The sequence below is a fragment of the Streptomyces sp. NPDC047000 genome (assembly GCF_040644295.1).
Lineage (GTDB): Bacteria > Actinomycetota > Actinomycetes > Streptomycetales > Streptomycetaceae > Streptomyces.
Window position 1 is genome coordinate 548,905 of record NZ_JBEYWE010000002.1, and the last position, 57,671, is coordinate 606,575.

General features: G+C 71.7%; 51 protein-coding genes and 1 pseudogene (1 of these 52 running past the window's edge). 44 read left to right on the plus strand and 8 right to left on the minus strand.

The window, feature by feature from the left end; genetic code table 11:
* The 18 genes from ABZ862_RS05790 to ABZ862_RS05875 form a co-directional block, all read left to right on the plus strand.
* Nucleotides 1-242, plus strand: partial view of a phage tail protein gene (locus ABZ862_RS05790; RefSeq protein WP_360952784.1) — the final stretch only. It extends 301 nt beyond the left edge of the window; only the last 242 of its 543 coding nucleotides appear in the window; the start codon falls outside the window, past its left edge; its stop codon occupies nucleotides 240-242.
* A gap of 13 nt (nucleotides 243-255) precedes the next feature.
* Nucleotides 256-1,506: a hypothetical protein gene (locus tag ABZ862_RS05795; protein WP_360952787.1), complete on the plus strand. Its 1,251-nt coding sequence runs from the start codon at nucleotides 256-258 to the stop codon at nucleotides 1,504-1,506.
* Nucleotides 1,503-2,279: a LysM peptidoglycan-binding domain-containing protein gene (locus ABZ862_RS05800; protein WP_360952790.1), complete on the plus strand. Its 777-nt coding sequence runs from the start codon at nucleotides 1,503-1,505 to the stop codon at nucleotides 2,277-2,279. The genes ABZ862_RS05795 and ABZ862_RS05800 overlap by 4 nt, the downstream gene beginning before the upstream one ends.
* A gap of 12 nt (nucleotides 2,280-2,291) precedes the next feature.
* A complete protein-coding gene (locus tag ABZ862_RS05805) occupies nucleotides 2,292-3,353 on the plus strand; it encodes a contractile injection system protein, VgrG/Pvc8 family (protein ID WP_360952793.1) in 1,062 nt (353 codons plus the stop codon).
* Nucleotides 3,350-3,994: a phage baseplate assembly protein V gene (locus ABZ862_RS05810; protein WP_360952796.1), complete on the plus strand. Its 645-nt coding sequence runs from the start codon at nucleotides 3,350-3,352 to the stop codon at nucleotides 3,992-3,994. The genes ABZ862_RS05805 and ABZ862_RS05810 overlap by 4 nt, the downstream gene beginning before the upstream one ends.
* On the plus strand, nucleotides 3,994-4,407 hold the full coding sequence (locus ABZ862_RS05815) for a PAAR domain-containing protein (RefSeq protein WP_360952799.1): 414 nt from the start codon (nucleotides 3,994-3,996) through the stop codon (nucleotides 4,405-4,407). The genes ABZ862_RS05810 and ABZ862_RS05815 overlap by 1 nt, the downstream gene beginning before the upstream one ends.
* On the plus strand, nucleotides 4,404-4,808 hold the full coding sequence (locus tag ABZ862_RS05820) for a GPW/gp25 family protein (RefSeq protein WP_360952802.1): 405 nt from the start codon (nucleotides 4,404-4,406) through the stop codon (nucleotides 4,806-4,808). Before ABZ862_RS05815 ends, ABZ862_RS05820 begins: the two co-directional genes overlap by 4 nt.
* Nucleotides 4,805-8,335 (plus strand): putative baseplate assembly protein, encoded by a 3,531-nt coding sequence (locus tag ABZ862_RS05825; protein WP_360952805.1) that lies wholly within the window; start codon nucleotides 4,805-4,807, stop codon nucleotides 8,333-8,335. Before ABZ862_RS05820 ends, ABZ862_RS05825 begins: the two co-directional genes overlap by 4 nt.
* An 8-nt stretch (nucleotides 8,336-8,343) precedes the next feature.
* Nucleotides 8,344-9,318, plus strand: a complete 975-nt coding sequence (locus tag ABZ862_RS05830; protein ID WP_360952808.1) for a baseplate J/gp47 family protein — start codon at nucleotides 8,344-8,346, stop codon at nucleotides 9,316-9,318.
* Entirely contained in the window at nucleotides 9,315-9,941 is a 627-nt protein-coding gene (locus ABZ862_RS05835) for a phage tail protein (protein ID WP_360952811.1), read from the plus strand. The genes ABZ862_RS05830 and ABZ862_RS05835 overlap by 4 nt, the downstream gene beginning before the upstream one ends.
* 29 nt (nucleotides 9,942-9,970) lie before the next feature.
* A complete protein-coding gene (locus ABZ862_RS05840; protein WP_360952814.1) occupies nucleotides 9,971-11,539 on the plus strand; it encodes a hypothetical protein in 1,569 nt (522 codons plus the stop codon).
* Between the two features lie 50 nt (nucleotides 11,540-11,589).
* A complete protein-coding gene (locus ABZ862_RS05845) occupies nucleotides 11,590-11,796 on the plus strand; it encodes a hypothetical protein (protein ID WP_360952817.1) in 207 nt (68 codons plus the stop codon).
* Between the two features lie 281 nt (nucleotides 11,797-12,077).
* The gene (locus tag ABZ862_RS05850; protein ID WP_360952820.1) at nucleotides 12,078-13,490 is read left to right on the plus strand and encodes a DUF4190 domain-containing protein; all 1,413 of its coding nucleotides are present in this window, start codon (nucleotides 12,078-12,080) and stop codon (nucleotides 13,488-13,490) included.
* A gap of 145 nt (nucleotides 13,491-13,635) precedes the next feature.
* A complete protein-coding gene (locus ABZ862_RS05855) occupies nucleotides 13,636-14,388 on the plus strand; it encodes a GntR family transcriptional regulator (RefSeq protein WP_360952823.1) in 753 nt (250 codons plus the stop codon).
* A gap of 344 nt (nucleotides 14,389-14,732) precedes the next feature.
* Entirely contained in the window at nucleotides 14,733-14,927 is a 195-nt protein-coding gene (locus ABZ862_RS05860; RefSeq protein ID WP_360952826.1) for an SPOR domain-containing protein, read from the plus strand.
* A 36-nt stretch (nucleotides 14,928-14,963) separates the two neighbouring features.
* On the plus strand, nucleotides 14,964-15,473 hold the full coding sequence (locus tag ABZ862_RS05865; RefSeq protein ID WP_360952829.1) for an NUDIX domain-containing protein: 510 nt from the start codon (nucleotides 14,964-14,966) through the stop codon (nucleotides 15,471-15,473).
* Nucleotides 15,474-15,690: 217 nt separating this feature from the next.
* A complete protein-coding gene (locus ABZ862_RS05870; RefSeq protein WP_360952832.1) occupies nucleotides 15,691-16,095 on the plus strand; it encodes an ATP-binding protein in 405 nt (134 codons plus the stop codon).
* A gap of 268 nt (nucleotides 16,096-16,363) precedes the next feature.
* Entirely contained in the window at nucleotides 16,364-19,069 is a 2,706-nt protein-coding gene (locus ABZ862_RS05875; RefSeq protein WP_360952835.1) for a SpoIIE family protein phosphatase, read from the plus strand.
* 61 nt (nucleotides 19,070-19,130) lie between these two features.
* Here ABZ862_RS05875 and ABZ862_RS05880 read toward each other — a convergent pair whose 3' ends face one another.
* Nucleotides 19,131-20,762, minus strand: coding sequence for a hypothetical protein (locus ABZ862_RS05880; RefSeq protein WP_360952838.1), 1,632 nt, complete (start codon nucleotides 20,760-20,762; stop codon nucleotides 19,131-19,133).
* Nucleotides 20,763-21,056: 294 nt separating this feature from the next.
* Between ABZ862_RS05880 and ABZ862_RS05885 the strand changes: the two genes are divergently transcribed.
* From ABZ862_RS05885 to ABZ862_RS05915, 7 genes are all read left to right on the plus strand, one after another.
* Nucleotides 21,057-23,222, plus strand: coding sequence for an ABC transporter family substrate-binding protein (locus ABZ862_RS05885; RefSeq protein ID WP_360952841.1), 2,166 nt, complete (start codon nucleotides 21,057-21,059; stop codon nucleotides 23,220-23,222).
* 372 nt (nucleotides 23,223-23,594) lie between these two features.
* Entirely contained in the window at nucleotides 23,595-25,511 is a 1,917-nt protein-coding gene (typA, locus tag ABZ862_RS05890) for a translational GTPase TypA (RefSeq protein WP_360952844.1), read from the plus strand.
* Between the two features lie 700 nt (nucleotides 25,512-26,211).
* Complete coding sequence (locus tag ABZ862_RS05895; protein ID WP_360952847.1) at nucleotides 26,212-27,246, plus strand: ABC transporter permease; 1,035 nt, start codon at nucleotides 26,212-26,214, stop codon at nucleotides 27,244-27,246.
* 104 nt (nucleotides 27,247-27,350) lie between these two features.
* A complete protein-coding gene (locus tag ABZ862_RS05900) occupies nucleotides 27,351-29,153 on the plus strand; it encodes an ABC transporter substrate-binding protein (protein ID WP_360952850.1) in 1,803 nt (600 codons plus the stop codon).
* Nucleotides 29,154-29,248: 95 nt separating this feature from the next.
* Nucleotides 29,249-30,229 (plus strand): ABC transporter permease, encoded by a 981-nt coding sequence (locus ABZ862_RS05905; protein ID WP_360952853.1) that lies wholly within the window; start codon nucleotides 29,249-29,251, stop codon nucleotides 30,227-30,229.
* 11 nt (nucleotides 30,230-30,240) lie between these two features.
* A complete protein-coding gene (locus tag ABZ862_RS05910) occupies nucleotides 30,241-31,302 on the plus strand; it encodes an ABC transporter ATP-binding protein (protein ID WP_360952856.1) in 1,062 nt (353 codons plus the stop codon).
* A gap of 11 nt (nucleotides 31,303-31,313) precedes the next feature.
* The gene (locus ABZ862_RS05915) at nucleotides 31,314-32,432 is read left to right on the plus strand and encodes an oligopeptide/dipeptide ABC transporter ATP-binding protein (RefSeq protein ID WP_360952859.1); all 1,119 of its coding nucleotides are present in this window, start codon (nucleotides 31,314-31,316) and stop codon (nucleotides 32,430-32,432) included.
* Nucleotides 32,433-32,560: 128 nt separating this feature from the next.
* Here the strand turns inward: ABZ862_RS05915 and ABZ862_RS05920 are convergent, their stop codons facing one another.
* Nucleotides 32,561-33,301 (minus strand): class I SAM-dependent methyltransferase, encoded by a 741-nt coding sequence (locus ABZ862_RS05920; protein ID WP_360952862.1) that lies wholly within the window; start codon nucleotides 33,299-33,301, stop codon nucleotides 32,561-32,563.
* Between the two features lie 184 nt (nucleotides 33,302-33,485).
* On the opposite strand from ABZ862_RS05920, the gene ABZ862_RS05925 reads away from it, so the two are divergent.
* The 5 genes from ABZ862_RS05925 to ABZ862_RS05945 are packed head-to-tail and all read left to right on the plus strand — an operon-like array spanning nucleotide 33,486 to nucleotide 39,159.
* Nucleotides 33,486-35,108: an ABC transporter substrate-binding protein gene (locus tag ABZ862_RS05925; RefSeq protein ID WP_360952865.1), complete on the plus strand. Its 1,623-nt coding sequence runs from the start codon at nucleotides 33,486-33,488 to the stop codon at nucleotides 35,106-35,108.
* A 6-nt stretch (nucleotides 35,109-35,114) separates the two neighbouring features.
* Nucleotides 35,115-36,038: an ABC transporter permease gene (locus tag ABZ862_RS05930; RefSeq protein WP_360952868.1), complete on the plus strand. Its 924-nt coding sequence runs from the start codon at nucleotides 35,115-35,117 to the stop codon at nucleotides 36,036-36,038.
* Between the two features lie 23 nt (nucleotides 36,039-36,061).
* The gene (locus tag ABZ862_RS05935) at nucleotides 36,062-37,039 is read left to right on the plus strand and encodes an ABC transporter permease (protein WP_360952871.1); all 978 of its coding nucleotides are present in this window, start codon (nucleotides 36,062-36,064) and stop codon (nucleotides 37,037-37,039) included.
* Nucleotides 37,040-37,046: 7 nt separating this feature from the next.
* A complete protein-coding gene (locus ABZ862_RS05940) occupies nucleotides 37,047-38,039 on the plus strand; it encodes an ABC transporter ATP-binding protein (RefSeq protein ID WP_360952874.1) in 993 nt (330 codons plus the stop codon).
* Nucleotides 38,014-39,159 (plus strand): dipeptide ABC transporter ATP-binding protein, encoded by a 1,146-nt coding sequence (locus ABZ862_RS05945; RefSeq protein ID WP_360952877.1) that lies wholly within the window; start codon nucleotides 38,014-38,016, stop codon nucleotides 39,157-39,159. Before ABZ862_RS05940 ends, ABZ862_RS05945 begins: the two co-directional genes overlap by 26 nt.
* A 198-nt stretch (nucleotides 39,160-39,357) precedes the next feature.
* Here the strand turns inward: ABZ862_RS05945 and ABZ862_RS05950 are convergent, their stop codons facing one another.
* Nucleotides 39,358-41,493 (minus strand): prolyl oligopeptidase family serine peptidase, encoded by a 2,136-nt coding sequence (locus ABZ862_RS05950; protein ID WP_360952880.1) that lies wholly within the window; start codon nucleotides 41,491-41,493, stop codon nucleotides 39,358-39,360.
* A gap of 190 nt (nucleotides 41,494-41,683) precedes the next feature.
* Between ABZ862_RS05950 and ABZ862_RS05955 the strand changes: the two genes are divergently transcribed.
* The 3 genes and pseudogenes from ABZ862_RS05955 to ABZ862_RS05965 all read left to right on the plus strand — a co-directional run bounded on the left by ABZ862_RS05955 (nucleotide 41,684) and on the right by ABZ862_RS05965 (nucleotide 43,554).
* A complete protein-coding gene (locus ABZ862_RS05955) occupies nucleotides 41,684-41,878 on the plus strand; it encodes a hypothetical protein (protein WP_360952883.1) in 195 nt (64 codons plus the stop codon).
* Between the two features lie 361 nt (nucleotides 41,879-42,239).
* Nucleotides 42,240-43,129: pseudogene (locus ABZ862_RS05960) on the plus strand (hypothetical protein).
* A gap of 134 nt (nucleotides 43,130-43,263) precedes the next feature.
* A complete protein-coding gene (locus tag ABZ862_RS05965; RefSeq protein WP_360952886.1) occupies nucleotides 43,264-43,554 on the plus strand; it encodes a hypothetical protein in 291 nt (96 codons plus the stop codon).
* A gap of 4 nt (nucleotides 43,555-43,558) precedes the next feature.
* Here the strand turns inward: ABZ862_RS05965 and ABZ862_RS05970 are convergent, their stop codons facing one another.
* The 3 genes from ABZ862_RS05970 to ABZ862_RS05980 all read right to left on the minus strand — a co-directional run bounded on the left by ABZ862_RS05970 (nucleotide 43,559) and on the right by ABZ862_RS05980 (nucleotide 44,968).
* Nucleotides 43,559-43,771: a DUF397 domain-containing protein gene (locus ABZ862_RS05970; protein ID WP_360952889.1), complete on the minus strand. Its 213-nt coding sequence runs from the start codon at nucleotides 43,769-43,771 to the stop codon at nucleotides 43,559-43,561.
* A 94-nt stretch (nucleotides 43,772-43,865) separates the two neighbouring features.
* On the minus strand, nucleotides 43,866-44,075 hold the full coding sequence (locus ABZ862_RS05975; RefSeq protein ID WP_360952892.1) for a DUF397 domain-containing protein: 210 nt from the start codon (nucleotides 44,073-44,075) through the stop codon (nucleotides 43,866-43,868).
* Complete coding sequence (locus tag ABZ862_RS05980; protein WP_360952895.1) at nucleotides 44,072-44,968, minus strand: helix-turn-helix transcriptional regulator; 897 nt, start codon at nucleotides 44,966-44,968, stop codon at nucleotides 44,072-44,074. Before ABZ862_RS05980 ends, ABZ862_RS05975 begins: the two co-directional genes overlap by 4 nt.
* Before the next feature lie 158 nt (nucleotides 44,969-45,126).
* Between ABZ862_RS05980 and ABZ862_RS05985 the strand changes: the two genes are divergently transcribed.
* From ABZ862_RS05985 to ABZ862_RS06030, 10 genes are all read left to right on the plus strand, one after another.
* Nucleotides 45,127-45,570, plus strand: coding sequence for an ATP-binding protein (locus tag ABZ862_RS05985; RefSeq protein ID WP_360953113.1), 444 nt, complete (start codon nucleotides 45,127-45,129; stop codon nucleotides 45,568-45,570).
* A 267-nt stretch (nucleotides 45,571-45,837) separates the two neighbouring features.
* The gene (locus tag ABZ862_RS05990; protein WP_360952898.1) at nucleotides 45,838-46,755 is read left to right on the plus strand and encodes a helix-turn-helix domain-containing protein; all 918 of its coding nucleotides are present in this window, start codon (nucleotides 45,838-45,840) and stop codon (nucleotides 46,753-46,755) included.
* An 88-nt stretch (nucleotides 46,756-46,843) separates the two neighbouring features.
* A complete protein-coding gene (locus ABZ862_RS05995) occupies nucleotides 46,844-47,227 on the plus strand; it encodes a hypothetical protein (protein ID WP_360953116.1) in 384 nt (127 codons plus the stop codon).
* A gap of 54 nt (nucleotides 47,228-47,281) precedes the next feature.
* Entirely contained in the window at nucleotides 47,282-48,181 is a 900-nt protein-coding gene (mshB, locus tag ABZ862_RS06000; protein WP_360952901.1) for an N-acetyl-1-D-myo-inositol-2-amino-2-deoxy-alpha-D-glucopyranoside deacetylase, read from the plus strand.
* Entirely contained in the window at nucleotides 48,178-48,594 is a 417-nt protein-coding gene (locus ABZ862_RS06005; protein WP_360952904.1) for a DUF6113 family protein, read from the plus strand. Before mshB ends, ABZ862_RS06005 begins: the two co-directional genes overlap by 4 nt.
* A 191-nt stretch (nucleotides 48,595-48,785) precedes the next feature.
* Nucleotides 48,786-51,119 (plus strand): hypothetical protein, encoded by a 2,334-nt coding sequence (locus ABZ862_RS06010; protein WP_360952907.1) that lies wholly within the window; start codon nucleotides 48,786-48,788, stop codon nucleotides 51,117-51,119.
* Nucleotides 51,120-51,290: 171 nt separating this feature from the next.
* Nucleotides 51,291-52,325, plus strand: a complete 1,035-nt coding sequence (locus ABZ862_RS06015) for an ABC transporter ATP-binding protein (RefSeq protein ID WP_360952910.1) — start codon at nucleotides 51,291-51,293, stop codon at nucleotides 52,323-52,325.
* On the plus strand, nucleotides 52,322-53,062 hold the full coding sequence (locus ABZ862_RS06020; RefSeq protein WP_360952913.1) for an ABC transporter permease: 741 nt from the start codon (nucleotides 52,322-52,324) through the stop codon (nucleotides 53,060-53,062). The genes ABZ862_RS06015 and ABZ862_RS06020 overlap by 4 nt, the downstream gene beginning before the upstream one ends.
* Before the next feature lie 53 nt (nucleotides 53,063-53,115).
* Nucleotides 53,116-54,408, plus strand: coding sequence for a histidine kinase (locus ABZ862_RS06025; RefSeq protein ID WP_360953119.1), 1,293 nt, complete (start codon nucleotides 53,116-53,118; stop codon nucleotides 54,406-54,408).
* 198 nt (nucleotides 54,409-54,606) lie between these two features.
* Complete coding sequence (locus ABZ862_RS06030) at nucleotides 54,607-55,221, plus strand: response regulator transcription factor (RefSeq protein ID WP_360952916.1); 615 nt, start codon at nucleotides 54,607-54,609, stop codon at nucleotides 55,219-55,221.
* Nucleotides 55,222-55,243: 22 nt separating this feature from the next.
* Here ABZ862_RS06030 and ABZ862_RS06035 read toward each other — a convergent pair whose 3' ends face one another.
* Nucleotides 55,244-56,116, minus strand: a complete 873-nt coding sequence (locus ABZ862_RS06035; protein WP_360952919.1) for a transglutaminase-like domain-containing protein — start codon at nucleotides 56,114-56,116, stop codon at nucleotides 55,244-55,246.
* A gap of 62 nt (nucleotides 56,117-56,178) precedes the next feature.
* Nucleotides 56,179-57,189, minus strand: a complete 1,011-nt coding sequence (locus ABZ862_RS06040) for a GNAT family N-acetyltransferase (protein WP_360953122.1) — start codon at nucleotides 57,187-57,189, stop codon at nucleotides 56,179-56,181.
* A gap of 140 nt (nucleotides 57,190-57,329) precedes the next feature.
* On the opposite strand from ABZ862_RS06040, the gene fdxA reads away from it, so the two are divergent.
* Nucleotides 57,330-57,650, plus strand: a complete 321-nt coding sequence (fdxA, locus tag ABZ862_RS06045) for a ferredoxin (protein ID WP_360952922.1) — start codon at nucleotides 57,330-57,332, stop codon at nucleotides 57,648-57,650.
* Nucleotides 57,651-57,671: the final 21 nt, after the last annotated feature.

Here is a 57,671-nt window from a genome sequence, read left to right on the forward strand (position 1 = left end):
CCGCACGCGGTGTCGTCCGGCGTAAGAACGGCACGATCGCCCTGCTCGACCGGCGCCGGATCCCGGTGATGTGGTGGAACTTCCGCAACGCGCTGCCCGTGGCCTGGACCGGACCGACCTTCCACGCCGGCAGCGACGAGGTCGGCTTCGAGGCCCTGGAACTGGTGCACGAGGGCCTGACCAAGCCGTTGCTGGGCCAGGCCCTCGCCCTGGGCCAGGGCATCGCCGAGACGGCCCGCTGACAGGAAGAACGAGATGCAGGACGACACGGACCTCGACCCGGCGCTGGTGCGCCGGCTGTCGCGGCGGGCGCTGCGCCCCGGGGTGACCGACCCCGGCCAGGGCCGGGCGGTACTCGCCCGGCACGGCGGTATGACGGCCGGGCTCCCGCTCGCCGAACTGGCCTCCCGGTATGTCGTCCCCGAGTCGTACGCCGCCTCGGCGGTGCCTGTCGTGTACGCGCGGTCCGCCGGGCAGCGGCCTCCCGCGGCCGGTCCGGCCCCGTCGGCGCCGGCCGGGTCCCGGCCGGTCGTCCCGGCACGTCCCGCGCCGCAGGCCCCGGACGGACCGGCCGCGTCCCGCCCGGCACCCGCCGCCGCCGGGGTGCGCCCCGGCACACCGGCGGATTCCGGCGCCCGCGGCCCGGCACCGCGCACTCCGGCGGCACCGGGCACGACGGGTGAGACGCCCGGGGACGGGCGCGGGACCGCGGTCTCCCCGGCGTCCCGTACGGGACCCGGGCCGTGGCCGGGCCCTTCCGCGCCCGTCACGGTGGCGGAGCCCCATGGCCGGCGGGCGGCGGCCCCGGACACCGGGCGCGTCCCCGGCCGCCCGCTGCCGGGCCGCGCGGTTTCCGGGGCGCCGCAGATGCCGTTCGCCACCGGCCGCACGACGGCGCCCCGCCCCCCGGAGCCCCGGCCCGCTCCCTCCGGCCCGCAGCCGTCCGGCCCGTCGGCGGCCGGTCCGGTGCTCCGTCCGTCGCCCGCCGATTCCGGCCGCCCCGCACCGGCCGACTCCGCACCGGCCGCTCCGGCCGTCCCGCAGCCGGCCCCTCCCGTGTCGTTCCCGGCCGTGGCCGCGCGCCCCGCGCCGGTCCGGTACTCCAGGGCCCCCGGTGCGCCGCGGCCGGCCGGGACGGCTCCGGCCGAGGCGGTCCTCGCACGGCAGCCGCAGACCCGGCCGGTGGGACCCATGCCGCTGCACGGGACCGGGGCCGGTGCGCCGGCGGCGGTCACCCCCGGCCGTCCCGCACCCGGTGTTTCCGGGGGGCCGGCGGACGGCGTGCCCACGGGGCCGCCGGCCCCGGGCCCGGCACGGACCGGGTCCCCCGTGGCCGCCGGGCGCCCCGGCCCGGCAGGGCATCCCACCCGCACCGGGCACGGCACCGGGCGGCCGGACACGGCGCAGGCCGCCGCGGTGGACCTCGGACGTCTCACGGACCAGGTACAGCGGCGGATCGCCCAGCGGATGGCCGTCGAGGCGGAACGCCGAGGAGGAAACCGATGACCTTCAACAAGGCGGCCCTGGCGAGCACCCTGCTCGGTGCCGGGCCGGGCGGCGGCGGCCTGCAGAAGCTGACCATCTCGCACGACGGGGCCGACTGCGCCGAGAACGGCCCGATCGAGGCGCTGTTCAACCCGTACGAGATCAGCAGGTCGCGGTCGGTCGTCTGGGAGGCGCCCGACCAGGCATGGGGTTCGTGGACGTGGGGCGGCCTGCAGCACGAGTTCGGGACCGTGGAACCCGCGACGCTCTCCGTCGTTCTGTTCTTCGACACCTACGAGTCGAGGGCCCAGGCATCGGCCTGGTCCCGGGTGACCTCGTTCGTGACCCCGGCCAACCCGTTCCAGACCGGCGACTCGACCGATGTCACCGCGCTGACCGGCCGGGTGGCCCTGCTGGCCGAGGTCGACACCGAACTGCACCGCCCGCCCCAGTGCACGCTCTCCTGGGGCAGTTTCTCCGAGATCTTCACCGGGGTGCTCACCCAGCTCGACGAGCGCTTCACGATGTTCCTGGCCGACGGCACACCGGTACGGGCCACGGTCTCCTGCACCTTCGTCGAGTCGCTCACCGACGCGCAGCTCAGGGAACGGGAGCTGCACTCGGCCGACGTGGACAAGACATGGACGGTCCGGCGCAACGACACCCTGCACGGCATCGCCGCCGCGGAGTACGGCGACCCGCGCCTGTGGCGGCACATCGCGGCGGCCAACGGCATCGTCAACCCGCGGAACCTGACCCCGGGCACGGTCCTGACCGTCCCCCGGCTGGCCTGAGGGGAGGACGGGATGACGAACACCTCCGGAGCGGTGCCGGATCTCGACATCCGGTGCGACGGCGTGCGCCTGCCGCCGCAGGCCCGCCTCGACGTCGAATCGGTGACCGTGCTGGACGATCTCGACGCGCTCAGCATGTTCACCGTGACACTGCGCAACTGGGACGCCGAGCGGCTGGCGGTCTCCTGGTCGGACTCCGCGCTGTTCGCCGTCGGCACCGAGGTGCGGATCTCGCTCGGGTACCTCGGCGACCTGCACCCGGTGATGACGGGGGAGATCACCAGCCTGGAGCCCGCCTTCACCAGCGGCCGGCTGCCGCGGCTGACCGTCCGCGGCTACGACCACCGGCACCGGCTGGCCCGCGGCCGGCGCACCCGGACCTTCACCCGCACCAAAGACAGCGCCATCGCCGGCCGGCTGGCCCGGGAGGCAGGGCTGCGTGCCGAGGTCACCGACACCCGGACGGACCTCGACTACGTGGTGCAGAACAACCAGACCGACCTGGAGTTCCTCCGCGGACGCGCCCGGCTGATCGGCTACGAGGTGTACGTGCAGGACAAGGTGCTGTACTTCCGGCCACCGCGGCACGGCCGTCCGCCGGCGGCGACCCTGCGCGTCGGCGACGAGATATCCGAGTTCACACCCAGGCTGCGCACCCTTGCGCAAGCGGGTGCGGTGTCTGTGCGGGGCTGGGACATGACACAGAAGAAGGCCGTCGTCGTCACCGCGGCCGCCGGGCAGGAGACCACGCTCATGGGCGGCAGCGTGACCGGCCCCCGAGCGGTCGAGCGGGCGTTCGGCAGGGCGGTGTCGGTCAGGACCGGGCTGCCGGCGCCCGACCAGGACCGCGCCGACCGGATGGCCCGGGGCCAGTTCGACGAACTGGCGCTCGCCTATGTCACCGGCGAGGCCCAGTGCGCGGGACGCCCCCAGCTGCGTGCCGGGGAGGTGGTCGGGATCCAGGGCGCGGGGACCCGCTTCAGCGGCGCCTACTACCTCACCTCGGTCAGCCACTCGGTGACCGCGGACGAGGGCTACCGAACCGGTCTCCAGCTACGGAGGAACGCCACATGACGGAGTTCTTCGGCCCCCCGGCGGACCCCGGGCACGACCGGGACGACGGACGGTTCGCCGGGGTGGCGATCGGCCTCGTCACCAACAACCGGGATCCGGACGGGTTCGGCCGGGTCAAGGTGACGCTGCCCTGGCTCGCGGACGACGCCGAGACCGACTGGGCCCGGGTCGCGGTGCCGATGGCCGGCGCCGGCCGCGGCTTCACCTTCCTGCCCGAGGTCGGCGACGAGGTCCTCGTGGCCTTCGAGCACGGGAACCCGGAGGTCCCCTACGTCGTCGGCGCGCTGTGGAACGGCAAGGACCGGCCACCGGTCACCAACGCCGACGGCCGCAACGACACCCGGGCGATCACCTCCCGCAGCGGGCACGTGGTCCGGCTGGTCGACACCGACGGGGACGAACGGATCGAGATCGTCGACGGGAGCGCCGCGAACAGCATCGTGATCAGCACGAGGGACGACCGGGTCACGATCACCGCGGGCGCGGACATCGTCATCTCCGCGGGCGGGAGACTGCGGCTCAGCGGCAACGGGGTCGAGATCGACTCGGGGGACGGCGTGAGCGTGCGGGCCGAGTCCGCGCTCACGGCCACGTCGGGCGGACAGCTCGACATCAAGGGCCGCCAGGTCAACATCAACTAATGGGGGAGGACACCATGGGGCAGTTCGCCGCGAAACAGGGTGACCTGGTGACGGCCGTCGACATCCACATCGTCATGGTGCCCGGGCCGACGGGACCGGTGCCCACGCCGCTGCCGCACCCGTTCAACGGGGTCATCGGCGAAGGGCTGAGCGGCGACGTCACCATCATGGGCAAGCCGGCCGCGGTGGCGGGCTCCACGGCCGCGAACAGCCCGGCGCACCTGCCCGCCGCGCCGGGCACCTCGTTCCAGAGGCAGCCGTCGAACGAGGCCGTCCTGAAGGGCGGCAGCACCACGGTGAAGATCAACGGAAAACCCGCGATCAGGGCCGGTGACCGTGCCACCACCTGCAACGATCCGCAGGACCTTCCGAACGGCACAGTGGTGGCCACGGGCACGGTGACGATCGGGTGACCGGCGTGACGGACAGCGGCTTCCTCGGCACCGGCTGGGCGTTCCCGGTCGGCCCCGACCCCGAACAGGGCGGCATCCGGCTCACCGCCGGCGGTACGGAGGCGATCCGCCAGTCGATCTGGCTGATCCTCGGCACCGCGCCCGGTGAGCGCGTGATGCGACCGGACTTCGGCTGCGGCATCCACGACGCCGTCTTCGACATCAACGACGCGAGCACCGCCGGACGCGTCAGCCGGTCGGTGCGTGAGGCGCTGACCCGCTGGGAGCCCCGGATCGACGTTCTGGACGTCTACGCCGCGCCCGATCCCGAGGAGCGCCACCGGCTCCTCATCGAGATCAACTACCGGGTGCGGTCGAGCAACAGCCGCTTCAATCTCGTCTACCCCTTCTACGTCGTATGACCGGACAGTCCCCGCCCATCGACCCCCGCGACCGTGCTGCCCTGGCGGCGCAGACCACCGCGCTCGCGACCCGGTACAGCGGCTGGCAGCCGCCCGCCGACGGAACGGCGGACCCGGGCCAGGCCCTGATCGGGGTCTTCGCCCGCTTCGCCGAACTCGTGGTGCAGCGGCTCAACCGGGTGCCGGAGCGCGACTACCTCGCGTTCCTGAACCTCATCGGGACCCAGCAGGCGCCTCCGCTGCCGGCGCGTGTGCCGCTCACCTTCCGGCTGGCCGAGCGGAGCGTGACCGACGCGCTGGTCCCGGTCGGAACCCAGATCGCCGCGGCCCCGCTGGACAGCGACGACGAAGAGGTCGTCTTCGAGACCGAGACGGACCTGGTGGTGACCCGGGCCCGGCTGCTGAGCGTCGTCGTGGACGACGCCCCGCACGACAGCTGGGCCGACCACGGCGCCGAGGCGACCGGAGACCTGGACGAACCGTTCACCGTGTTCACCGGCGACCGGCCCATGCCCCACCTCCTCCACCTGGCCTGCGACCCGGTCCTGACCGCCGAGGGCACCAAGGACGTCACACTGACCCTGGCCACACCCGACGGCGCGCTTCTCGGCAGCTGGCCGGTCTCCTGGACCTACTGGGACGGCACCCGGTGGCAGCCGGCCCAGGCCCGCACCGGCTTCGGGGACGGCACCTGGACGGTGACCCTCACCGGCCTGCCGCCACTGCCCCGTCACGACGTCGGCGGCATCTCGGCGGGCTGGCTGCGCGCCCAGCTCGACATGCCCATGCCGCATGGGCGGGCCGGGCTGCCGCCCGGCGCGGTCGCCACCGGCCGCCGGGCCCCCCAGGACGGTGCCGCCGGGCTGTTCCCGTTCGGGGAGACCGAACAGGGCCAGTGGTTCTATCTCAGCGCCGGCACCTCGGCGGCGGTCCGGGGCGCCACCCTCCGGCTCGCCGTCGCGCTGGCCCGCCCCGGGACCGTCGCGGACCCGGCGGCCCCTGTGAGGCTGGCATGGTCGTACAAGGACGGCGACGAGTGGAGGCCGCTCGGGGGGTCCGCCACGTCCGAGGAGACGTCCGGCACCGGCGGTCTGCGGGACGGCACGCTGGCCCTGACCCGGGACGGCGAGATCAGTTTCCGGGTCCCTGACGACTGGCCCGCCGAACTGTTCCAGGACCGCTCCGGCCACTGGCTCAGGGCCGGGATCGTCCAGGACGGCGCCGTCTACGCGGTCCTGCCGCAACTGGCGTCGCTCACCACGGGGTTCGACTGGGGCCTGCCCACCGTCACCGGTATCGAGGTGCGTACGCCGACCGAACCGGAACCGGTGCCGTCGCCCGCCGCCTTCGCGGGCACCACCCCGCTGGACCTGACACGGGACTTCCACCCCTTCGGCGAGCAGCCCCGCTTCAACGACACCTGCTACCTGGCCTGCCCCGGGAGTCTGGTCCGGCCGGGCGCGGACCTCAGCCTCCACGTGGTCCTCACCAACGGCCCGGACGGCCCGGTCCCCCCGGTACGCACCGAAGGGAACCCGCGGATCGTCTGGGAGGCCTGGAACGGCACCGTGTGGCACCCCGTGACGGTCGGCGACCCGGACTACGACCTCACCACCGACGCCACCCTCCTGTTCACCCCGCCCGACGGCTTCACACGTGTCGCGGTGGGCGGCGCGGAGGAGTACTGGCTGCGCGTCCGGCTGACCGGCGGTGACTACGGGACCGCGGCTCACTACACCAGGAACGACGACGGCACCTACGAACTGACCGACGCCACGTTCGCACCGCCGGTCGTCAAGACCCTGTCCTGGAGCTCACCCGGGCTGACGGCGCCCCTCCCGGCTCAGGCCTGTGTCACGGACAACGGCTTCGCCCTCGTCACCCATCACCCGGACCCCGGCGGAGCGTGGGCGGTCACCCCGTTCACCCCGCACCCGGAGCCGGACCCGGCTCTCTACCTCGGCTTCGACCAGCCGTTCGACACCCGGCCGGTGACGCTCTACCTCCAGGTCGAACCGCCGGAACCGGAAGAAGTGGCGGCCGACCGGCTCGCAGGGACCGGCCTCACCGACCGGGCCGGCCTGATCTGGGAGTACAGCGGCGCGGGCGGCTGGCAGCCGCTGGCCGCGGCCGACGAGACCGCCGCCCTGGCCGAACGGGGCACGGTGCGGTTCGTCGCACCCGCCGACCTCACCGCCGAGGAACACTTCGGCCGCAGCCGGTGCTGGCTGCGGCTCCGCCTGCGGCACGGCACCTTCCCCGTTCCGCCACGGCTGCGCCGCATCCTGCCGAACACGACCTGGGCGACCCAGGCCGTCACCGTCACCGACGAGATCCTCGGGTCGGGCACCGCCGAGGCCGGCCAGCGGCTGACCACCGCGCAGAACCCGGTTCTGGACGGCCAGCGGCTCATGGTCCGCGAACCGGAGCGCCCGCCGGCGGACGAGGAGGCCGAACTGAACGGTGCCGGGGGTGCCGACGCCGTGAGTGCCGTCGAGGACTCCGAAGAAGTCTGGGTCCGGTGGCAGGAGGTCACCGACTTCCACCGCTCCGGCCCCCTCGACCGCCACTACACCGTCGACCGCCGGACCGGCGAGATCACCTTCGGCGACGGCCGGGCGGGGAGGACGGTGCCCCGGGGCAGCAACAACGTCCGCCTCACCTACCGCACCGGCGGCGGCGAGGCGGGCAACCGTGCCGCGGGCACCGTGGTGACGCTGAAGTCCGCCGTTCCCTCCGTCGACTCGGTCACGCACCATGAGCCGTCCTCCGGCGGCTCCGCGTGGGAGCCGCTCGACCGGGTGCGCGTCAGGGGGCCGAGGGCCCTGCGCCACCGTGACCGGGCCGTCACCGCCGAGGATTTCGAGGACCTGGCCTTCGAGTCCTCGGCGGAGGTGGCACGGGTCCGGGCGGTGCCGCCGGCCTTCGACCCGTTCGACCTCTGGCTCGATCCGGCGGGTCCCCGGCCCGGAGACGCCCACCGGGCGGTGGCGGACGCCGGCCGGGTCGGGGTCGTGGTGGTCCCCTCCTCGGGCGAGTCCCGGCCGGTCCCCGGGCTGGGCCTGCTGCGCCGGGTCGAGGAGTACCTGCGGGCCCGGTGCAGTCCGGCCACCGCGTTCTGGGTGTCCGGACCCGAATGGATCGAGACGACCGTGACCACGACGGTGGTGGCGTCCTCCCCGGAGACCGCCGGGCCGGTCGGCGGACTGGTCGCGCAAGCCCTGGAACGCTTCCTGCACCCGCTGACCGGAGGCCCCGAGGGCGCCGGATGGGACTTCGGCCGCCGGCCGCACCGGTCGGACCTGTACGCGGTGATCGGGGCCGTCGACGGGGTCGGCCATGTCGCCGCGCTCACGATGGCCCAGGAACCCCTCTCCGACGCACTCGCCGACCGGCTGCGAGACGTACTGGACCGTTCCCTGGCACAGCTCGCCGCGGAGCCCCCGGCCGCCGACCTGGCCCGGTGGCTGGAGCGCTCGCTGGTCTGCTCCGGCCGTCATCAGATCACCGTGATCCTGGAAGCGTGAGGAGTTCCGTGCCGATTCCGCTGCCGAGCCTCGACGACCACGACTTCGACGACCTGGTCCAGGAGGCGCGGGCGCTCGTCCCCGTCCTGCTGCCGGAGTGGACCGACCACAATCCCGGCGACCCGGGCATCGTCCTCGTCGAGTTGCTGGCCTGGCTGACCGAGATGCAGCTCTACCAGGTCGACCAGCTGTCGCCGAGTCACACCCTCGCCTTTCTGCGGCTGCTCGGCGGCCCCCGGTGGACGCCACCGGACGGCGGCGATCTCGACACGGCCGTGCGCCGGAGCGTGGCGGTGCTGCACGAGCGCCACCGGGCCGCGACCGCGGACGACTACGAGTACCTGGTCCGCGCGACCTGGCCCGGACAGCCAGAGGCGGCCGGGCTGCCCGGGATCCGGCGGGTGCGGTGCGTGCCCGGCCGCGACCTGGCCGGTGCCGACCCGGCCGCGGCGGCCCCCGCACACGTCAGCGTCGTCGTGGTGCCCGAGCCGGCCGGTCCGGCGGACACCCACCCGCTGCCCCCCGAGACACTGACCGCCGCGCTGCACGAGTTCCTCGAACCGCGGCGGATCCTGACCGTCCGCCACCATGTGGTCGGTCCGGAGTACGCGGACATCGGGATCTCGGCGGATCTCGCGCTGCGCGAGGACGCTGTTCCGGAGGAGGCACTGGCCGACGCACGGGACAGGCTGCGCGCCTACTGCGATCCGCTCACCGGCGGCAGGTCCGGTGACGGCCGGCCCTTCGGACAGAGCGTGTACGTGTCGGAGGTGTACACGGTGCTCGAACAGGCGCCCCTGGTCGACTACATCGAGAACGTCCGCCTCACCCCCGCCGTCACGGGCGGTGCCATCGGCGCCGCCCCGGACGCCGCCGGCCTCACGCTGGACGCCCACCAGCTGGTGCGCCTGGCCCGGGTGGACCTGACGGGCTACGACAGCTACGGCAGGGCCCACCCCTCCACCTGGGAGCTGCCGGAGTGAGCCGCTATCTCGACCACCTGCCGGCGGTGTTCCGGCAGGACCCGTTCGCCGGCCGGTTCCTGCTGGCGTTCGAAGCCGTACTGACCGGCCGCGACGACGTCGAGGGCCTCGAACAGCTCGTCGATCGCTCCGCCGACTGGATCGACCCGCTGACCACCGGGGAGGATTTTCTGCCGTGGCTCGCCGGGTGGGTGGCGCTGAGCCTGCGGGCGGACTGGGACACGGAGACCAAGCGAGGCTTCATCCGGGAGGTCGTGCCGCTGTACCAGCAGCGGGGAACCCTGGCCGGACTGCGCCGGATCCTGGAGATCTATCTGCGGCCGCTGGACGACGCGGTGACCCGGGACGACGTGGTGGTCCTCGACACCTTCGAGACACCGGCCCACTACTTCCAGGTCCAGCTGACCCTGAGCGACGCCGACCCCGCACGTCTGCGGCGGGTGCAGGAGACGGCCCGGGCGATCATCGACCGGGAGAAGCCCGCTCACACCTTCTACGCGCTCAAGGTCGTGGTGCCCACCATGCGGCTGGTCTCCGAGGAGCTGCGCGAACGTGAAGGCGGCGTACCGGAGTTGCTCATCCTCGGCCGGAACACCGTGCTCGGCACGCGTGACCCGGCCTGACATCCGTCCCGAACCCCGGAGGAAGCCCGATGGCGGACTACAGCCAACCCGACGTCGTACCGAAGCGTGTCCGCTTCTTCGACGGGCAGTTCCTGCAGGACCAGGACTTCGTCGACGAGCAGAAGTTCCACCTCGACCGCGAGCGCAGACAGAGCAGGCTGCTGAGGCTCAGCGGCGTCAGCGCGGGGCTGGCGGTGAGCGCCGACAGGCCGTTCCGGATCGTCGTGACCGCCGGCATGGCGGTGGACCCGCTGGGCCGCCACCTGGTCCTCGCCGCCGACACGACGGTGCCGCTCGGCGAGGCCTTCGCCGGCCGGCAGGACATCGAGGTCTATCTCGTCCACCGGGAGACCGCGACGGACGTCGCGCAGACCGGCGGGGCGAGCGAGCGCCGCTGGGACGAGAGCCCCAAGATCGTGGTGATCGATCCGGACGGCACCACCGCGGTCGTCCCCGACGGCGCCTCGCCCGACCTGGACTCCCCGGTGCTGCTCGCCCGGCTCGCGGTGGCCGGCAACGGCCAGGCGGTGGCCGACCTCACCGCCGCGTCGCGTATCAGTCTCTCGGTCGACGGCGCGCTCGGCGTCGGTACCGCCGCGCCCGTGCGGGACCTGGAGATCGGTGACTTCGGTCCGAAGGACCGGCACCTGACGTTCAAGGTGGCCGGCGGAGCCTCGTTCCGCAGCGGCATCCAGCTGTGGGCCGGGGCCGAGAACGAAGGCTACTCCCTGGAGTACGACCAGCGCCCGGTGGCGGGACGGGGGCTGCACGTCAGGACCCACGGTTCCACCGAACCGGAAGGCACGACCCGGCTCTTCGTCGCCCCCGCCGGTGACATCGGCATCGGTACGACCGCCCCGGCGAACGACGGCGGCTGGGGCCGGGTGGTGGACGTGGTGGGGGCCGGGAGCAGCAAGCTGTCGGTGCGGACCGGGAGTGTCGAGGGGGGTGTGCTGGCGCACGACGGGGGTGTGTTCGGCGCGGCGCCGGGGCTGGTGGTGGGTACCGTCTCGGCCAGTCCGCTGACCCTGGCCACCGGTGGGGCGGCCCGGGTCGCCGTGACCGCCGCCGGTCATGTGGGCATCGGCAGCGCCGGCTCCCCGTCCTCGGTGACCGTGACGGCCGAGGACAACCATCTGCAGCTGCGCCGGGAGAGGATCCCGGCCGACGCGGACAGCAGATACCTCTTCCTGGAACTGTTCCAGAGCGACAGCAAGCCACCGGTGTATCCGGCCACGTCGTTCAACATCCGGTTCCATCACGCCAACGCCTTCTGGTACCGGCTCGAAGCCACCGCGAACGGCTTCCACTTCAAGAAGGGGGACATGACGGCGGACGACTACGGCGACATCAGGGCGGCGAGGGTCACGGCCTCGGAACTGAACGTCGGCGGGGTCGTCGTCGGCGAGGCCGAACTCGCCGTGCTGAAGAAGCTCGCCGCGGGAGAACTCGCTGTCGACATCTACAGTCCCCGCACCGGCGGATACGCCTACTCCGCCGACGACCATGTCACGAGTTCCGACCCCAAACGGTACGTCTACAGCACGGGCACCGCGTCGGAGGACTACCGGCGCTGGATCATCAGGACACCGCGATGACCGCGAACCACACCGCAGGACGACCGAGAACCATGGTGAAGGAAACCGGTATGAGAACCGAGATCGAGAAGCGGGTCGCCGAACTGGAGGCCGAGTTCCAGGAGGGGCAGCGCGTGCTCACCGACCTGGAGGTCCGGCAGGCCGAGCTCCGGCAGACCCTGCTGCGTATCAGCGGCGCCCTCCAGGTACTGAACGAACTCCTGGTCGCCGGGATCGGGGACGCCGAGCCGGAGCCGTCGGTCCCGGCGCGCGCGTAGACCGCTGCCGGTGCGTTCGTCCCGGGGCCCGGAGCTCGAAGCGGCGGAGCTGCGGCGCGGGGGTCCGCACGGCCGGTCCGGGGTCCGCAGGGGCGCCGGGACAGGGCGGTGCCGTCCGACGGGCGGGGCGGCCGGGCCCGAGTGCCCCACGGGGCTGAGGTGATCCGGGCACGGTGGCCCTGGGACGGGGCGTCCGTGACGTTCCGTCAGGGGCGGTGGCCGCGCTTACCATGCAACGGCCGCCCGAGAGTCCGTCCCGCACGCCAGGAGCCCCGGTACCCGTGTCCATACCTCCGCCGCCCGAGCCTGATCCCTACCGCACCTCCGGGACGCACGGAGGCGGGGGGACCTACGGCGGCGCTCCGGCCGCCGGTGACACCGGGGCCGGGACCGGGGGCAACCCGTTCGCGCCTCCGCCGCCCGGGACCGGGTCCGTACCGCCGGGGCCGCCTCCGCCGGGCTCCGGCTATGGCTACGGCTCCGGGCCGGGGCCGCTGCCGTCCTATCCGGGATACCCCCAGGGACCCCAAGGGCCCTACGGGCCGCCGCCGCCCGGTGGGCCCGTCGCCTACCCGGCCTGGGGGCAGGGCTACAGCCCCTACCAGCAGACCGCCCCCGTCAACGGCTTCGCCATCGGGTCGCTCATCCTCGGGCTGCTGTGCTGTGTGCCCGGCGTGGGCCTGGTGCTCGGTGTGGTCGCCCTGGTGCAGATCCGCAGGAAGGGGCAGCGCGGCACGGCCATGGCCGTCATCGGGTCCGTGCTGTCGGGGCTCTCGCTCCTGGTGGTGCTGGTGATGATCGCCACCGGGGGCATGTCCGCCTTCTGGGACGGCTTCGAGGAGGGCGTGCGCGACGACGGCACCGGCCTGTCGGTCGTCAAGGGCGAGTGCTTCGACACCCCCGGCGGCGCCATGAGCGGGGACACCTACTACGACGTCGACAAGGTCCCCTGCTCCAAGGAGCACGACGGCGAGGTCTTCGGCGTCTTCCGGGTGACCGGCCACTCCGTCTACCCCGGCGACGACGAGATCGGCACCATCGCCGACGACCGCTGCTACGCCCTCCAGGGCACCTACGCGATGGACGCCTGGGCCCTCCCCTCGTACGTCGACGTCTACTACCTCACCCCGACCCGCGACAGCTGGGACGCGGGCGACCGGGAGATCACCTGCGCCTTCGGCAACACCACCGAGGGCCTCACCCTGACCGGTTCGCTGCGCAACGACGAGACGGTCCTCGACGCCGACCAGGTCGCCTATCTGAAGGCCGCGCACCTGCTCAACACGGCGCTCGACTCCGCGCCCGGCGAGCGGTACGCCGAGGACGACCTCCCCGGGTACCGGGCGTGGGCCGGCCGGGTCGCGGACGCCCTCGGCGAGCAGGGCGACCTGCTGCGCGCCCACGACTGGCCGTCCGGCGCGCGCGAGCCGGTCGCCGCGCTCCTCGAGGACATCGGCTCCGGCCGCACCGAGTGGCGGAAGGCGGCCGACGCGTCCGACGCCGACGCCTTCTACCGGCACTACGACAAGGGCGCCGCGCTCATCGACGGCCGCAAGACCGTCACCGCGCGCAAGGCGCTGGGGCTCGCCACCACTCCGCCGTCGGACGAGGACGGCGGTGACGGCGGCGGCAGCGGTGACGGCGGCGGTGACGGCGGTGACAGTGGCGGGGGTGACACCGGTCTACAGGTCTGATCGCCACCGTAGACCGGGAAAGCGCCTGGGTAATGCCCCCGAGCGCCGATGTCATCACTTCGAGTGATTACCTGGCCCTTGCTTGCACGGGACAACATTCGGTTGCCAGGCTGTAGCTGTCTGTACAACCTGATGGGAGTGGCCAGTGACTTTCGGTGAGCAGCCGGCGTATCTGCGCGTCGCGGGCGATCTCCGCAGGAAGATCGCCAACGGTTCGCTGCCCCCGCACGCCCGCCTGCCCTCCCAGGCGCGGATCCGGAAGGAGTACGGCGTCTCGGACACCGTCGCCCTGGAGGCGCGCAAGGTGCTCATGGCGGAGGGGCTCGTCGAGGGCCGCTCCGGCTCGGGGACGTACGTGCTCGAGCGGCCGGTGCCCCGCATCATCGCCCGCTCCGGTTTCCGTCCCGCCGACGGTGCCTCGCCGTTCCGCCAGGAGCAGGCCGAGGAGAGCGCCCGGGGCACCTGGGAGTCCCGCAGCGAGCAGACCGGCGCCGGCGCGGACGTCGCCGAGCGGCTCGCCGTCCGGCCCGGTGACCGTGTGATGTGCACGCGGTACGTGTTCCGGGACGCGGGGGAGCCGATGATGCTCTCCACCTCCTGGGAGTCCCTCACGGTCACCGGCCGCACCCCGGTCATGCTGCCCGAGGAGGGACCGCTCGGCGGGATGGGCGTCGTCGAGCGGATGCGCGCGATCGGCATCGTCGTGGACAACGTCACGGAGGAGGTCGGCGCCCGCCCGGGTCTCGCCGAGGAACTCCTCGTCCTCGGCGGCGTCCCCGGGCATGTCGTGCTCGTCGTCCGGCGCACCTACTACGCCTCGGGGCGCCCCGTGGAGACGGCCGACGTCGTCGTACCGGCCGACCGGTACCGGGTCGCCTACCACTTGCCGGTCAAGTAATGCACGGGGAATAGCCCGGTAGTGAAGTAGAGCACTCCCCTGAGGCAGTTGCCCCCGGCACCGGACCCGTCCCGGGGGCCCTCACCGGCCGCCTCCTCCCGGCGGTTCCCGCAGGTGGCACGGGGTGCCACCGCCAGCCCCGCGCGCCGTTGCGCGGGGCCTCGCGGACGGCGCGTTCACCGGCGTGCGCCCCCGGCGGCCTGGCCGGTTGCGTACCTCCTTGTGAGAAGCCGTATTCGGTGCGTGAAGGTTGGGCGTAGGCTCGGGCATATGCGGATTGCGGTTTCCTCACGGGTGGCCCGGGTGCGGCCGGAGCCGGGAACGGGAAGGGCGGGCGGGACGCGATGAACGACAGCACGGTCTCCCTTCCCTGGCTCGTCATACGCCAGGACGACAACGGCAATCGCTACCGCGTGGGCAGGTACGCGACCCGCGCCGAGGCCCAGAGGATCGCGGACAGCCTCGACGACCGCGGCCACCAGCAGCTCTACTCGGTCGAGCGCATCGGCCACCACGGAGACGCCGGCCCCCGCGCCTGACCGCCCGCCGCTCTTCACTCCCCTAGGCTCCGGTGCATGACCGAACGGATCGTGGTGGTGGGCGCCGCGCTGCTCGACGGCGCTGATCGCGGCGGTGAGGACGGCCGCGGCGCCCGCCGCCTCCTCGCCGCGCGCCGTAGTGCGCCCCCCGAACTGGCCGGGCGCTGGGAACTCCCGGGAGGGAAGGTCGAGCCGGGTGAGGCGCCGGACGCGGCCCTCGTGCGCGAACTCCGGGAGGAACTGGGCGTGGCGGCGGAGACCCTGGCGCGGGTGCCGGGGGAGTGGCCGCTCCGGGACCCGTACGTGCTGTACGTCTTCACCGCCCGGCTGCTGCCCGGTTCCGCTCCGCCGAAGCCCCTTCAGGACCACGACGCGCTGCGCTGGCTGACGCCGGAGGAGCTCTGGGACGTCGACTGGCTGGAGCAGGACGTGCCGGCGGTGCGGGCGGTGCTCGCGCGCCTCGCGGACCCCGGGCCGGATGCCGAGCCGGACGCCGGGCCGGACACCGACCGGGACCCGGCCGCGCGCCCCTCCGCCGGGGCCTGACCGATCCACCGGTGCCTGAACCCACCGCCGGTCAGGTCCGCCGCCGGGCCCGGGATTTTTCCGGCGAGGCGCACCGCGGCTTTGCGGTACAAGGGTTCGATACCGGGTATGAGGGGTCTTACCCATGAAAATCCGACATGGGTGGGTCTGTCGGTCTGGGAAGTGATCGGACGTGTTCGATACCGATGGCGGCTCCGCCGGCCGTACCGGGTGTCCTGTGAGTGCGCGGGTCGCCGCGGGCAACGGTGTCGCCGAGTGGACCTTTCCCGCGGACCCCGGTGCCGTGCGCACCGCCCGTACCGCCGTCCGGGGGCGGCTGCGCCGCTGGGGGCTCGACGGTCTCGCCGATCTGACGGTCCTGCTCGTCAGCGAACTGGTCACCAACTCCGTCCAGCACGCCACCGGCCCCGTCGGCGTACGCCTGATACGCCCCGCCGGTCTGCGTGACGTGCTGCGCGTCGAGGTCTCCGACCCGCTTCCCGACCCGCCGCGCGAGCGGCCCGCCCGCCCCGACGACGAGAACGGCCGCGGGCTGCGGCTGCTGACCGTGTGCTGCCGCCGCTGGGGCACCAGGACCGGCCCCACGGGCAAGACGGTGTGGTTCGAACTCCCTGTTTCCTGACGGAACGGCGCCCGGGTGGGCACCGGTGCGGGGCCCGCGTGCGGTGTGCGTATCGGCCGCGGGCGGGTGGCGGTTGTCGGCGGGTGTGATTCGACTGCTCGTCGCCTGGTTAGAAGACTGGAAGTGTTTCCGCGGCACGGACCGAAAACCACCGGCACCGTGCTGTGATCGTGAACACCGTGTTGTACGGCCCCGTAGTGCTGGATACTGCGGGCAGCCGCCGCCGGTGACCGGTACCGGACGCGGTGAGCTGGAGGGGACGGTTCGCGTGAGCGAGATACCAGCGAAGGCGACGGGGTCCGAGGACCCGTCGGACGACGCGAGGAGGGCGGCCGCGCGCGGCGGTGCCCACCCCGCCGACGCCGGCGTGCGTCCTGGCGACGCCGGCGCGCGCCCTGGTGACGCCGTCCCGCGGACCCGGCGGCCGACCGGTGACGCCGTCGCGTGGTCCGGGCACGGTGCCGTGCACCCCCGTGACCCCGTATGGCAGTCCAGCCCGCCCGGTTCCCTGTACGACTACGTCAAGGTGGCGTCCTTCTCCATCGGTTCCGACGGACTGGTCGACCAGTGGAGCCTCCGTGCCGAGCAGGTCTTCGGCATCCCCGCCGAACGCGCCGCCGGCATGGACCCCATCGCCGCCTTCGTCGACCCCGATCTGCGGGAGCGCGGCCAGCTGAAGATGGCCGAGATCCTCGACGGACGGGAGTGGACCGGTGTGGTGCCCTTCCGGATCCCCCGAGGGGACGGCGGGGACGGCGGGGAGGAAGGTCTCGCCGAGGTCTATGTGATGCCGACGCGCACGGCGGACGGTGACAAGGCCGCCGTCTGTATCGTCGTCGATGTACGGACGTTGCGCAGCATCGAGACCGATCTTGCCGCTTCGCAGGCGATTTTCGGACAATCTCCGTTCGGTTTTCTGCTGATCGACACCGAGTTGAGGGTCCGCCGAGCCAACCAGCGCTTCGCGTCGGTCTTCGGCGGCCACCCCGACGACCACCGCGGCAAGGGCGTCCACGACTATCTGCCGCGCGCCGAGGCGGACCGCGTCGTCGCCACCCTGCGGCGGGTCCTGGAGACCGGCGACTCCATCACGGACATGCACGTCACCGGCCACATACCGGACTCCGACGAACGCCGCCACTGGTCCATCAACCTCTACCGCGTCAGGAGCGGCAGCGGCCGCCCCATCGGGATCGCCTGGCTCGGCACCGACATCACCGCGCGCCGCGCCGCCGCCCGCGAGGCCGCCGCCGCCCGCCGCAACCTCGCCCTGCTCAACGAGGCCGGCGCCCGCATCGGCAACTCCCTCGACCTGGAGACCACCGCCCGCGAACTGCTCGACGTGGTCGTGCCCGGCTTCTGCGACCTCGCCACCGTCGACCTCTACCAGGGCCTGCTCTCCGGCGACGAGACCCCGCCCGGCCTCACCGACGGCAGCGCGGAGCTGCGCCGCGTCGCCTTCGCCAGCGCCGTCTCCGACGTGCCGTTCGTCGGCGGCGGGCCGCCCGTCGCGCTGGGCGCCGTCCACCACTACCCCTTCATATCGCCCTGCGCGGACGCCCTGCGCAGCGCCCGGCCGCAGAACGTGCCCGGTGTGGAGGGCGGCATCGTGCAGTCCACGCTCGCCGTGCCGATGGTCGCGCACGACACCGTCGTGGGACTGGTGCAGTTCGCCCGGACCAAGGGCAGCGAGCCGTTCGGCGACCGCGACCGGGACCTGGCCGTGGAACTCGCCGCGCGCGCCGCCGTCTCCATCGACAACGCCCGGCTCTACCGGCGCGAGCACGAGCGCGCGCTGATGCTTCAGCGGTCCCTGCTGCCGCCCGGCGACCCGGAGGCCTCGGGTCTGGACATCGCCTGCCGCTATCTGCCCGGCAACGCGGCCACGGAGGTCGGCGGCGACTGGTTCGACGTCATCGAACTGCCCGGCCACCGCACCGCGCTGGTGGTCGGCGACGTCATGGGGCGCGGGCTGCGCGCCGCCGTCGCGATGGGCGAACTGCGCACGGCGGTCCGCACGCTGGCGCTGCTCGACCTCGAACCGGCCGAGGTGCTGGCCGCGCTGGACGAGATCGCCCGCGGCCTCGGTACCCCGGGCGGCATCCAGCAGACCACCCGTACGGCCCGTCAGGCCCGCGACGCCGACCTCTCCGAGGTGTACCTCGCGACCTGCGTCTACGCCGTCTACGACTCGGTGACCAGGCGCATCACCTTCGCCAACGCCGGCCATCTGCCGCCGGTGCTGGTCGAACCCGGCGAGGCGGCCCTGATGCTCGACGTGCCGCCCGGGATGCCCCTCGGTGTCGGCGGGGAGCCCTTCGAGGAGGTCGACGTCGAACTGCCCGAGGGCGCCCTCCTCGCGCTCTACACGGACGGCCTCGTCGAGTCCCGGGACCATCCCCTCGACGAGGGCCTCCAGGCGTTCGTCGGCGCGCTCACCGACCCCTCCCAGCCCCTGGAGGACGTCTGCGACCACGTCCTCAACACCCTCGACACCCACCACGGCGAGGACGACATCGCCCTGCTGCTGGCCCGCGTCCAGGGCCTGCCCACCGAGTCCGTCGGCGACTGGACGCTGCCGCGCGAACCGCGCAGCGTGGGCCGTGCCCGTGAGTACGCGCGCGGGCAACTGCTCAGCTGGGACCTCGAGCCCCTGGTCGACACCACGGAGTTGCTGGTCAGCGAGCTGGTCACCAACGCCCTGCGGTACGGCGAGGGCGACATCCGGCTGCGCCTCCTGCTCGACCGCACCCTGGTGTGCGAGGTCTGGGACTCCGGCCTGGTCCAGCCGCGCCGCCGCCGCGCCCGCGACACGGACGAGGGCGGGCGCGGACTGCAACTGGTGGGCCTGCTCAGCGCGGCCTGGGGCTCCCGGCGGACGCACCGCGGCAAGACGGTCTGGTTCGAACTCCCCCTGCCAGACGGCGAGAACGGCCTCACGGACCCGGCGGAAGCCCTCCTCAGCCTGTTCTGAAGCCTGTTCTGCCCCGCGCGGCCCACCAACACCCCGGGGCGCCGGGGCAGGGGCGTTGCCGTCACCCGTCGTCTCCGCTCGCGCGCCGACGGCCGCGGGTGACCGGGCCGCCGTAGCTCGGGGGCGGGCCGCCGTCGGGCTCCTCGCCGAGCAGTACCCCGCCGAGGAGGGCCGCGCCGAGCCCGCCCGGTCCCACGGCCGGGACGCCGTACGCCGCCACGTCCCGCTCGGCGAGCTCCCGCGCCGCCAGGGCGAGCGCCAGTGCCTCCGCCGCGTCCGGGGCGCTCACACGGCCCCTGCCACCCCCGCCGTCCCCGCCGGCCAGGCGGGTGGCCTCCGCCAGGCGGGTGCGGGCCTCGCTGCCCACCGCGGCCAGGTGCGTGGCGATGTAGTCGTCCGCGCAGGCGAGCGCGCTGCGCGCGGTGAGCACGGCGGCGGCGCCGAGCACACCGGTGCCGGGCCGCCCCGTCCTCAGCGGTGTGACGGCCAGGACGACACCGCGCAGGGCGTCGAGCGGGTCGTACGGCCGCCCGCTCGCCAGGTCCTCCCGTACGGCGGCCAGGACGGTGTCGGCGCGGGCCAGCCGGATCGCGTCGCCGGTACCGGAGGCGGTGGCGCCGCGCAGCCCCGCCAGCTCCGCCTCCGCCCCGCTCAGCGCGGCCGGCACCAGCGCCGCCGCCTCGTCCAGCTCCCCGGCGAGCCGGTGAACGGCGCCGGCGAGGATCTCGCCCTGGGCCACCGCGCCCTCGGCGGCTCGCAGTCGGCGGGCGGCGCGCGCGAGGTCGCCCGAGTCGGCGGCCTGATGAGCCTCGTTGAGATGCAGGGTGGCGAACACCAGGCGGTCCTTGGCCTGTTCGACGTACCCGGCGACGGAGCCGGTACCCGGACGGGCCCGCGCCCCGGTTCCGGTCCCGGTTGCGGCGAGTGCCGCGGGGGCGGCCGAGATCCGCGCCGCCAGCCCCCGGAACCGGGCCTCGGCGGCCCGCAGCGACTCTCCGCCGGCCGGCCCGGCCGCCCGGAGCCGGTCGAAGCCGTCCGCGACGGCGTCGAGACGCCTGCCCGCCTCCGCGCAGCGGCCGATGATCCCGGCGAGCGCGTGACGCCGGGAGGGCTCGTCGGGGGGAACCCCCTCGTCGTAGCGCTGCCGCATCCGGAAGGCGGCGGCGAGTTCCGCCTCCGCCTCCCGGACGGCACGTGAGTACGGTTCGGTGCCCCCTGCGGCGGCCGCGGCGGCGAAACCGAGTTCCTCCCGGCTGGTGCGCACGCAGTCGTCCGCCTGCACCAGGGCGGTCCGGGCCTGCTCGTCGAGCCCGGTGAGCGACGGCACGGGCGGCTGCGCGGACACCGCGCCCGGTGCGGCGGGCGTGGTACGGCTCCGCGCGCGCCGGGTGCGCCGTACGAACCCGAGGGCGGCGAACGTCACGGCGGCGACGGCGACGACGAGGGGGAGCACCAGGGCGGTGCCGGACGACTCGTCCTGCCGCGCACGGGGTGCGGACGTCTGGACACCGGCGACCGGCCCGGCCCGGGTGGCGGGAGCGGAGGAGCCGCCGGGGCCCGTCGTCAACGGCAGCACCAGCCACACGAGCCCCACCGCGACGCCCAGCACGGCGTGTGCCACCCGCACGGGTATGTGCGCGGACGAGGCACGCCGGGACCGGCCCCGGGAACGCCGGGTCAGAGAAGACGTCACATTTCGGAGCGTATGGGGGAGGGAAAGCCTCCGCGAGTGGGGTGCACCCGGCCTCCGGTCCCGTGCGCGCCCGCCGTGCTGCGCCGCACGGGTGGCCTTCGGGCGCCCCGCCGCCGTGTCGCCGCCGGCTCCGGGAGCCGGTCCTCTTCAGTGGGCGCGTACATCTGATCGGCTCGGCATACCGCCAGATCACGCGATCGGCATACCGCAGCGGGACCGCCCGGGAACGCGGCGGGACCGCCCGGGAACCGCACAGGAACCACAGGACCGCACCGGCCTCCGGAGGTACCAGACATGTCCCACGACGGCGTCGGACCGCGCGCGGTCATGCGCTCGGTCGCCTTCCTCACCGCGTCCGTGCTCGCGGTGACCGCCCTCGCCGGCTGCGGCTCGGACGAGCCGGTGGCCAAGCCGCTGGCCGCGCCCGACATCCTGCCCGCCGCCCGTGACCTGATCGCCGACGGCGGCACGCTCCACTGGGCCGTGGACGCCGTACCGGAGACACTGAACACGTTCCAGTCCGACGCCGACGCCACCACGAACCGCGTCGCCCAGGCCGTCCTGCCCGCGATGTACCGCACCGACGCCGCCGGACGCCCCGTGCGCGACGCCGACTACCTGGAGTCCGCGAAGGTCGTCGACACCGAGCCCCGGCAGGTCGTCCTCTACAAGCTCGACCAGCGGGCCGTGTGGAGCGACGGCCGCGAGATCGGCGCCGCCGACTTCGCCGCGCAGTGGCGTGCCCTGTCCGGCAGGGACAGCGCGTACTGGACCGCGCGCAACGCCGGGTACGACCGTATCGAGAAGATCGAGCGCGGTGACAACGACCTGGAGGTCAAGGTCACCTTCACCAGGCCCTACGCCGACTGGCGCTCGCTGTTCTCCCCGCTGTACCCCAAGGACGTGATGGGCACCCCGGACGCCTTCAACGACGCGGCGCGCCGCACGCTGAGGATCAGCGCGGGGCCGTTCGCGGTGCAGAAGGTCGCCGTGGAGGACAAGCAGGTCGTCCTCGTGCGCAACCCGCGCTGGTGGGGGCGGCGGGCGAAGCTCGACAAGCTGGTGCTGGACGCCGTACCGCGCGCGGACCGGGTCGAGGCCCTCGGCGACGGCACGCTCGACGTGGCCGACGTCGACCCCGCCGACGCCGAGCGCATCGCCGTCGCCGGCCGCCCCCACGGCACGGGCACCCCGCTCCAGGGGCCGGAGCGGCAGAAGGAGACCGGAGCCGGGAACGGCCTGGCCGCCTTCGACGTCCGCAAGTCCCTCGAACCGGCCTACACCCAGCTCGCCCTCAACGGCTCCGGCGGCCCCCTCGCCGACGAACGCGTCCGGCGCGCGGTGGCCCGCACCCTGGACCGCGCCGAACTGGCCGGGCTCGTCCTCAAGCCGCTCGGGCTGCCCGCCGTCCCCGTCGGCAGCCACCTCGCCCTCGCCGGCCAGCCCGCCTACGCCGACAACAGCGGCGCCCTCGGCGACCAGGACACCGCGCAGGCACAGGCGCTGCTCGCGTCGGCGGGATGGGTGCCGGGCGGCCCGGTCAAGGACGGGGCGACGACGGAGAAGGCGGCCGGCGGCAGCGGCGAGAAGGCGGAGGGGGCGGAGAAGGCGGAGAAGGACGGCGCGGACCCGAAGAAGAAGCCGTCGTCCGGCGACGACGGTTCCGACGACGGCAAACCGTACGACGCCGGCACGGTCCCCGGGAGACACGACGAGGCCGCGGGCCGTCCGCAGGGCCGTGAGGACGGCGGGAGCGAGCGGCACCTCGCGCAGAACGGCAAGCAGTACCTCGGGCACCCGCAGCGGGGCGGCGTCCCCGGCGCGTACGCCCCCCAGGGCACCGCCGCCCCCAAGGAGGGCACCCCGGCCCTCGCGGGCGGCGCGGCGGGCCGGCTGGCCAAGGACGGCAAGGCGCTGACGCTGCGCTTCGTCCTGCCGTCGGGCGCCGCGTCGGAGAACCTGCGCACGGTCGCGGACCGGATCTCGGCGATGCTGCTGAAGGTGGGCATCCGCACGGACATCACGAAGGTGCCGGACGCGAGCTACTTCAAGGACCACGTCGCGGCGGGCGCCTACGACCTCGCGCTGTACTCCTGGCCCGCCACCGCCTACCCGGCCACCGACGCCCGGCCCGTCTACGCCAAACCGGTCCCGGCGGCCGACGGCTCGCTGAACGTGGAGCAGAACTACACGCGCGTGGGCACCGACCAGGTGGACCAGCTCTTCGACCGGGCGGCGGCCACGCTGGACGAGGACGAGGAACGGGCCCTGGTACGCAAGGCGGACTCCCGTATCTGGGCGGCGGCGGCGTCGATCCCCCTCTACCAGCGCCCCCAGCTCACGGCTGCCCGCCGGAACCTGGCGAACATCGGCGCGTTCGGCTTCCGGACACCGGCCTACGAGGACATGGGCTTCCTCCGCAAGGGAGCGGCGGTCTCTCCGACACCGGCGGCGAAGTAGCGCCGGGGGTTCCGCCCCCGGCTTTCCCACCCGCCCGCCTGTCTCGGTGGGTTGAAGGGTTCACCTTTCAGCCGGCCGAGTCGGGCGGTGGGTGGGCACAGGCCCGGGGGTCCAGGGGGCGGAGCCCCCTGGGACGGCCACCGAGAGGGGCGCCACCCCGTCAGCCCCCGGGGGGGCACCCCGGAGGCGGCACCCCCGGAGGCCCGGAGTGACCCCGGTCACAAGTGGCGGGCCCCCGCCAAGGCCCCGGAAGCCCCAGCGGCAGCGGCCCCGTACGATGGGGTATGGCCGAGGCGTGTCCAGCCCGGCAGGGCCCGCGCACCAGAGACATCAGCGCAGGGCTGTCCGCGAACTCCGGGAGAACGCCTCACCATGGCCGCGTCCACCACCCGTCACGACATCCGCAACGTCGCCATCGTCGCCCACGTCGACCACGGCAAGACCACCATCGTCGACGGCATGCTGAAGCAGGCCGGCGCCTTCGCCGCCCACCAGCTCGAGCAGGTCGATGACCGTGTCATGGACTCGAACGACCTGGAGCGTGAGAAGGGCATCACGATCCTCGCCAAGAACACGGCGGTGCACTACCACCCCAAGGCCGGCGGGGACACGATCACGATCAACATCATCGACACCCCCGGCCACGCCGACTTCGGCGGCGAGGTCGAGCGCGGTCTGTCGATGGTGGACGGCGTGGTGCTCCTCGTCGACGCCTCGGAGGGCCCGCTGCCGCAGACGCGGTTCGTGCTGCGCAAGGCGCTCCAGGCCCGTCTGCCCGTCATCCTGTGCATCAACAAGACGGACCGCCCCGACGCCCGTATCGACGACGTCGTCAACGAGACCTACGACCTGTTCCTGGACCTCGACGCGGACGAGGAGCAGATCGAGTTCCCGATCGTCTACGCCTGCGGCCGGGACGGCATCGCGTCGCTGACCAAGCCGGAGAACGGCACGGTCCCGCAGGACTCCACCAGCCTGGAGCCGTTCTTCTCGACGATCCTGGAGCACATCCCGGCGCCGACGTACGACCCGGAGGCCCCGCTCCAGGCGCATGTCACCAACCTCGACGCGGACAACTTCCTGGGCCGTATCGCGCTGCTGCGCGTCGAGCACGGTGAGCTGCGCAAGGGCCAGACGGTGGCGTGGATCAAGCGGGACGGCTCGATCCAGAACGTCCGCATCAGCGAGCTGATGATGACGGAGGCGCTGACCCGCAAGCCGGCCGAGAAGGCGGGCCCGGGTGACATCTGCGCGGTCGCGGGCATCCCGGACATCATGATCGGCGAGACGCTGGCGGACCCGGAGAACCCGGTCGCGCTGCCGCTGATCACGGTGGACGAGCCGGCGATCTCGATGACCATCGGCACCAACACCTCGCCGCTGGTGGGCCGCGGCGGCACCGGCAAGGGCGCCGACGCGAAGGCGGCGGTGAAGGACCGCAAGGTGACCGCGCGCCAGGTGAAGGACCGTCTGGACCGTGAGCTGATCGGCAACGTGTCGCTGCGCGTGCTGGACACCGAGCGCCCGGACACCTGGGAGGTGCAGGGCCGCGGTGAGCTGGCGCTGGCCATCCTGGTCGAGACGATGCGCCGGGAGGGCTACGAGCTGACGGTCGGCAAGCCCCAGGTCGTCACCAAGGAGATCGACGGCAAGGTGTACGAGCCGGTCGAGCGCATGACGGTCGACGTGCCCGAGGAGCACATGGGCGCGGTCACGCAGCTGATGGGCGTCCGCAAGGGCCGGATGGACAACATGTCGAACCACGGCTCCGGCTGGGTGCGCATGGAGTTCGTGGTGCCGTCCCGCGGTCTCATCGGTTTCCGTACCGAGTTCCTGACCCAGACCCGCGGCACGGGTATCGGCCACTCCCTCCACGAGGGCTTCGAGCCCTGGTTCGGCACGCTGCAGACCCGTAACAACGGCTCCCTGGTCGCCGACCGCTCCGGCGCGGTGACCGCGTTCGCGATGACGAACCTCCAGGAGCGCGGTGTGCTCTTCGTGGATCCGGGTACGGAGGTGTACGAGGGCATGATCGTCGGTGAGAACTCCCGCTCCGACGACATGGACGTCAACATCACCAAGGAGAAGAAGCTCACCAACATGCGGTCGTCCAACGCCGATGTGGCGGAGTCGATCGTGCCGCCGCGCAAGCTGTCGCTGGAGCAGTCCCTGGAGTTCTGCCGGGACGACGAGTGCGTGGAGGTCACCCCGGAGTCCGTCCGCATCCGCAAGGTGAACCTGGTCGCCCGCGACCGCGCCCGCGCCGCGAGCCGCGCCAAGCACGGCTGACCGAAGGCCGCCGCCGGTCCGTCGCGACGGCCGTGACAGGGCCTTCGGACGAGGCTTCCGGACCCGAGCCCGGGCGTTCCCAGCAGGGGAACGCCCGGGCTTTTCGCAACCCCTTTTCCCGCCCGCGTGTCCGGCATGCGGACACCGCTGACCGATAGCTATGTAACACGTCCGTTTCGCGGCCTTCTCGGACGGAACGGTTTGTCCAAATTTCGGAAGATGTTGGCATCAGCTGTGACTGAATTGAGATTTAAGAACAGTGGTCGGTGCCGTGCCCATGGCAGATAGTTAGCCGCGTAGCGCTCGGATAAAGGTCTCGGACTGTGGGGACAGTACGCAGGCCCACGAGCACGAGGGGGTGTCTGATCGTCCGTCAAAGGTGTCGGAGGGTAGACGTAGGTCCCCTCTTGTTGGTGAACATGTGGAGTCTTGAGGAGGAGCCCCATGCGCGGTGTCACGCACACCAGGTGGGTCGAGCTCACGCCGTCCGTCGGCACCGGCTGCGACAGCGTGTCCGACGGCCTGCTGTGACAGCGCTGGACGGCGGCTTCGTGCGGCCGTCGCACTACGCGCGTCCGGCTGCGGTTTTGTGCTCGGCGCGGAGTCGTACGAGCGTCTCCTCCTCGAACCGGACGGTGACCGCGCACACCCTGCTCCGGGCGCCCGCTCGGCACACCCACACCTGTGAAACGGACGGACAGTGACAAGTCCTATCGACATTGAGGGCGGCGGTACGCCGGTCGTCGTCGACGGCGCCCCCGGGCCCGGGACGAAGCCCGAGGCGGCCGAACTGGTCGGCCGGTCTCCCGGCCAGCTGATGTGGATGCGCTTCAAGCGCGACCGCACCGGCGTGATCTCGGCCTACGTCGTGGGCTTCTTCTTCCTGGTCGGCCTGCTCGCCCCGCTGATCTCCAAGCTGTACGGCAAGGACCCGTACACGGTGTACGCGGACGAGCGCCCCGATCTCTTCGACAGCGCGGGTGTGCCGATCCAGCCCAACGGCGGGATCAGCTCCGACTTCTGGTTCGGCCTCGAGCCCGGCAACGGCTACGACGTCTTCACCAAGCTCGTCTACGGCATCCGCACCTCGCTGATGATCTCGGTCGCGGTGACGCTCGCGACCGTGCTCACCGGCATCCTGCTCGGTGTCGCGGCCGGCTACCTCGGCGGCAGGACCGACTTCCTGATCAGCCGGGTCATCGACTTCCTGCTGGCCTTCCCGGCCCAGCTGTTCTTCATCGCGAGCATGCCCGTCGTGGTGTCCCTCTTCGTGAGCCCGCGCGACGAGACGCCGACGTACGTCCGCGTCGTGGCGCTGATCGCCGTCCAGTGGGTGCTCGGCTGGATGAGCCTCGCCCGGATCCTGCGCGGCACCTCGCTCGCGCTGCGGGAGCGGGAGTTCATCGAAGCGGCCAAGGTCAGCGGGGCCACCCCGGGGCGCATCATCCGCAAGGAGATCCTGCCGAACGTGGTCACACCGATCCTCGTGCAGGCCACGTACATGCTCCCCGGCTTCGTGACCGCGGAGGCGGGCCTGTCCTTCCTCGGTGTGGGCATCGTCGAACCCACGCCGGACTGGGGGCAGATGTTCTCCAAGGCGTCCACCGAACTGGTGATGCAGAACGACATCACCTACATGTTCTTCCCGGGCATCTCGATGATCATCTTCATCGTCGCCTTCAACCTGCTCGGGGACTCGGTCAGGGACGCCTTCGACCCCAAGACGGCACGCTGACCGACGCGTTGTGGGCGTCCGCGCCCGGACACCGCAGGCCAGAACACACAGTTCCTTCGTGCACTTGTGCACTGGTGACACACAGATGGGTGGAATCTTCAGTGATGAGTAGGGGCGGACGCCACGCTTACGCCACGTTGTCCGTGCTCGCGGCCGGAGCTCTCGTGCTCACCGGCTGCAGCAAGGGCGGCAGCGACGCAGGCGACAACAAGAAGCAGGACCAGCAGAACGCCAAGCGGCAGCAGTCGTCGATCAAGTTCGGCAACGCCTCGGACTCCACCGGCCCCGCGGCCGCGGTGCCCGGCGCCAAGAGCGGCGGCACGATGGAGGTCCTCCAGCGTGACTCCTACGCCCACCTCGACCCGGCGCAGATCTACGTCTCCGACGAGGGCTCGCTCGCGACGCTCCTCCACCGCGGTCTGACCGGTTACAAGGCCACGACGGACGACGGCAAGGCCCACGAGGTCGTCGGTGACCTCGCCACCGACTCCGGCACCACCACCGACGGCGGCAAGACCTGGAAGTACACGCTGAAGGACGGCATCAAGTTCGCCGACGGCTCGGCGATCACGTCCGCGGACATCCGCCACACCCTGGAGCGCCAGTTCGCGACCTTCATCAACCAGGGTCCGACGTACATCCAGCAGTGGCTGGCCGACACCAGCGGCGCCGACTACCGCAAGCTCCTGCCGGACGGCTCCTTCAAGGGCAAGCACCTGCCCGACAGCATCCTCGAGACGCCCGACGCGAAGACCATCGTCTTCCACTTCAAGAAGGCGCACCCGGACCTGCCGTACGCGCTCGCCATGGCGGGCTACGCGGTCGTCTCCGAGAAGGGTGACACCAAGGAGAAGTACGACAAGGCCCCCGTCACCAGCGGCCCGTACAAGATCCAGTCCTTCAAGTCCGGCAAGTCGATGGTGCTCGTCAAGAACACCAACTGGGACCCGAAGACGGACCCGATCCGCCACCAGTACGTGGACCAGTTCAACATCACGTTCAACCAGCAGTACGAGACGTCCACGAAGGCGCTCCTCGCGGACACCGGCGCCGACCAGACCGGCGTCAGCTTCAACAACCAGGTGGACGCGGGCAACCTGTCCAACGTCCTGAGGGACGCGAAGCTGAAGTCCCGCACGGTCTCCGGCTACCAGCCGTACGTGGGCCAGATGAACATCAACATGGACCACATCAAGGACATCAAGATCCGTCAGGCGATCGCCTACGCCCTGCCCATCACGCCGTTCGTGCGTGCCTACGGCGGCAACGACGCGATGGAGGTGGCCGGCGGCCTGATCTCCCCGACCGTCAGCGGCTACGACGCGTCCTTCGACCCGTGGGGCAAGAAGAAGAAGCCCGCCGGTGACCCGGAGAAGGCCAAGGCGCTCCTCAAGGAGGCCGGCAAGCTCAACATGAAGCTGACCTTCGGCTACATCAACACCCCCGAGGGCCAGCAGTACTCCACGGCCATGGCGGCGGGTCTGAAGAAGGCCGGCTTCAACGTCCAGCGCCAGGAGATCCCGGCCGAGACGTACTACGACCAGATCAGCAAGGTCAAGAACAACTACGACATCTACCACACCGCGTGGGGTGCCGACTGGCCGTCCTCGTCGACCGTGATCCCGCCGCTGTACGACGGCCGGGTGATCGCCGACGGTGCGCAGAACTACTCGCACGTCAACGACAGCAAGGTCAACGCCGACATCGACGCGGCCAACGCCCTCACGGACCCGGTGAAGTCGGCCGCGGCCTGGGAGAAGATCGACCAGTACCTGGTCAAGGACATCGTCAACGTCGTCCCGACCGCCTACTACAAGCAGACCCAGATCGCCGGTTCCAAGGTCGGCGGCCTGGTCTACGACGACGTGATCGGCGGCATCGACCCGCGTCGTCTGTTCGTCAAGTAATCGCCGCTCCCCGGTACCCGGCGCGGCCGACCGCCTCTGGCGGCGGCCCGCCGGGTACCGGCGGGCCCGCCGACCCCTGAGAGCTGCCCCCTGTCATGCTGCGCTTCCTCATCCGCCGGTTCCTCGGTGCCGTCGTCATTCTCTTCCTGCTGAGCATCGTCGCGTTCCTGCTGTTCTTCGGCATGCCGCGCGACCCGGCGCTGCTGATGTGCGGCAAGACCTGCAACCCGCAGAACCTCGCCAACATCCACCATGTGCTCGGCCTCGACAAGTCGATCCCCGAGCAGTACTGGATCTTCCTGCACAACCTGTTCATGGGCAGTGACGGCTTCGCCCAGGGCCCGTGCCCCGCCCCGTGCTTCGGGTACTCGTACCACACCAACGAGCAGGTCTGGGGCACGCTGACGGACCGGCTGCCCACCACCGTCTCGCTCACGCTGGGTGCCGCCGTGTGCTTCCTGGCCGTGGGCCTCGGCTCCGGCATGCTCGCCGCGTGGAAGCGCGGCACGCTCGTCGACAAGACCGCCACCGCCGGCGCGATGGTGCTCAGCTCGATGCAGATCTACTTCCTCGGCCCGCTGGCGCTGGCGATCCTCGTCTACCAGACCCACTGGTTCTCCAAGCCCGCGTACAACGAGTTCACCCACAACCCCGGCAGCTGGTTCACCGGACTGATCATCCCCTGGCTGGTGCTCTCCACGATCTTCGCCGCGCAGTACACCCGTATGGCGCGCTCGTCGATGATCGAACAGCTTCAGGAGGAGCATGTGCGCACCGCCCGCGCCAAGGGCATGTCACGGCGCTACGTCTTCTTCCGCTACGCCTGGCGCGGCTCGCTGATCCCGATCGTCACGATCTTCGGCATCGACCTGGGCTCCCTGCTCGGCGGCGCCATCATCACGGAGTACACCTTCGGCCTGCCGGGCCTCGGTCAGCTCGCCGTGCAGTCGGTGTTCTTCAGCGACCTGCCCCTGCTGCTGGGTGTGATGCTGTTCTCGGCCTCCATGATCCTGCTGTTCAACATCATCGTCGACGCCGCCTACGCGTTCATCGACCCGCGCGTGCGGCTGTCCTAGGAGTTCTCGTCGTGACCACACTGACCAAGGAAGCCGGCGCACCCGTCCCGGCCGACGCGGGCCCCCTCCTCTCGGTGCGGGACCTGCACGTCAGCTTCAAGACGGAGGACGGCATCGTCCGCGCCGTCGACGGGCTCTCCTTCGACGTCGAACGCGGCAAGACCCTCGGCATCGTCGGCGAGTCGGGCTCCGGCAAGTCCGTCACCAACCTCACCGTCCTCGGCCTGCACAACCCGAAGTTCACCACCGTCGAGGGCGAGATCCTGCTCAACGGCCAGGAACTGATCACGGCCAGGGAGTCGGAGCTGGAGAAGCTGCGCGGCAACAAGGTCGCCATGATCTTCCAGGACCCGCTGACCGCCCTGTCGCCGTACTACACGGTGGGCCGTCAGATCGCCGAGCCGTACATGAAGCACACCGGCGCCTCCAAGCGGGCCGGCTGGGACCGCGCGGTGGAGATGCTCGGCAAGGTCGGCATCCCCAACCCGAAGGAACGGGCCAAGGAGTACCCGCACCAGTTCTCCGGCGGTATGCGGCAGCGCGCGATGATCGCCATGGCGCTGATCTGCGACCCCGACCTGCTGATCGCCGACGAGCCGACCACCGCGCTCGACGTGACGGTCCAGGCGCAGATCCTCGACCTGCTCAAGGACCTCCAGCAGGAGTTCGGCTCCGGCATCGTCTTCATCACCCACGACCTCGGGGTGATCGCCAACATGGCCGACGACATCATGGTGATGTACGCGGGCAGCGCGGTGGAGCGCGGCACGGTCCAGGAGGTGCTGCGGGCGCCGCAGCACCCCTACACCTGGGGCCTGCTGAACTCGATGCCGCGGCTCGACTCCGACCTGAGCGAGCCGCTGACGCCCATCCCGGGCTCGCCGCCGTCGCTGCTGACCCCGCCGTCGGGCTGCCGTTTCCATCCGCGCTGCACCTTCCCGGACCGGGTCGGCGGCACCCGCTGCGCCACCGAACGTCCGCTGCTCGCGCCCGGCCGGGCCTCCGCCTGTCATCTGACGGAAGAGCAGAAGCGGACCGTCTTCATCGAAGAGATCAAGCCCAGGCTGGGCTAGGAGGACACGTCATGAAAGAGGACACGATCCTCCCCGCACCGCGCCCGTCGGCGGCGGACGGTGCCCAGGAGCCGCTGCTCGTCGTCGAGAAGCTGGTCAAGCACTTCCCGGTGAAGGGCGGCTTCCCGATCCGCCGCACCGTCGGGCAGGTCCAGGCCGTCGACGGCCTCGACCTCACCGTGCACGTCGGCGAGAGCTTCGGCCTGGTCGGCGAGTCCGGCTGCGGCAAGTCGACCACCGGCCGGCTGATCTCCCGGCTGATGGACCCCACCAGCGGGACGATCTCGTACCGGGGCAAGGACATCAGCCACGCCACCCGCCGGGAGCTCGCGCCGATCCGGTCCGAGATCCAGATGATCTTCCAGGACCCGTACTCCTCGCTGAACCCGCGGCAGACGGTCGGCAAGATCATCTCCAACCCGATGGAGATCAACGGCATCGACCCGGCGGGCGGCCGTGAGAAGCGGGTGCGTGAACTGCTGGAGATCGTCGGGCTCAACCCCGAGCACTACAACCGGTTCCCGCACGAGTTCTCCGGCGGCCAGCGCCAGCGCATCGGCGTGGCCCGCGCGCTGGCCCTGGAGCCGAAGCTGATCGTCGCGGACGAGCCGGTCTCCGCGCTCGACGTGTCGATCCAGGCGCAGGTGGTCAACCTGCTGCAGAAGGTGCAGAAGGAACTCGGCATTGCGTTCCTGTTCATCGCCCACGACCTCGCCGTCGTACGGCACTTCTCGCAGCGCGTCGCGGTGATGTACCTCGGCAAGATCATCGAGGTCGGTGACCGGGACTCCATCTACAACCGTCCCCGCCACCCCTACACCCACGCCCTGCTGTCCGCGGTGCCCGAGGTGGGCCTCGAGGACGGTACCGGGCACCGTGAGCGCATCCGCCTCGCCGGTGACGTCCCGTCGCCCATCTCCCCGCCGTCCGGCTGCCGGTTCCGCACCCGCTGCTGGAAGGCCCAGGAGAAGTGCGCGACCGATGAGCCGCCGCTGATCCAGATCTCCGGCAACCGCGCCGACCACCTCACGGCCTGCCACTTCCCGGAGGACCCGACGATCGAGGCCCGCGACGAGGACATCGTCCTGGACCCGGCCCTCGCCGCCCTGGAGGAAACCCCCGAACCCTGACCCCACCCCCGGAGTCCCCCGCCCCCCACCCCGGGGGACTCCGCCCCGACAGGGGCGCGGGGAACTGCGCGAACAACCACAACGCACCCGCACCCGAAACCCGCACCCGAAACCCACCCCCCAAAGGGCTACGCCACCCCCGCAACAGTGATGATCTCGGGACTGCCGGCCCAGACCGGCCCCAGGTCCCAGTCCCCGTACTGCCCCTCCACCCGCAGCCCCGCCTCCGCCAGGAACCCGGCCAGCACCCCCGGTGCGAGGAACCGCAGCGTCGTCACGCTGACCCGCGGCGAACCGCCCCCCACGACCTCGTACGTCTCCGTGAACGTCACCCGTTCCCCGCCCACCGGCCCGCGGACCTCGTGCCGCACCCGGACGACGCCCCCGTGCCCGTCGGGCACCTCCCGTACCCGGTCCGGCGTCCACCGCTCCCAGGGCCGCACCGCAGGGTTGCGCGTCTCGAAGACGAACCGTCCGCCGGGCGCCAGGGCAGACCGCACCGCGCGCAGCGCCACGCGCAGTTCCTCGTCCCGCAGCAGGACCTGGAAGGCGTGTCCCGTCATCAGCGCCAGGTCGAACTCCCCGGACCACAGCCGGGTCCGCAGGTCACCGAGCACCCATTCGACGTCGTGCGGGCGGTGTCCGCGCGCCTGCACCAGCATCGCCGCCGCCGGGTCCAGGCCGAGGAGCCGGCCGCGGTGGCCCTCCGCGCGGGCCCGGCGCAGCAGCCGTCCCGTACCGCAGCCGACGTCCAGCACGGCCGCGGCGCGCATGACCAGGCCGAGGTAGAAGTCGTCGCCGGGTCCCCAGGGGTTGAGGCTGTCGTACAGCGCGGCGAGCGAGAGATCCGCGAACGAGCGATCGACCACCGCGGCAGTGTGTCACAGGGGAACAGGCGGCGGGCCGGGATCGGCGGTCTTCTTGCCGTCCTCAGAACGGCCCGGGTTCCCCCGTGTGCGCCGTCCCGTCCCCCAAAGGGTGCGGCCCCTATGCGCTACATGCCTTTTGCGTCGATATTGGCCGTTAACGGATCGGTGATCACAGGGAGGCGTCATGCGCGGAGCCACACATGCCCGGTGGGCCGCATGCGCGGTCGCGACGGTGCTCGCAGCCACCGCCTGCGGAGGCGGTGGCGGCGGTACGGACACCAGCGCCACCCTCAGCGCCTCCTGGTCGGACCCGCAGAACCCGCTGGAACCGTCCAACACCAACGAGGTGCAGGGCGGCAAGGTCCTCGACATGATCTTCCGCGGCCTGGTGCGGTACAACCCCAAGACCGGTGCCGCCGAGAACATGCTGGCCGACTCGATCAAGACGAGCGACTCGCAGAACTTCACGATCACCGTCAAGAGCGGCTGGACGTTCAGCAACGGGCAGAAGGTCACCGCGAACTCCTTCGTGGACGCCTGGAACTACGGCGCCGGCCTGAAGAACAACCAGAAGAACGCGTACTTCTTCGGCTACATCCAGGGCTACGACAAGGTCCACCCGGACACCGGCAGCCAGAGCGCCGACACGATGACCGGTCTGAAGGTCGTCAACGACACCACGTTCACGGTCCGGCTCACCCAGAAGTTCTCGACGTTCCCCGACACCCTCGGTTACGCCGCCTTCTCCCCGCTGCCCCAGTCCTTCTTCAGCGACCACGCGGGCTGGCTGAACAAACCGGTGGGCAACGGCCCGTACACCATCGACTCCTACACCAAGGGCTCCCAGATGAGCCTCAGGAAGTGGGAGAGCTACCCGGGTGACGACAAGGCGCAGAACGGCGGAGTGACCCTCAAGGTCTACACCGACAACAACACCGCCTACAACGACCTGCTGGCCGGCAACCTCGACCTCGTCGACGACATCCCCGCCGCCCAGCTCAAGAACGTCAAGAACGACCTCGACGGCCGCTACCTCAACACCCCCGCCGGCATCATCCAGACGATCGCGTTCCCGTTCTACGAACCGCAGTGGAACACCAGCGGCGCGCAGAAGGTCCGCACCGGCCTGTCCATGGCGATCGACCGGAAGCAGATCACGGACACCATCTTCCAGAAGACCCGCACCCCGGCCACCGACTGGACCTCACCGGTCCTCGGCACGGACGGCGGGTACAAGGAAGGGCTGTGCGGGTCCGCCTGCGAGTACAACCCCACCCAGGCGAAGAACCTCATCCACGAGGGCGGCGGGCTGCCCGGCGGACAGGTGAAGATCACGTACAACGCGGACACCGGCTCCCACAAGGAGTGGGTCGACGCCGTCTGCAACTCCATCAACAACGCGCTCGGCAACGAGAAGGCGTGCGTCGGCAACCCCGTCGGCACCTTCGCCGACTTCCGCTCCCAGGCCGCTCAGCAGAAGCTGAAGGGCCCCTTCCGGGCGGGCTGGCAGATGGACTACCCGCTGATCCAGAACTTCCTCCAGCCGCTCTACTACACCAACGCCTCGTCCAACGACGGCAAGTGGTCGAACAAGCAGTTCGACAGCCTGGTGAACCAGGCCAACGCCGAGACGGACAAGTCGAAGGCGGTGCAGACCTTCCAGAAGGCCGAGGAGGTCGTACGGGACCAGATGGCGGCGATCCCGCTCTGGTACCAGAACGGCAGCGCCGGCTACGCGCAGCGGCTGTCGAACGTGGCGCTCAACCCGTTCAGCGTCCCGGTCTACAACGAGATCAAGGTCAGCTGACCCCCCATGGGCCGCTATGTCGCCCGGCGTCTGCTCCAGATGATCCCGGTGTTCCTCGGCGCCACGCTCCTGATCTTCCTCATGGTCAACGTGATGGGCGACCCCATCGCGGGGCTGTGCGGCCAGCGGCAGTGCGATCCGGCCACCGCCGCGCAGCTCAAGAAGGAGTTCGGCCTCGACAAGCCGGTCTGGCAGCAATACCTGATCTACATGGGGAACCTCTTCACCGGCGACTTCGGCACCGCGTTCAACGGGCAGAAGGTCACCGAGCTGATGGGGTCGGCGTTCCCCGTGACGATCCGGCTGACGATCGTGGCGATCCTCTTCGAGATCGTCATCGGGGTCGTCCTCGGCGTCGTCACCGGGCTGCGGCGCGGCAGGCCCGTCGACACCGGCGTCCTCGTGATGACCCTGGTGGTGATCTCGATCCCCACCTTCGTCACCGGCCTGGTCCTCCAGCTGCTGCTGGGCGTCGAATGGGGCTGGATCAAGCCGTCCGTGTCACCGGACGCCGCGTTCGGCGAGCTGATCGTGCCGGGGCTCGTCCTCGCCTCGGTCTCCCTCGCCTACGTCACCCGGCTGACCCGTACCTCCATCGCGGAGAACCGGCGCTCCGACTACGTCCGGACGGCCGTCGCCAAGGGGCTGCCCCGGCGCCGGGTCATCACCCGGCATCTGCTGCGCAACTCCCTGATCCCCGTGATCACCTTCATCGGCGCGGACATCGGCGCCCTGATGGGCGGCGCGATCGTCACCGAGCGGATCTTCAACATCCACGGCGTCGGCTACCAGCTCTACCAGGGCATCGTCCGCCAGAACACCCAGACCGTGGTGGGCTTCGTGACCGTCCTGGTGCTGGTGTTCCTGATCGCCAACCTGCTCGTCGACCTGCTCTACGCCGTACTCGACCCGAGGATCCGCTATGCGTGAGCCGCGCGCCCGGAGGAGACGACATGCCTGAGCAGTACGACCCCCAGGCCGCGATCTCGGCCGCGGGCATGGGAGGCGCGATGGACCTCGCGACGTCGGAGGGCGAGACCCTGGAGCGGGCCCCGGGCGGCCCGGACGGCACCGGCCCCACCGGGAAACCCCGCTCCCTGTGGTCCGACGCCTGGCGCGACCTGCGCCGCAACCCGGTCTTCATCGTCTCCGCCCTGGTGATCCTCTTCCTCGTGTTCATCTCCCTGTGGCCGTCCCTGATCGCCTCCGGCAGCCCCCTCAAGTGCGACCTGGCCAAGGCCCAGGAGGGCTCCCAGCCGGGCCATCCCTTCGGCTTCGACGGCCAGGGCTGCGACGTCTACACCCGCACCGTCTACGGCGCCCGTACGTCCGTCACGGTCGGCGTGTGCGCCACCCTCGGCGTCGCCCTGCTCGGCTCGTTCCTCGGCGGCCTCGCCGGGTTCTTCGGCGGCGGCTACGACTCGGCGATGTCCCGCGTCACCGACGTGTTCTTCGCCATCCCCGTCGTCCTCGGCGGTCTGGTCCTGCTGTCCGTGGTGACCACCAACACCGTGTGGCCGGTCATCGGGTTCATGGTGCTGCTCGGCTGGCCGCAGATCTACCGCATCCAGCGCGGCGCCGTCATCACCGCCAAGGAGAACGACTACGTCCAGGCCGCCCGCGCCCTCGGCGCCTCCCACTCCCGCATCCTGCTGCGCCACATCACCCCCAACGCCATCGCCCCGGTGATCGTCGTCGCGACCATCGCGCTCGGCACCTACATCGCCCTGGAGGCGACCCTGTCGTACCTCGGCGTCGGCCTGAAACCGCCGTCGGTCAGCTGGGGGATCGACCTGTCCGCGGCCTCCCCCTACGTCCGGCAGGCCCCGCACATGCTGCTGTGGCCGGCCGCGGCGCTGGCGATCACCGTCCTGGCGTTCATCATGCTCGGCGACGCGGTGCGCGACGCCCTCGACCCGAAGCTGAGGTGACGGCCGCATGCTGCTCGACGTACGCGACCTGCACGTGGAGTTCCGCACCCGCGACGGGATCGCCAAGGCCGTCAACGGGGTCAGCTACGCCGTCGACGAGGGCGAGACGCTCGCCGTGCTCGGCGAGTCCGGCTCCGGCAAGTCGGTGACCGCGCAGGCCGTCATGGGGATCCTCGACATGCCCCCGGGCCGGATCACCGGCGGCGAGGTCCTCTTCCAGGGCCGGGACCTGCTGAAACTGAAGGAGGAGGAGCGGCGGAAGGTCCGCGGCGCCGGAATGGCGATGATCTTCCAGGACGCGCTGTCCGCCCTCAACCCGGTGCTCTCCGTGGGCGACCAGCTCGGCGAGATGTTCACCGTGCACCAGGGGATGTCCCGCAAGGACGCCCGCGCCAAGGCCGTCGAGCTGATGGACCGGGTGCGCATCCCCGCCGCGCGGGAACGGGTGCGGCAGTACCCCCACCAGTTCTCCGGCGGGATGCGCCAGCGCATCATGATCGCCATGGCGATGGCCCTCCAGCCCGCCCTCATCATCGCCGACGAGCCCACCACCGCCCTCGACGTCACCGTCCAGGCCCAGGTCATGGACCTGCTCGCGGAACTACAGCGCGAGTACCGCATGGGGCTCATCCTCATCACCCACGACCTCGGCGTCGTCGCCGACGTGGCCGACCGCATCGCCGTGATGTACGCGGGCCGGATCGTGGAGTCGGCGCCGGTCCACGACATCTACAAGGCGCCCGCCCACCCCTACACCCGCGGCCTGCTGGACTCCATCCCACGGCTCGGACAGAAGGGCCGGGAGCTCTACGCCATCAAGGGCCTGCCGCCCAACCTCATGCACATCCCGCCCGGTTGCGCCTTCAACCCGCGCTGCCCCATGGCGCGGGACGTGTGCCGCACCGACGAACCCCCGCTGTACGAGGTGGACGAACACCGGGGCAGCGCCTGCCACTTCTGGAGGGAGTGCCTCGATGGCCGTGGCCGAGCCGATTCTTGAGGTCAGCGGACTCGTCAAGCACTACCCGCTCACCCAGGGCGTCCTGTTCAGGAAGCAGGTCGGCGCCGTGAAGGCCGTCGACGGCGTCGACTTCACCCTCGGCCGGGGCGAAACCCTCGGCATCGTGGGGGAGTCGGGCTGCGGCAAGTCCACGGTCGCCAGGATGCTGGTCAACCTGGAACGGCCGACGGCGGGCGCGATCCGCTACAAGGGAGAGGACGTCACCGCACTGTCCGGGCGGGCCCTGAAGGCGGTACGGCGCAACATCCAGATGGTGTTCCAGGACCCGTACACCTCCCTCAACCCCCGCATGACCGTGGGTGACATCATCGGGGAGCCGTACGAGATCCACCCCGAGGCCGCGCCCAAGGGCGAGAGGCGCCGCAAGGTGCAGGACCTGCTGGACGTCGTCGGACTCAACCCCGAGTACATCAACCGCTATCCGCACCAGTTCTCCGGCGGCCAGCGCCAGCGCATCGGCATCGCGCGCGGGCTCGCGCTGCGTCCGGAGGTCATCGTCGCCGACGAGCCGGTGTCGGCGCTCGACGTGTCCGTGCAGGCGCAGGTGATCAACCTGATGGACCGGCTCCAGAACGAGTTCGAGCTGAGCTACGTCTTCATCGCGCACGACCTGTCCGTCGTGCGGCACATCTCCGACCGGGTCGGGGTGATGTACCTCGGCCGGATCGTGGAGATCGGCACCGACACCGAGATCTACGATCGCCCCACGCACCCCTACACCCAGGCCCTGCTGTCCGCCGTGCCGGTGCCCGACCCGGAGGCCCGGGAGCAGCGGGAGCGGATCATCCTCGCCGGTGACGTGCCCTCACCGACGAACATCCCGTCCGGGTGCCGGTTCCGCACCCGGTGCTGGAAGGCGCGGGAGCGGTGCGCGCTGGAGGTGCCCCTGCTGGCGGTGCCCGCGGAGTTCCGGGAGGTGGGCGGCCCGGTGGCGCATCCTTCGGCGTGCCACTTCGCGGAGGAGAAGCGGGTGGTGCCGGCGGAGGCCCCGCGGCAGCGGATGCCGGGGAGGCGGCCCGTCGCGCCGGACGAGGGGCGCTTCGTGCCGCCGGAGCCGGAGCCGGAGGGGGATCCGCGGCGGGATCCGGAGGACGGGTGAGGACGCGGGCGGAGGGTGCCCGGGAACGGCTCTGGGCACGGTCTCGGGGAACGGCAACGGGCCGGGGTGACATGGCGCACCCCGGCCCGTTTACGGCACCCGCACGGCCGTACGCTGTTCAGCGTCGCGCGTCCGTATATCGGTACCGATTCCGCGAAGTTGCCTGCGTGTTAAAGCAGTTCGCGCAGGTTTGTGTGCTTATCGCGGGAGTTTGAGGGAGCGCCGCAGGAAGTCCAGCTGGAGCCGCAGCAGGTTCTCGGCGACGGTCTCCTGCGGGGTCATGTGGGTGACCCCGGAGAGCGGCAGCACCTCGTGCGGGCGTCCGGCGGCCAGCAGGGCCGAGGAGAGCCGCAGGGAGTGGGCGACCACCACGTTGTCGTCGGCGAGCCCGTGGATGATCATCATCGGGCGGTGCGGCTCGGCCGCGTCGACCAGGCCGGCGTCGTCGATGAGGGAGTTGCGCCGGTAGACGTCGGGCTGTTCGTCCGGGTGGCCGAGGTAGCGCTCCTGGTAGTGGGTGTCGTAGAGGCGCAGATCGGTGACCGGGGCGCCGACGACGGCCGCGTGGAAGACGTCCGGGCGGCGCAGCACCGCGAGGGCGGCGAGATAGCCGCCGAAGGACCAGCCGCGGATGCCGACCCGGGTGAGGTCGAGCGGAAAGTCGCCGGCGAGCGCCTGGAGGGCGTCCACCTGGTCCTGGAGGACGACCGCGGCGATGTCGTCCCGGACGGCCTTCTCCCAGCCGGGGGAGCGCCCGGGGGTGCCCCGCCCGTCGGCGACGACGACCGCGAAACCCTGGTCGGCGAACCACTGCGAGGTGAGGTGCGGGGTGTGCGCGGCGGTCACCCGCTGCCCGTGCGGACCCCCGTAGGGGTCGACCAAAACCGGAAGGGGCGATGTGTTGTCGTAGTCCTGTGGCATAAGCACGGCGCACGGGATGCGGCGTGCGCCCCCGTGGACGAGCGTCATCCGCGGGGACATACCGGGGTCTTCGGCGTACGACGCGATCACCGCGGCCCGCTTGCCGTCGCGCAGCACCTCCGCCCGGGTGCCTGGCCGGTCCGGTACCGCCGACACCAGTACCGTGACGCCTCCGGCGCGCACGGCGGAGTGCACGCCGGGCTCCTGCGACACGCGCTCCAGGCCGAGTTCGTTCACCCGGTACACATGCACCTCGCCGATCTCCGGCGCCTCGGCCTCCTCGCCCGCGGAGGCGGAGATCAGCACGTCATCGGCGGTGACGTCGAGAACGGCACGGACGTGCAACGCGGCTCCGGTGAGCGGGCGTTCACCGACGGCGAGGATGCGCGCGCCGCCCTCGTCGGCCATCCGGACCAGCTGCCCGGCGGGACTCCAGCAGGGCACGCCAGGGAAAAGATCCAGCCATTTCGGGTCTTCGTCGGCATGTACCATCCGCGTGGTCCCGGAGTCCGGGTCGACGGCCAGACAGAGCTGGCTGCCCTGGTCACGGGCCTGTACCAGGATCAGCGGCGCCCCGGCCCCTGACCAGTGCACTCGCGCCAGATACGGATACCGGGCGCGGTCCCACCGCACCTCGGTACGGTCACCCTCCAGGGTGATGACGAACAGCCGTACGTCAGCGTTGGGGGTGCCCGCCGCGGGGTAGGCGACGTGGTGTGGCTCACGTCCGGGATGGGCGGGGTCGGCGATCCACCACCGGTTCACCGGCGTGTCGTCCACGCGCGCGACCAGCAGACGGTCCGATTCCGGGGCCCACCAGAAGCCCCGGTAACGCGCCATTTCTTCGGCGGCGATGAACTCGGCGAGTCCGTAGCAAACCGTTCCGTAACCCTCCACCTCCTCGGGCTCGGCAAGCGCACGTTCTGCGTCACCTTCGGCGCCCACGACCCGCAGCGCGCCGTGGGCGACGTAGGCGATGTGCCGCCCGTCGGGGGAGGGCCGGGGGTCGATCACCGGCCCGGCGGCGGGGAGTTCACGGGCCGTCCCGGCCCGCAGCTCCGCTGTGAACAGCCGCCCGGACAGGGCGAAAGAGGCCAGCTCAACGGCCGCGTCGGTGGCGTACCCGACGATTCCGGCACCGCCCTCACGGCTGCGCTCGCGGCGGGCGCGCTCCTCGGGCGGAAGGTTCTCCTCGGCGCCTCCGAGGAGGGCGCGCGGGTCCGCGGCCAGGCGCTCCTGCCCGGCGTCCACATCGAGAACCCACAGGGAGTTGGCCCGGTCGGTGCCGGAGGAGGAGCGCAGGAAGGCGACGCGGGAACCGTCCGGCGCCACGGTGAACGCGCGCGGCGCGCCGAGGGTGAACCGCTGGGTACGGGCGTGCCGGCGGGGGAAGGAAGCAGGCTCGGTCGTCATGCCACGACCATATTGGCCATGCGCCCCCTTGTGCGGCTGTGCGCCGATCGATGCGCGAGTGGGGATAGTTATGATCACTAGCGGTGAGTGGGTATCAACCTGCTGGCAACCGCGCAGAATTGTTCTACCGATCTACTGCCCCCATAGTCCGACTCCCCCGTGTCCCCGGGATCTTTGGAGGTGAGCCGCCGTGGCACTCTCGATTTCGGCGGTGGTGCTGCTGGCGATCATCGTCTTCTTGCTGATCAAGAAGTCAGGTCTGAAGGGCGGTCATGCGGCTGTCTGCATGCTGCTCGGCTTCTACCTGGCCTCGTCGACCATCGCGCCCACGATCAGCGACCTGACGACGAATGTGGCAAGCATGATCGGCAGCATCAAGTTCTGACGCCCCCTCCGGAGGGGGACCCGCGACCACCGGCGTGCCCGGCGGACCTTGCCCGGCCGCACAGCCGCCACATCTCACGACACGAGCCCGTGCCTTTCCCACCGGGGGAGGCATGGGCCTTCGGCGTGCCCGCGTTCGCGTTCCCGTTGCAGAACGGCCCGTCAATTCCGCAGCGCAAACGCACCCATGTGAGTGAACAACCGCTGCTCAGCTGGATATCAGCGCGCTTTTCAGACCATGCTCACGGCAACCGCAAACATGCGGACGGCCCCGCCGGGACCGGCGATCCCAACGCGCGGGCCGGGACACCACCGCGGAAGGTGTGCGAACGCCCTCCGCGCCCGCCGCACCAAGGAAACCCATGGTCAGCTCGCCCCACGAGGCGATGCATCGCATCTTCCAGGAACATCCCGGACTTCTCTCCGCGGTCTCGACGGTCCTGGGCGTCCACCTCACCGTGCCCGACACGGTGACCCTCCTGCCCACCGACCTCACCGAGGCCAGACCCCTGGAACGCCGCGTCGACACCCTGCTGAAGTACGACGCGGAGCACGAGGAGGACTCCTTCGTCCTCGCCGTCGAGGCCCAGGGCGCCAAGAACCCCGGCAAGCCGGCGAGCTGGGCGTACTACGCCGCGTACCTGCACGCGAAGTACGGCGTCCAGCCGGTCCTCCTGATCGTCTGCCAGGACCGCGCGACCGCCGAATGGGCGGCCCGCCCCACCCGCTTCGGCCCCCGGGAACACCCGCTGCTCACCCTGACCCCGCTGGCGCGGGCCCGCACAACATGCCGGTGATCACCACGGCCGCCGAGGCCGGCAAGGACCTGCCCTTCGCCACGCTGTCCGTGATCACCCACGCCAGGAATCCGGACATCGAGGTCATACTGAAGTCCATGGCGACGGCCCTGCGGGACACCCCCTCGGACGTCGCCGCCCCGATCATCGAACTGATCTCCCAGGGCATGGGCACGTACCCGGCCGCCGAGGACTGGAGGAAACTGGTGTCTGTGGACCTTTCGTTTTACACGTCGCCGATCTCCCAGGAGATCCGCGCCGAGGGCCGACAGGAAAGTCGCGCAGAAGACGTCCTGGACGTCTTCGACGTGCGCCGCATGGAGGTTTCCGAGGCCGTCCGTGAACGCATCCTCGGCTGCGACGACCTCGATGCCCTGCGCCGCTGGCACCGCCACGCCGTGATCGCCCCGACGGTCGACGACATCTTCGCCGAGGACGACGTCGCGGACGAGTAGTCCGAAACCACCGACGGGCTCAGCTGCCCGCCCCGTACTTCCCGTGCTGCTGCCTCAGCGCAACGGGGCCGGGCGGCCGGCCCCGTGAACCGGATCGAGCGGCTGCCGAAGCCTGCGAGAAGAGAGAGCCGTCTGTGGACCTTTCGTTTTACACGTCGCCGATCTCCCAGGAGATCCGCGCCGAGGGCGCGGTGCTGCGTGCCGCTGCGGATGTCCTGGGCGTCTTCGACGCGCGCCACATGGAGGTCCCCGAGGCCGTCCGTGAACGCATCCTCGGCTGCGACGACCTCGACGCCCTGCGCCGCTGGCTCCGCCGCGCCGTGATCGCCCCGACGGCCGACGACGTCTTCGCCGCCGACGACGCCACGGACGAGCGGTCCACGCCCGTCGACGGCCTGGCCGGGCCGGAGGCTGAGGGCCGGTAGCCGGTCAGTCTCCGGCCGCGTACGGCACGAAGTCGGTCCATGTCTGATGCGAGAGCGCGAGGCGTGGGCCGACTTCTGTGTGCTTGGAGTCGCGGACGTGGACGGTGCCGGGGGCGGTGGCGATCTCGACGCAGGATTCGCCGTCGGGGCCGCTGCTGTAGCTGCTCTTGAACCAAGTCGGTTCGGAGGCGTTTCCGGTGGAGGCTTCCCAGATCATGTGTCTCCCAGCAGTTGCTCGAGAACAACGGCGGTTGAGCAGTCCGCGCGTGCCGACGACGTGACTTGCCCGGAGGCTGAGGGCCGGTAGCCGATCAGCCTTCGGCTGCGTACGGCACGAAGCCGGTCCATGCGTTCAGGGAGAGCGCGAGGCCGGGGCCGGCGACGTCCTTGGAGTCTCGGACATGGACGGTGCCGGAGGTGACAGCTATCTCGACGCACGAGTCGATCTCACTGCTGCTGCTGTAACTGCTCTTGTACCAAGCCGACTGGGGAACTTCCCTGACCTGGGCGTTATGCATCATGACTCTCCCAGCAGTTGCTCGATGAAGGCCAGCGACTCCTCCGGAGGAAGCGCCTGGGCCCGGATGATGCCATACCGCAGTTCGAGGACACGGAGCTGCCTCGGATCGGACACCGGACGGCCGTTCGCGACGCCCGGGGAACGCCCTACCGCCGAACCGTCCTCGAACTTGAACACCTCGATGCCGCCCTCTGTTCCAGCGTGCTCCTCGCGGTGCATCGGCATCACCTGGATCTCGACATGCCGCAACCGCCCCACCTCAAGGATGTGTTCGAGGAGCCGGCGTCGAAGAGTCCTTCCCCCCAACGGGCGCCGAAGTACCCATTCCTCCTGGACGAAGCTGAGTTCCGGCGACGGCACGCGCTCGAACACCGACTTCCGGGCGTCGCGGGCGGCCACACCACGTTCTACATCCTCGTCCGTGAAGGCGGGGCGACGCATCCTGAACAGCGCCCGTGCGTACTCCGGCGTCTGCAACAACCCGTGGATGTTCAACGGGTCGTAGAGCTGAATCTCAACCGCCTGCCCCTCCAACTTTGCGAGGTCCCGAACCTTTTTCGGATACCGGATCCGTCGCACGTCCTCCTTCATCGCCGAGACCATGCCGTACGCCCGCAACACGTCGTCGGACCTGTCCAGGTACTCGGGCCGGGGGATCCGCCGCCCGCTCTCGATCTTGTAGACCATGTCCTCGCCGTACCCGATGGCGAGTCCGAACTCCGCGGCCCTCAGCCCGGCGGCCTCCCGGCGCAGCTTCAGTTGCCGCCCCACCATCGCGACGACGGCGATGCCCCAGTCGTCGTCCGGGTCCACCTCCCAACCGGGCTCGTCCGCCTCGCTCCTGAGCGGTCCCTGGTCCTGGTCCTGTTCCCTGCTGTCGTCGACCTGCGTCATCACGCATCCCTCCGCCGTGCGGCCGTGCGGCCACGCCTTGACGACTACGGCCTGGCCTGACAGTCGGGACACGACTGGACAACGCGCAGGACAGTGACCGTACGCAACGGGCCGATCACTGTTCACGGTAAGCATGGCTGGCCACTCTGAGTGACGTGATGGACGAAAACCCCACGATCGAGACCCTGACCGACACCACCGTCCGTGAGTTCAGCGTGCAGTTGTCGCCGACGCCCCGCGGGGCCCGCCTGGCCCGGCTGCTCGCCACCGAGCAACTGCGCTCCTGGGAGCTGCCCCTGGACCCGGCGGCGCTCGTCGTGGCGGAACTGGCGAACAACGCGGTCACCCATGGCCGGGTCCAGGGCCGCGACTTCCTGCTGACGCTCCACGTTGTCGCCGGCCTCCTCCGCGTCGAGGTCACCGATACCTCCGGCGACCGGCTGCCGCGCCCTCAGCAGGCCGACGCCGACGCCGAGTCCGGCCGGGGACTCGCCCTCGTCGAGGCGCTCGCCGACTGCTGGGGCTGGATCCCGGGACCGAGCCCTCGAAAGACTGTTTGGGCGGAAATCCGCTGCTCACAGCCGGAACGCGGAAACCCGTGACACGGTGCCGCGGGCGATCCCCGATAAAGGAATGGGGGTGAAAGAACCCGACCAAGCCCCACCCCTCCCGCCCGCAGCGCAAACTCACTCGGCCGGGTGAAACTCGCCGAAAGGGCTGGATTCGGGACCCTGTTCCTGCCCTACTCTCGTGCCATCGCGATCAGCGAGACGAACGAGACGAACCCCCACCCCAGACATGCGACGGCCCCCGCCGGGACAGCAATCCCAGTGCGAGGGCCTGACCACCGAGGAAGTAGGAGCTTCCCGATGGATACGCAAGACACTAGCGTGCCCCCACGCGCCCGGTCCCGTCGGATCGCCGGGAAACCCGCGCACCGACATCCAGAAGGCCGCGTCGGCGGTCTCGTCCACGACAACCGCCACCACTCCGCGCGCTTCACCGTGATCGGCAACCACCTCGCCCAGCACGCCGAGCTGTCGGGACTCGCCATCGGACTCGGCGTCCACATCCAGTCCCTCCCCGCAGGCGCCCAGGTCGACATCAAGACCCTCACCGCCCGCTTTCCCGAGGGATCGGCCCGTATCGCCGCTGCCCTGCGGGAGCTGGAGATCCACGGCTACCTGCGCAGGGACCGTGAACGCCTGTCCGGCGGCCGTATCGTCACCCGCACGACCTCCTGCAACCAGCCCGGAGCGGCGCGGAACGAGGACGAACCCGCCTGTGCGGCCCCCGAGCGGTCTGCGGTGAGGCCGAAGCCGAAGACGAAGCCGGAGACGGCCCGCAAGGCCCTGCCCGCCGTACCGCAGCCCGCCGCGCCCTCACCGGCGCTCATCCAGAAGGCCACCGACCTCCTCACGGACCTGCGCGACTACAACTCCCGCATGGTGCTGTCCGCCTGCGACACCGCCCACCTCGCGCCCGGCGCCGCCGCCTGGCTGGAACGCGGAGTCGCCCCCAGCGCCCTGCGGCACGCGCTGCTCAGCGACCTGCCCCTGGACGGCGTACGGCGCCCGGCCGCCTTCCTGGCGTACCGCCTCGCCGACGGCCTGCCGTCCCCGTCCCCGTGGGGGTCGCCCACCCCCGACACCGGCACCCCGCAGCCACCCGCCCTCCGGCACAAGCTCGTCAACTGCGACGGCTGCGACCACGCGTTCCGCGCCGCGGAGCCCGGCCTGTGCGGTGGCTGCCGTGAGGCGGAGGCGGCGGGATCCGGTACGGCATAGGGAGGGAGCCGGCGAGCGCAGTCCAACCGGGTGCCGGTCCTGTCCGCGTGGCTGGACGCAGGGCCCCGTGCAGCCTGACCAGGACTTGATGGAGGACACCTTGAGCGGCCCGGCCGGTCCCGGACATGATCTGATTCCCCGCCCTGAACAGACGCCCGAAGCCCTGCGCGCGGCCCTCGCGGTGGTCGATCCGGGGCGTCTGGAAGAGATGCGGGACACGAAGGACGATGCCTTCACCAAGGCGGTCGAGTGGCAGTCCTTGAGCCCTGTGCAGAGTTGGGTGCTGCTCTGGGCCCGGGACATCGAGATCGCACGCCGCCCCGGCCTCTCCGCTCGTCATGCACGGGCGAAGGCCGGTCTGGAGCACGAAGACCCGGTGGCCGCCGCAGAAGCGCTGCGGGAACTCGGTGCCGTCCTCGATGAGGCGATGAAGGCGGTCCGTGGGTGCCGGGGTCCGGCCGTTCGGCGGTGAGCGTCACTCCTGTAGGTGTCAAGCCCGGGGGCCCCGGCCTCGTAAGCTGGGGGTATGACGGAACTGGCCGGTCGGCGGCTGCTGCTCGTGCACGCGCATCCGGACGACGAGTCGATCAACAACGGTGCCACCATGGCCCGGTACGCCGCCGAGGGTGCTCATGTGACGCTGGTCACCTGCACTCTCGGTGAGCTCGGCGAGGTCATCCCGGCCGGGCTGCGGCATCTCGGCGGGGACGCGCTGGGGGAGTACCGGCTCGGTGAGCTGACCGCCGCCATGCGCGAACTCGGCGTCGAGGACTTCCGGCTGCTCGGCGGGGCCGGGCGGTACCGGGACTCCGGGATGATGGGGCTGCCCGAGAACCAGGACCCCCGTTCTTTCTGGCAGGCCGACGTGGATGAGGCCGCCGAGGAACTGGTTCAGGTCATTCTCGAGGTGCGGCCGCACGTCGTCGTCACGTACGACGACAACGGCGGGTACGGGCATCCCGACCACATCCAGGCCCACCGCGTCGCCATGCGGGCCGTCGAGCTGGCCGGTGAGGCGGGGTGGCGCGTCGCCAAGGTGTACTGGAACCGGGTGCCCAGAGGCGTCGCTGAGGATGCTTTTGCCCGGCTTCAAGGGGATCTGGACACGCTTCCGTTCGGGCGGGCCGCCGGTATCGGTGAGGTGCCGGGGGTCGTCGACGACGCGCGTATCGGCGCGGTGGTCGGCGGTGCCGAGCACGCCGAGGCCAAGGCCGCCGCCATGCGGGCCCACGCCACCCAGATCACCGTGGCCGACGGCGCACCGTATTTCGCGCTCTCCAATGAGCTTGCCCAGCCCCTTTTCGCGTATGAGTACTACGAACTGGTGCGGGGAGAGTTCGGCGGCGCCGGAGACGGCGGCCGACGGGAAGGTGAACGGGAGAGCGATCTGTTCGCGGGGATCCGAACCGATGGGGTGACCACATGAGTTCCGACCGGCCTTCACTGCTGCTCGCCCAGCCGTTGCGGCGGCCCTCCGCCGGGCGGATCGGCGGATATCTGCTGCTCTTCGTGCTCGGCGCGGCCGTAGGGGCCGCCGGGGCGCTGGTGCAGGCCGGGCTGTTTCCCGGCGGGCTGCTGCTCGCCCTGGCCGGGGCCGGCGGTCTCTTCCTCGGCGGGGCCCGCGCCGCCGGGAGCCGGGCCGGTGCGGTGGCGGGCGCCGCGGGCTGGCTCATCGCCGTCATCCTGCTCACCGCGAGCCGCCCCGAAGGGGACTTCCTCTTCAGTGCGGGCAGCGGTTCCTATCTGTTCCTGCTCGGTGGCATGGCTCTCGCTGTGATCTGCGCCACCGTTGCCCAGGGGCGGCAACCGGACAGCGGTCGGGTCCGACTTGGTAAGTGACGTACCACTTCTCCCCACCTGCCGTGTGCGGTTCCGGGGCGGGTTTCCCCGTCCGGCGTGGATTACACGTCAGAAGTGGCCAGTATGGTGGTGCGCGCCGCCGAGCCGCCCGAGCATGAGGTCGAAGCACGAAGCGTGAGGTCGAAGCATGAGGTCGATACGGGCGGCGGAGCCAACCGGGAGAACCTGCCTTGAGTCGTGAAACTGACACTCCGTCCTCCGGGCCGAACGGCCGCGGAGGCGCCGCGTACCCCTCGGGGACCCCGCCCTACGGCACCCCGAAGGTCTCCGACGCCGGTGCGGACGCGGGCCGTTCGGGCACGCAGTCCGATGACCGCAAGACCGAGACCACGCTGACGACCCGGATCCGGATCAACATCCCCGGATCCCGGCCGATTCCGCCGGTCGTGGTGCGCAAGCCCGTGGCGGACGCCGACGGCTCCGCCACCGCCGACGACGACGGGTACGATCCCGCCGCGTCGCCCGCCGCCACGCCGTCCTCCACCGCCGCGAGCGCGCCCGCCGAGCCGGCACCCCCGGCCCGGGAGAAGCCCGCCAGCGACTGGTTCGCGCCCCGCAAGTCCTCCGGTCCCAAGGCCCTTCCGGGCGGGAGCGGCGGAAACGGTGCCGGCCTTGCCGCCGGTCCGGGGGCCGGCCCGACCGGGCAGACCGGTCCGGGCGGTGCTGCCGGTACGGGTGGCGGTGCGCGGCCCGGCGGTGTCGTCGGGTCCATGAACATGCCCGGCGCCGTCCGCGGCGGTGTCCCCACCAGCGGCACCGGTGGTCTGCCCGGTGCCACCGGCGGCCCCGTGGCCCCCGGGCACGGCGGCGGCACCGGCTCCTTCGACGTCACCGAGGCGCTGTCCGCGGGCACCCGGAGCGGCGGCGCTCCGCGCCCCGGCCAGGGCGGTGCCACGCCGGACGGGCGCCGCGACGACCTCCCGTACTTCTCGGAGACCGCCGACGGCGGCCCCGGCTCCGCCGGGTTCGACGGGTACGACGGCTTCCCGCCGAGCGGCGGCCCCGGTGGCCTTGGCGGTCCCGGCGGTTCCGGTGGTTTCAGCGGTCCGGGCGGTGGCGCGGGCGGTCCCGGCCGTCCGCAGGGTCCGGCGGGTCCGACCGGCGGCCCCGTCACCGGCACCGGCCCGCTCATCCCGCCGGTCGGCCAGAACGCGACCGGTCACAACGGGATCGGTCACAACGGGGTCGGTCGGGCGGCGATCGGCCAGAACGGGGTCGGCGCGGCCGGCCGGACGGCACCCGCCGGCCGCGCCGACGACACCGCGGAACTCACCCCGCAGCCTCCCGCCGGCGGCCCCGGCATACAGGGCTTCGAGGGGTTCGACAGCTTCGGCTCCCCCTCGGACAACGTCTCCGGACACACCGTCACCAGCGGCATCCCCGTCGTCCCGCCGGGCGCCTCCTCCTCGCCGTTCGGGCCCGGCCCCCGGCGCACCCCGCCCCGGCTGCCCGAACCGCCCGCCCAGAACACGCCGGGCGGTCAGGGCAACCAGGCGGGTCAGAGCCCGCAGAGCGGCGGCCAGAGCGCGGCGCCCACCGGCAAGAAGGCGAAGAAGGCCAAGAAGGGCCGCAGCAAGCTCGTCCTGCTCGGCGGTGTCGTGGTCCTCGCCGGATGCGGTGTCTACGGCGCCGGGCTCCTGATGAACCACTCCGACGTGCCCAAGGGCACCACCGTGCTCGGCGTCGACATCGGCGGCGGCACCCGCGACGACGCCGTCAAGAAGCTCGACGACGCCTTCGGCAGCCGGGTGAACCAGCCGCTGAAACTGTCCGTCGGCGGCAAGACGGTCTCGCTCACGCCGGACAAGGCGGGACTCCAGCTGGACGCCGACGCCACGGTCGCGGCGGCCGCCAAGAGCGACTACAACCCGGTCTCCGTGGTCGGTTCGCTGTTCGGGCAGCAGCGGGCCGTGGACCCGGTCATGCCGGTCGACGAGGAGAAGCTTGAGGCCGCCCTCCGGGCCGGCTCCGGCGGCTCCGGATCGGTCGTCGAGGGCAGCATCAAGTTCGAGTCCGGCAAGGCCGTCGCCGTCTACGGCAAGGCGGGCAAGGGCATCGACGCCGCCGCCTCGACCCAGGCGGTCGCGGCGGCGTACCGGACGATGGTGGAGACCGGCACCGCCACCCCGGTCACCGTGCCGACCACCACCCAGCAGCCGACGGTCTCCAACGCCGAGGTCGACCGCGAGATGAAGGACTTCGCGAAGCCCGCGATGTCCGGTCTCGTCACGGTCCAGACCGACGCGGCGCACAGCATCCCGTTCGGCCCCGTGTCGCTGCCGAAGATCCTCGGCGTCAAGGCCGTGAGCGGCAAGCTCGTGGAGACGTACGACCTCGACGCGCTCAAGGCGGCGTACGGCACGACCTTCGACGGTGTGCAGATCCAGACCGCCACCGGGAAGCGGGGCATCCTGCCGCAGGACGTCGTCTCGGCGCTGCGGACGGCGCTGCGCGGCACGACGGCGGCTCAGCGGGTCGGAGTCATCGACACCAGCCCGAACTGAGCCGCGTGGCAAGGCAGCGGGGGAGAGGGGCGTCCGGCGCGGAAGCGCCGGACGCCCCTCTCCGCGTGTCCGCCACCGGCCGTGTCACCGCCTCCGTATGACATCTGTCATCCCGTACCCGGTATCGACGGCACTGCCGTGACCCCACCCCCTGCGGCCAGCATGGTGGGCATGACGACGACATCGGCGCAGACGGCGGCCGGGGACGAGAAGGCCGGGGGGACCACCCCCGGGGACACCCCCGTGGTGGCCTTCGACCAGGTGGGCAAGACCTACGGCGACGGGAAGGTGCGGGCGGTCGACGGCCTCACGCTCCGGCTGCACCCCGGGGAGACCGTGGCCCTGCTCGGGCCCAACGGCGCGGGCAAGTCGACCACCCTCGATCTGCTCCTCGGCCTCAAGCAGCCCGACTCCGGCACCGTCCGGGTCTTCGGCACCGGCCCGCGCGAGGCGATCGTCGCCGGGCGGGTCGGCGCGATGCTCCAGAGCGGCGGGCTGATGGACGGCGTCACCGTCGGCGAACTCGTCCGCCTCGCCTGCGAGTTGCACCCGAAGCCGTACCGGACCCAGGACGTGCTGGCCCGCGCCGGGATCTCCCAGATCGCCGGTCGCAAGGTCGACAAACTCTCCGGCGGCCAGGCCCAGCGGGTCCGCTTCGCCCTCGCCACCGCCGGGGACAGCGACCTGATCGTCCTGGACGAACCCACCACCGGCATGGACGTCTCCGCCCGCCAGTCGTTCTGGGCGACCATGCGCGAACAGGCCGACCAGGGCCGTACGGTCCTCTTCGCCACCCACTACCTCGAAGAGGCCGACGCCATCGCGGACCGCGTACTGGTCCTGCACCGGGGACGGCTGCTCGCCGACGGGACGGCCGCCGAGATCAAGGCACGGGCCGGGGCCCGCCGGATCTCCTTCGACCTGACCGACCTGACCGCCCTGACCGAGCCGTCCGGCCCGGAGAGCCCCGTGGACGAGGCCGCGCTGCGCGGGCTGCCCCACCTGAACTCGATCGAGATATCGGGCTCCACCGTCCGTATCCAGTCCGCCGACGCCGACGCGACCGTCCACGCCCTCTACGGCCTCGGTGTCTACCCCCGCAACCTCGAAGTCGCCGGACTCGGGCTAGAGCAGGCGTTCGTCGCCATCACCGCCGCCGAAGAGGCGAAGGACAGCACCGCAGCCGAGGAGGCCTCGCAGTCATGAACAGCCTGATCAAGCTGGAACTCGTCCGCGCCCTGCGCAACCGCAAGTTCCTGTTCTTCTCCGTGGTCTACCCCTCCCTCCTCTTCCTCCTGTTCGCCAGCGGCTCCGGCGCCGACAGCAAGGTCGACGGCACCGGACAGACCGTCGCCATGTACCTGATGGTGTCGATGGCCTCCTTCGGCGCGCTGACCGCCGTGCTGATGGGCAACAGCGAACGCATCGCCAAGGAACGGGAGAACGGCTGGGTACGGCAGCTGCGGCTGACCGCGCTGCCGGGGCGCGGCTACGTCCTCGCCAAGACGGCGGGCGCGGCCGTGGTGAGCCTGCCGTCGATCGTGGTCGTGTTCGCGGTGGCCGCCGTCGTGAAGGACGTCCGGCTGGCCGCCTGGCAGTGGTGCGCGCTCACCGGCGCCATCTGGGCGGGCAGTCTGGTCTTCGCCGCGCTCGGCGTCGCCATCGGCTATCTCGCCAGCGGCGACGCGGTCCGCCCGATCACCATGATCGTCTACTTCGGGCTGTCCATCCTCGGCGGTCTGTGGATGCCGAGCACCACCTTCCCGCAGTGGCTCCAGGACATCGCCAAATGGCTGCCCACCCACGCGTACGCTGCTCTGGGGCGGTCGATCGAACAGAGTCACGCCCCGCAGCTCCAGGACGTCGCCGTCCTCGCCGCCTTCTTCGTGCTCTTCGCGGGCGGCGCGGCATGGCTGTACCGGAAGGACACGCTGAAGGCGTGAGCGTCACGACGACACACGGCCCGCCGTCCGGCGCGGAGCCCCGGCGGGAATCCGTGATCCCGCTGGGGCTGCCGCCGGGCAACAACCGTTCCCTCATCCTGCGCAAGACGGTGTGGATCGGCGTCTGGCTGGTCTTCCTCGGCTCACCCGTCAGGGATCTCGCCGCCGGACACCACACCGTCCCGGGCACCGTCGCCGGCTGGCTCGGCCTCACCGTCTTCGTCGCGCTGTACCTGACGCTGGTCTTCCGCCGGATGGGCTCGCCGCACGTCTCGCGGGCCGTGCCGGTCGTCCTCGCCCTGCTCGCCGTCCTCGCCACCGTGCTCGGTCTCACGCTCGGCCCGCCCTGGCTCGGCCTGTACTGCTACGTCTCCGTCGCCTGCGGGGCCACGCTGCGGCTGCGGCAGACGTACTGGGCGATCCCGGCGACCGCCCTGACCATGCTCGCGGTCGGGATCCGGGTGGGCGAGCAGGAGGCCCGGGACCTGGTCGCGCTCGTCCTGCTGATCGGGTTCGCGATGACCGGCGTCGTCCAGATGATCCGGACGACCGTCGAACTGCGCCAGGCCCGCGCCACCGTCGCCCAGCTCGCCGCCAACGAGGAGCGGCTGCGCCTCGCCCGCGACCTGCACGACCTGCTCGGGCACTCCCTCTCCCTGATCACGCTGAAGAGCGAACTCGCCGGGCGGATGCTGCCCGATCATCCCGGCAAGGCGGCCCAGCAGGTCGCCGACATCGAACAGGTCAGCCGGCAGGCCCTCGCCGACGTCCGCGAGGCCGTCACCGGCTACCGCAGGCCCCGCCTCGCCGCCGAACTCGCGGGCGCCCGGGTGGCGCTGACCGCGGCCGGGGTCACCGCCCGGGTGCCGGACGAGCCCGGCCTCGCGGGCGTGCCCGAGGAGAGCGAGGCGGTGCTGGCGTGGGCGCTGCGCGAGGCCGTCACCAACGTCGTACGGCACAGCGGCGCCGAACGCTGCACGGTCGAGCTGCTGCGCCGCCAGACCCTCGACGGCCCGGTCCTCGAACTCTCCGTCGAGGACGACGGCGCCGGCGGCCCCGGAGGGCCCGGAGGCAGCGGCAAGGGCGCCGGGAACGGCCTCACGGGCCTCACCGAGCGGCTGGAACAGGCCGGCGGGACGCTGGAGGCCGGACGGGTACGACGGGGCTTCAGACTGGTCGCCAGGGTTCCGGTGGACCCGGGGGTCTCGGTGGGCTCGGTGGGCCTTACGGGCGGGAGCAGCGGTGGCGGAGACGGCGGGGGCGGCGGGGGCCTGACCGGGGACCCCGACGGCGGCGAGGACGGTGAGCGCGTGGGCGCCGGCAGGCCGGGCGGCGGGGACCGGTGAGAGCGGCAGAGGCGCCGGTGGTTCCGGTGGCCCTGGTGACGCCGGCGGTCCCGGTAGCCCCGGCGGCGCCGGTCGCACCGGCCGGTGTCGGTCGCGGCAGCGGCGCCGGAGGGGACGGCCTCCGTGACGGCGGGGACGGCGGGGAGGGTGGCGGCAGCGGCGGCGCCGGAGTTCCGGGGCGGACGTAGGATCCTCCGCATGACCGGAACGATCAAGGTTCTGCTCGCCGAGGACCAGTCGATGGTCCGTGAGGCGCTGGCCGCCCTGCTCGGCCTGGAGGACGACATGGAGGTCGTCGTCCAGGTGGCGCGCGGCGACGAGGTGGTGGCGGCCGCCCGGGAACACGGCGTGGACGTCGCCCTGCTCGACATCGAGATGCCCGGCTGCACCGGCATCGAGGCGGCCGCCCGGCTGCACCGGGAACTCCCCTCGGTGGCCGTCGTCGTCCTCACCACCTTCGGCCGCCCCGGCTATCTGCGCAGCGCCATGGAGGCGGGCGCCGGTGCCTTCCTGGTCAAGGACGCCCCGGCCGCCCAACTTGCCGCCGCCGTACGCAAGGTGCTGGCCGGGGAGCGGGTCATCGACCCCACCCTGGCCGCCGCCGCGCTCGCCGGGGGCGCCAACCCCCTGACCGACCGCGAACGCGAGGTGCTGCGCGCGGCGGCCGACGGCTCCACCAACGCCGAACTCGCGGCGGCCCTCCACCTCTCCCCGGGCACGGTCCGCAACTACCTCTCCACGGCGATCCAGAAACTCGCGGTCCGCAACAGGACGGAGGCGATACGGATCGCCCGCGAGAAGGGCTGGCTGTAGCTCAGAAAGCTTGTAGCGAGCCCTAGTTGAGCATCGCCCGCGCCTCGTGCGCCTGTTGCCGGGCCCGTTCCGCCGTCGGCTCGTCCACCACCTCCACCAGCTCGGCGTACGCCTCCAGTTCCGTCGCCCCGGTGGTGAACTCACCCCGCCGGACGAGCAGCTGGGCGCGCTCGTAGCGCAGCCGGGCCGGGTGCGAGGGGAGCAGGAGGGAGAGCTCCAGGGCCCACAGCGACACGTCCGAGCGCTCCGGGCGGGCCGCCGCCCACGCGCGGACGTTGTTCAGGATCCGCAGCACCACGTCCACCGGCTCGGCCGGGGTCAGCATCGAGGGCTGCAGCGGCGCGCCCGTCGCGCCGACGACGAGCAGCTCCGCGTCGGGCCCGGTGAGCACCCGCCCCCCGTCGAACGGATCGGCCAGCACCGGCCGTTCCGTCTCCTCCGGCGCCCCGAACCCCACGGTGAAGTGCCCCGGCAGCGCCACCCCGTACACCGGGGCCCCCGCCCGCCGCGCCACCTCGATCCAGACCACCGACAGCAGGATCGGCAGCCCCCGCCGCCGCAGCAGCACCTGGTGCAGCAGCGACGACTCGAGCCGCTGGTAGTCCGCGGCGGACCCGCCGAACCCGTACCGCTGCCCGAGCAGCTCGCACAGCGCCGCCGCCCAGGCCCGCGGCCCGCCCGGCCGGAACGGCAGGCGGCCCGCCAGCTCGTCCAGCTCGATCTGCGCGGCGTCCATGCCCGCCTCGTCCAGCGTGCCGTCGCCCGCCGCGCCGATCAGCAGGCACAGCGCCGCCAGGTCCGGGCGCCCGGACCTGGCCTCCGCGGCGAACCGCTGCCGCAGCTCGGCGGCCCGCCCGGGCTGCGGGGGGTGCGGCGGGGGATACGGGGAACGCATAGCTGGGTCGTGCCCTCTCACAGCGGGTCTTTACCGGCCTTGGGAGAAAAACGGCAGGTTTGTCAGTTTTGGTGGAGATCCGGTGCGCGGTAGTGGTGGTAGGCGTGGTGCGCCGCGAAGCCGAGACCGCCGTAGAGGGCCCGCGCCCCCGCGTTGTCCGCCTCGACCTGCAACCAGGCCGCCGACGCGCCCTCCTCCAGGGCCCGCCGGGCCAGCGCCGCCATCACCTCGGTGGCCAGCCCCCGGCGCCGCAGCGCCGGATCGACCTCGACGGCGGCGAACCCCGCCCACCGCCCGTCCACCACGCACCGCCCGATCGCGGCGGGAGCCGACCCCCCAGCCGCGCCCGGTACGGACGCGAACCACACCGAGGCGCCGCTGCCCAGCACCCTCAGGGCCGTCTCTCCCAGGCCCTTGCGCTGGTAGCGCGCCAGCCACGCCTTGTCGGCGTGCCGGGACAGCACGACCCCGGTGCCCTCCGCCCGGTCGGCGACCGGCGCCAGCCCGCCGACCCACAGCCCGGCCGTCACCTCACGTGTCCAGCCGCGCCGCTCCAGCTCCGCGCACAGCATCTCCTGCGTGCCCTCGGCGCCGGTCGCGGTCTGGACGTAGGCGGGCAGCTCCCGGGCGGCGTACCAGCCCCGTACGGCCTCCAGCGCCCCGTCCAGCGGCAGCCCGGGGTCGCCGAGGGGCAGCACCGAGTTGGCGCGGCGGGTGAACCCGGCGGCGGCCCGCAGCTCCCAGTCGCCGAGCCGCTCGCTCTCCAGCGGACGCCACGCCCGCGCGGTGACCCGCGCCAGCTCCTCGTAGGAGGTGGCCGGGCCGCGCCGCCGGGCCGGGGCGGGCGGTACGACCTTGCCGGCGACCAGTGCGGACGCGGCGATGCGCACGCTCTCGCCGTCCCTGCGTGTGACGGTCAGCACACCGTCGTCCCAGGATGTGAGAACACCCACCGTGTCGGTGAATCTGCCGTCCGTGACCACGCCCTCGCGCAATCGCCGGACGGAGACCCGTTTACCCACGTCAGCGGGTGTGATACGGACTTCCAGGCGCGCGCCGAGCGAGAATTCCACAGGTCTGTTCACCCCTCATGTTCGGATCATGCCCGAGAACGGAGATACTAGGGGCGGGCATCGACGACGCCGCGCTCCCGCGCGCCAGGCGGCGGAGCCTGGCCAGGCCCGCCAGCGCCCTATCGAGGAGGAACGACAGCGTGACCTACGTCATCGCAGAGCCTTGTGTCGACGTCAAGGACAAGGCGTGCATCGAGGAGTGCCCGGTCGACTGCATCTACGAGGGCCAGCGGTCCTTGTACATCCACCCGGACGAATGCGTCGACTGCGGAGCCTGTGAGCCGGTGTGCCCGGTCGAGGCGATCTTCTACGAGGACGACGTGCCGGAGGAGTGGAAGGACTACTACAAGGCGAACGTCGAGTTCTTCGACGAGCTCGGCTCGCCCGGCGGCGCCAGCAAGCTGGGCCTGATCGAGCGCGACCACCCCGTCGTCGCCGCACTGCCGCCGCGCGCCGAGTAACCCGGCAGGCGGAACGCACCG

Excerpts from the sequence above, each read along its gene's own strand:
- ABZ862_RS05795 (WP_360952787.1), top strand. The coding sequence starts at position 256 with ATGCAGGACGACACGGACCTCGACCCGGCGCTGGTGCGCCGGCTGTCG.
- ABZ862_RS05800 (WP_360952790.1), top strand. The coding sequence starts at position 1,503 with ATGACCTTCAACAAGGCGGCCCTGGCGAGCACCCTGCTCGGTGCCGGG.
- ABZ862_RS05805 (WP_360952793.1), top strand. The coding sequence starts at position 2,292 with ATGACGAACACCTCCGGAGCGGTGCCGGATCTCGACATCCGGTGCGAC.
- ABZ862_RS05810 (WP_360952796.1), top strand. The coding sequence starts at position 3,350 with ATGACGGAGTTCTTCGGCCCCCCGGCGGACCCCGGGCACGACCGGGAC.
- ABZ862_RS05815 (WP_360952799.1), top strand. The coding sequence starts at position 3,994 with ATGGGGGAGGACACCATGGGGCAGTTCGCCGCGAAACAGGGTGACCTG.
- ABZ862_RS05825 (WP_360952805.1), top strand. The coding sequence starts at position 4,805 with ATGACCGGACAGTCCCCGCCCATCGACCCCCGCGACCGTGCTGCCCTG.
- ABZ862_RS05840 (WP_360952814.1), top strand. The coding sequence starts at position 9,971 with ATGGCGGACTACAGCCAACCCGACGTCGTACCGAAGCGTGTCCGCTTC.
- ABZ862_RS05845 (WP_360952817.1), top strand. The coding sequence starts at position 11,590 with ATGAGAACCGAGATCGAGAAGCGGGTCGCCGAACTGGAGGCCGAGTTC.
- ABZ862_RS05860 (WP_360952826.1), top strand. The coding sequence starts at position 14,733 with ATGAACGACAGCACGGTCTCCCTTCCCTGGCTCGTCATACGCCAGGAC.
- ABZ862_RS05865 (WP_360952829.1), top strand. The coding sequence starts at position 14,964 with ATGACCGAACGGATCGTGGTGGTGGGCGCCGCGCTGCTCGACGGCGCT.
- ABZ862_RS05885 (WP_360952841.1), top strand. The coding sequence starts at position 21,057 with ATGTCCCACGACGGCGTCGGACCGCGCGCGGTCATGCGCTCGGTCGCC.
- typA (WP_360952844.1), top strand. The coding sequence starts at position 23,595 with ATGGCCGCGTCCACCACCCGTCACGACATCCGCAACGTCGCCATCGTC.
- ABZ862_RS05900 (WP_360952850.1), top strand. The coding sequence starts at position 27,351 with ATGAGTAGGGGCGGACGCCACGCTTACGCCACGTTGTCCGTGCTCGCG.
- ABZ862_RS05905 (WP_360952853.1), top strand. The coding sequence starts at position 29,249 with ATGCTGCGCTTCCTCATCCGCCGGTTCCTCGGTGCCGTCGTCATTCTC.
- ABZ862_RS05915 (WP_360952859.1), top strand. The coding sequence starts at position 31,314 with ATGAAAGAGGACACGATCCTCCCCGCACCGCGCCCGTCGGCGGCGGAC.
- ABZ862_RS05925 (WP_360952865.1), top strand. The coding sequence starts at position 33,486 with ATGCGCGGAGCCACACATGCCCGGTGGGCCGCATGCGCGGTCGCGACG.
- ABZ862_RS05930 (WP_360952868.1), top strand. The coding sequence starts at position 35,115 with ATGGGCCGCTATGTCGCCCGGCGTCTGCTCCAGATGATCCCGGTGTTC.
- ABZ862_RS05935 (WP_360952871.1), top strand. The coding sequence starts at position 36,062 with ATGCCTGAGCAGTACGACCCCCAGGCCGCGATCTCGGCCGCGGGCATG.
- ABZ862_RS05940 (WP_360952874.1), top strand. The coding sequence starts at position 37,047 with ATGCTGCTCGACGTACGCGACCTGCACGTGGAGTTCCGCACCCGCGAC.
- ABZ862_RS05945 (WP_360952877.1), top strand. The coding sequence starts at position 38,014 with ATGGCCGTGGCCGAGCCGATTCTTGAGGTCAGCGGACTCGTCAAGCAC.
- ABZ862_RS05950 (WP_360952880.1), bottom strand. The coding sequence starts at position 41,493 with ATGACGACCGAGCCTGCTTCCTTCCCCCGCCGGCACGCCCGTACCCAG.
- ABZ862_RS05970 (WP_360952889.1), bottom strand. The coding sequence starts at position 43,771 with ATGATCTGGGAAGCCTCCACCGGAAACGCCTCCGAACCGACTTGGTTC.
- ABZ862_RS05975 (WP_360952892.1), bottom strand. The coding sequence starts at position 44,075 with ATGATGCATAACGCCCAGGTCAGGGAAGTTCCCCAGTCGGCTTGGTAC.
- ABZ862_RS05980 (WP_360952895.1), bottom strand. The coding sequence starts at position 44,968 with ATGACGCAGGTCGACGACAGCAGGGAACAGGACCAGGACCAGGGACCG.
- ABZ862_RS05985 (WP_360953113.1), top strand. The coding sequence starts at position 45,127 with ATGGACGAAAACCCCACGATCGAGACCCTGACCGACACCACCGTCCGT.
- ABZ862_RS05990 (WP_360952898.1), top strand. The coding sequence starts at position 45,838 with ATGGATACGCAAGACACTAGCGTGCCCCCACGCGCCCGGTCCCGTCGG.
- ABZ862_RS05995 (WP_360953116.1), top strand. The coding sequence starts at position 46,844 with ATGGAGGACACCTTGAGCGGCCCGGCCGGTCCCGGACATGATCTGATT.
- mshB (WP_360952901.1), top strand. The coding sequence starts at position 47,282 with ATGACGGAACTGGCCGGTCGGCGGCTGCTGCTCGTGCACGCGCATCCG.
- ABZ862_RS06005 (WP_360952904.1), top strand. The coding sequence starts at position 48,178 with ATGAGTTCCGACCGGCCTTCACTGCTGCTCGCCCAGCCGTTGCGGCGG.
- ABZ862_RS06015 (WP_360952910.1), top strand. The coding sequence starts at position 51,291 with ATGACGACGACATCGGCGCAGACGGCGGCCGGGGACGAGAAGGCCGGG.
- ABZ862_RS06020 (WP_360952913.1), top strand. The coding sequence starts at position 52,322 with ATGAACAGCCTGATCAAGCTGGAACTCGTCCGCGCCCTGCGCAACCGC.
- ABZ862_RS06030 (WP_360952916.1), top strand. The coding sequence starts at position 54,607 with ATGACCGGAACGATCAAGGTTCTGCTCGCCGAGGACCAGTCGATGGTC.
- ABZ862_RS06035 (WP_360952919.1), bottom strand. The coding sequence starts at position 56,116 with ATGCGTTCCCCGTATCCCCCGCCGCACCCCCCGCAGCCCGGGCGGGCC.